Source organism: Pseudomonas sp. MS19 (genome assembly GCF_013277615.1).
GTDB lineage: Bacteria > Pseudomonadota > Gammaproteobacteria > Pseudomonadales > Pseudomonadaceae > Aquipseudomonas > Aquipseudomonas marincola.
Genome location: NZ_VBTO01000007.1, coordinates 229,571 through 287,241, shown reverse-complemented (window position 1 = coordinate 287,241; position 57,671 = coordinate 229,571). Strand labels below are relative to the sequence as shown.

Annotated in this window: 50 protein-coding genes (2 of these 50 running past the window's edge); 22 read left to right on the top strand and 28 right to left on the bottom strand. The window is 58.0% G+C overall.

Going from position 1 to position 57,671, the window contains the following annotated elements; all coding sequences use genetic code 11:
- On the bottom strand, positions 1-505 hold the 5' portion of the coding sequence (gene ilvC / locus FEZ62_RS07230) for a ketol-acid reductoisomerase (protein WP_069897917.1). Its footprint begins 512 nt before the window's first position; only the first 505 of its 1,017 coding nucleotides appear in the window; its start codon is at positions 503-505; its stop codon lies beyond the left edge, outside the window.
- Positions 506-630: 125 nt separating this feature from the next.
- Here ilvC and ilvY point away from each other — a divergent pair, with 125 nt between their 5' ends.
- A complete protein-coding gene (gene ilvY, locus FEZ62_RS07225) occupies positions 631-1,512 on the top strand; it encodes an HTH-type transcriptional activator IlvY (protein WP_090515490.1) in 882 nt (293 codons plus the stop codon).
- 55 nt (positions 1,513-1,567) lie between these two features.
- Here ilvY and ilvN read toward each other — a convergent pair whose 3' ends face one another.
- Positions 1,568-2,059 (bottom strand): acetolactate synthase small subunit, encoded by a 492-nt coding sequence (gene ilvN, locus FEZ62_RS07220; RefSeq protein WP_069897919.1) that lies wholly within the window; start codon positions 2,057-2,059, stop codon positions 1,568-1,570.
- Between the two features lie 2 nt (positions 2,060-2,061).
- On the bottom strand, positions 2,062-3,786 hold the full coding sequence (locus FEZ62_RS07215; protein WP_069898531.1) for an acetolactate synthase 3 large subunit: 1,725 nt from the start codon (positions 3,784-3,786) through the stop codon (positions 2,062-2,064).
- A 407-nt stretch (positions 3,787-4,193) separates the two neighbouring features.
- Between FEZ62_RS07215 and FEZ62_RS07210 the strand changes: the two genes are divergently transcribed.
- Entirely contained in the window at positions 4,194-4,637 is a 444-nt protein-coding gene (locus tag FEZ62_RS07210; RefSeq protein WP_172927263.1) for a DUF4124 domain-containing protein, read from the top strand.
- A gap of 12 nt (positions 4,638-4,649) precedes the next feature.
- Here FEZ62_RS07210 and FEZ62_RS07205 read toward each other — a convergent pair whose 3' ends face one another.
- From FEZ62_RS07205 to mrcB, 3 genes are read right to left on the bottom strand one after another with little or no spacing between them, the layout of a single operon-like run.
- Complete coding sequence (locus FEZ62_RS07205; RefSeq protein WP_150547575.1) at positions 4,650-4,979, bottom strand: YqcC family protein; 330 nt, start codon at positions 4,977-4,979, stop codon at positions 4,650-4,652.
- Positions 4,979-5,707 (bottom strand): tetratricopeptide repeat protein, encoded by a 729-nt coding sequence (locus FEZ62_RS07200; RefSeq protein WP_090515496.1) that lies wholly within the window; start codon positions 5,705-5,707, stop codon positions 4,979-4,981. Before FEZ62_RS07200 ends, FEZ62_RS07205 begins: the two co-directional genes overlap by 1 nt.
- Positions 5,708-5,723: 16 nt before the next feature.
- Positions 5,724-8,045, bottom strand: coding sequence for a penicillin-binding protein 1B (gene mrcB / locus FEZ62_RS07195; RefSeq protein ID WP_172927262.1), 2,322 nt, complete (start codon positions 8,043-8,045; stop codon positions 5,724-5,726).
- A 117-nt stretch (positions 8,046-8,162) separates the two neighbouring features.
- On the opposite strand from mrcB, the gene FEZ62_RS07190 reads away from it, so the two are divergent.
- The 3 genes from FEZ62_RS07190 to FEZ62_RS07180 all read left to right on the top strand — a co-directional run bounded on the left by FEZ62_RS07190 (position 8,163) and on the right by FEZ62_RS07180 (position 11,162).
- Entirely contained in the window at positions 8,163-9,722 is a 1,560-nt protein-coding gene (locus tag FEZ62_RS07190) for a bifunctional aminoglycoside phosphotransferase/ATP-binding protein (protein ID WP_150547577.1), read from the top strand.
- A 267-nt stretch (positions 9,723-9,989) separates the two neighbouring features.
- A complete protein-coding gene (locus tag FEZ62_RS07185; protein WP_069897924.1) occupies positions 9,990-10,262 on the top strand; it encodes a TfoX/Sxy family protein in 273 nt (90 codons plus the stop codon).
- Between the two features lie 102 nt (positions 10,263-10,364).
- Positions 10,365-11,162 (top strand): cyclic nucleotide-binding domain-containing protein, encoded by a 798-nt coding sequence (locus tag FEZ62_RS07180; RefSeq protein WP_172927261.1) that lies wholly within the window; start codon positions 10,365-10,367, stop codon positions 11,160-11,162.
- A gap of 410 nt (positions 11,163-11,572) precedes the next feature.
- On the opposite strand, the gene FEZ62_RS07175 is transcribed toward FEZ62_RS07180, so the two are convergent.
- Genes FEZ62_RS07175 through FEZ62_RS20850 form a run of 8 tightly spaced genes read right to left on the bottom strand, consistent with a single transcriptional unit; the run spans position 11,573 to position 18,107 of the window.
- The gene (locus tag FEZ62_RS07175; RefSeq protein WP_172927260.1) at positions 11,573-12,466 is read right to left on the bottom strand and encodes a ChaN family lipoprotein; all 894 of its coding nucleotides are present in this window, start codon (positions 12,464-12,466) and stop codon (positions 11,573-11,575) included.
- Positions 12,467-12,475: 9 nt separating this feature from the next.
- Positions 12,476-13,243, bottom strand: a complete 768-nt coding sequence (locus FEZ62_RS07170) for a heme ABC transporter ATP-binding protein (protein WP_172927259.1) — start codon at positions 13,241-13,243, stop codon at positions 12,476-12,478.
- Entirely contained in the window at positions 13,243-14,280 is a 1,038-nt protein-coding gene (locus FEZ62_RS07165) for an iron chelate uptake ABC transporter family permease subunit (RefSeq protein WP_172927258.1), read from the bottom strand. The genes FEZ62_RS07170 and FEZ62_RS07165 overlap by 1 nt, the downstream gene beginning before the upstream one ends.
- Positions 14,277-15,131, bottom strand: a complete 855-nt coding sequence (locus tag FEZ62_RS07160) for an ABC transporter substrate-binding protein (protein WP_242454914.1) — start codon at positions 15,129-15,131, stop codon at positions 14,277-14,279. Before FEZ62_RS07160 ends, FEZ62_RS07165 begins: the two co-directional genes overlap by 4 nt.
- A gap of 25 nt (positions 15,132-15,156) precedes the next feature.
- Positions 15,157-15,585 carry a biopolymer transporter ExbD gene (locus FEZ62_RS07155; RefSeq protein ID WP_172927256.1) on the bottom strand — a complete coding sequence of 143 codons (429 nt, stop codon included), beginning with the start codon at positions 15,583-15,585 and terminating at the stop codon, positions 15,157-15,159.
- Positions 15,582-16,223 carry a MotA/TolQ/ExbB proton channel family protein gene (locus FEZ62_RS07150; RefSeq protein ID WP_090515511.1) on the bottom strand — a complete coding sequence of 214 codons (642 nt, stop codon included), beginning with the start codon at positions 16,221-16,223 and terminating at the stop codon, positions 15,582-15,584. Before FEZ62_RS07150 ends, FEZ62_RS07155 begins: the two co-directional genes overlap by 4 nt.
- A 1-nt stretch (position 16,224) precedes the next feature.
- Positions 16,225-17,295: a ChuX/HutX family heme-like substrate-binding protein gene (locus FEZ62_RS07145; RefSeq protein ID WP_172927255.1), complete on the bottom strand. Its 1,071-nt coding sequence runs from the start codon at positions 17,293-17,295 to the stop codon at positions 16,225-16,227.
- A 20-nt stretch (positions 17,296-17,315) separates the two neighbouring features.
- Positions 17,316-18,107, bottom strand: coding sequence for an energy transducer TonB (locus tag FEZ62_RS20850; protein WP_172927254.1), 792 nt, complete (start codon positions 18,105-18,107; stop codon positions 17,316-17,318).
- Between the two features lie 129 nt (positions 18,108-18,236).
- Here FEZ62_RS20850 and FEZ62_RS07135 point away from each other — a divergent pair, with 129 nt between their 5' ends.
- Entirely contained in the window at positions 18,237-20,450 is a 2,214-nt protein-coding gene (locus tag FEZ62_RS07135) for a TonB-dependent hemoglobin/transferrin/lactoferrin family receptor (RefSeq protein ID WP_172927253.1), read from the top strand.
- Between the two features lie 127 nt (positions 20,451-20,577).
- Complete coding sequence (locus FEZ62_RS07130) at positions 20,578-20,895, top strand: Rieske 2Fe-2S domain-containing protein (protein WP_172927252.1); 318 nt, start codon at positions 20,578-20,580, stop codon at positions 20,893-20,895.
- A gap of 34 nt (positions 20,896-20,929) precedes the next feature.
- On the opposite strand, the gene sfsA is transcribed toward FEZ62_RS07130, so the two are convergent.
- Complete coding sequence (gene sfsA / locus FEZ62_RS07125) at positions 20,930-21,637, bottom strand: DNA/RNA nuclease SfsA (RefSeq protein ID WP_172927251.1); 708 nt, start codon at positions 21,635-21,637, stop codon at positions 20,930-20,932.
- Positions 21,627-22,808 carry a pyridoxal phosphate-dependent aminotransferase gene (locus tag FEZ62_RS07120; protein ID WP_172927250.1) on the bottom strand — a complete coding sequence of 394 codons (1,182 nt, stop codon included), beginning with the start codon at positions 22,806-22,808 and terminating at the stop codon, positions 21,627-21,629. Before FEZ62_RS07120 ends, sfsA begins: the two co-directional genes overlap by 11 nt.
- Before the next feature lie 196 nt (positions 22,809-23,004).
- Between FEZ62_RS07120 and dksA the strand changes: the two genes are divergently transcribed.
- The 3 genes from dksA (at position 23,005) to FEZ62_RS07105 (ending at position 25,117) form a co-directional block, all read left to right on the top strand.
- Positions 23,005-23,448 carry an RNA polymerase-binding protein DksA gene (gene dksA, locus FEZ62_RS07115; RefSeq protein WP_069897937.1) on the top strand — a complete coding sequence of 148 codons (444 nt, stop codon included), beginning with the start codon at positions 23,005-23,007 and terminating at the stop codon, positions 23,446-23,448.
- Between the two features lie 58 nt (positions 23,449-23,506).
- On the top strand, positions 23,507-24,394 hold the full coding sequence (gene gluQRS / locus FEZ62_RS07110) for a tRNA glutamyl-Q(34) synthetase GluQRS (RefSeq protein ID WP_172927276.1): 888 nt from the start codon (positions 23,507-23,509) through the stop codon (positions 24,392-24,394).
- A gap of 189 nt (positions 24,395-24,583) precedes the next feature.
- A complete protein-coding gene (locus tag FEZ62_RS07105) occupies positions 24,584-25,117 on the top strand; it encodes a hypothetical protein (RefSeq protein WP_172927249.1) in 534 nt (177 codons plus the stop codon).
- A gap of 816 nt (positions 25,118-25,933) precedes the next feature.
- On the opposite strand, the gene FEZ62_RS07100 is transcribed toward FEZ62_RS07105, so the two are convergent.
- From FEZ62_RS07100 to FEZ62_RS07070, 7 genes are all read right to left on the bottom strand, one after another.
- Positions 25,934-27,103 carry an iron-containing alcohol dehydrogenase gene (locus tag FEZ62_RS07100; RefSeq protein ID WP_172927248.1) on the bottom strand — a complete coding sequence of 390 codons (1,170 nt, stop codon included), beginning with the start codon at positions 27,101-27,103 and terminating at the stop codon, positions 25,934-25,936.
- Positions 27,104-27,110: 7 nt separating this feature from the next.
- Positions 27,111-28,499, bottom strand: coding sequence for an aldehyde dehydrogenase family protein (locus FEZ62_RS07095; RefSeq protein ID WP_172927247.1), 1,389 nt, complete (start codon positions 28,497-28,499; stop codon positions 27,111-27,113).
- An 87-nt stretch (positions 28,500-28,586) separates the two neighbouring features.
- Complete coding sequence (locus tag FEZ62_RS07090; protein WP_172927246.1) at positions 28,587-29,960, bottom strand: glutamine synthetase; 1,374 nt, start codon at positions 29,958-29,960, stop codon at positions 28,587-28,589.
- Between the two features lie 98 nt (positions 29,961-30,058).
- Positions 30,059-31,108 carry a TRAP transporter substrate-binding protein gene (locus tag FEZ62_RS07085; protein WP_069897943.1) on the bottom strand — a complete coding sequence of 350 codons (1,050 nt, stop codon included), beginning with the start codon at positions 31,106-31,108 and terminating at the stop codon, positions 30,059-30,061.
- Positions 31,109-31,245: 137 nt separating this feature from the next.
- Entirely contained in the window at positions 31,246-32,571 is a 1,326-nt protein-coding gene (locus FEZ62_RS07080) for a TRAP transporter large permease subunit (protein WP_069897944.1), read from the bottom strand.
- Positions 32,571-33,077, bottom strand: a complete 507-nt coding sequence (locus tag FEZ62_RS07075; RefSeq protein WP_172927245.1) for a TRAP transporter small permease subunit — start codon at positions 33,075-33,077, stop codon at positions 32,571-32,573. The genes FEZ62_RS07080 and FEZ62_RS07075 overlap by 1 nt, the downstream gene beginning before the upstream one ends.
- A 247-nt stretch (positions 33,078-33,324) precedes the next feature.
- On the bottom strand, positions 33,325-34,215 hold the full coding sequence (locus FEZ62_RS07070; RefSeq protein WP_090515544.1) for a triacylglycerol lipase: 891 nt from the start codon (positions 34,213-34,215) through the stop codon (positions 33,325-33,327).
- 207 nt (positions 34,216-34,422) lie between these two features.
- Between FEZ62_RS07070 and FEZ62_RS07065 the strand changes: the two genes are divergently transcribed.
- A complete protein-coding gene (locus FEZ62_RS07065; RefSeq protein WP_170827707.1) occupies positions 34,423-34,569 on the top strand; it encodes a hypothetical protein in 147 nt (48 codons plus the stop codon).
- Between the two features lie 89 nt (positions 34,570-34,658).
- On the opposite strand, the gene FEZ62_RS07060 is transcribed toward FEZ62_RS07065, so the two are convergent.
- The gene (locus FEZ62_RS07060) at positions 34,659-35,558 is read right to left on the bottom strand and encodes an AEC family transporter (protein ID WP_090515545.1); all 900 of its coding nucleotides are present in this window, start codon (positions 35,556-35,558) and stop codon (positions 34,659-34,661) included.
- A gap of 157 nt (positions 35,559-35,715) precedes the next feature.
- Between FEZ62_RS07060 and osmE the strand changes: the two genes are divergently transcribed.
- The 3 genes from osmE to FEZ62_RS07045 all read left to right on the top strand — a co-directional run bounded on the left by osmE (position 35,716) and on the right by FEZ62_RS07045 (position 39,764).
- A complete protein-coding gene (gene osmE / locus FEZ62_RS07055) occupies positions 35,716-36,066 on the top strand; it encodes an osmotically-inducible lipoprotein OsmE (protein WP_069898534.1) in 351 nt (116 codons plus the stop codon).
- 2,099 nt (positions 36,067-38,165) lie between these two features.
- Positions 38,166-38,753, top strand: coding sequence for a TIGR00730 family Rossman fold protein (locus tag FEZ62_RS07050; RefSeq protein ID WP_172927244.1), 588 nt, complete (start codon positions 38,166-38,168; stop codon positions 38,751-38,753).
- Between the two features lie 66 nt (positions 38,754-38,819).
- On the top strand, positions 38,820-39,764 hold the full coding sequence (locus FEZ62_RS07045; protein ID WP_172927243.1) for a DUF808 domain-containing protein: 945 nt from the start codon (positions 38,820-38,822) through the stop codon (positions 39,762-39,764).
- A 122-nt stretch (positions 39,765-39,886) separates the two neighbouring features.
- On the opposite strand, the gene FEZ62_RS07040 is transcribed toward FEZ62_RS07045, so the two are convergent.
- From FEZ62_RS07040 to FEZ62_RS07025, 4 genes are all read right to left on the bottom strand, one after another.
- Positions 39,887-40,738: a mechanosensitive ion channel family protein gene (locus FEZ62_RS07040; protein WP_172927242.1), complete on the bottom strand. Its 852-nt coding sequence runs from the start codon at positions 40,736-40,738 to the stop codon at positions 39,887-39,889.
- A 240-nt stretch (positions 40,739-40,978) separates the two neighbouring features.
- A complete protein-coding gene (locus FEZ62_RS07035; RefSeq protein ID WP_172927241.1) occupies positions 40,979-41,902 on the bottom strand; it encodes a transglutaminase family protein in 924 nt (307 codons plus the stop codon).
- Positions 41,899-44,394, bottom strand: a complete 2,496-nt coding sequence (locus FEZ62_RS07030; RefSeq protein ID WP_172927240.1) for a circularly permuted type 2 ATP-grasp protein — start codon at positions 44,392-44,394, stop codon at positions 41,899-41,901. The genes FEZ62_RS07035 and FEZ62_RS07030 overlap by 4 nt, the downstream gene beginning before the upstream one ends.
- A 51-nt stretch (positions 44,395-44,445) precedes the next feature.
- Complete coding sequence (locus FEZ62_RS07025) at positions 44,446-47,736, bottom strand: transglutaminase family protein (protein ID WP_172927239.1); 3,291 nt, start codon at positions 47,734-47,736, stop codon at positions 44,446-44,448.
- A 292-nt stretch (positions 47,737-48,028) separates the two neighbouring features.
- Here FEZ62_RS07025 and FEZ62_RS07020 point away from each other — a divergent pair, with 292 nt between their 5' ends.
- The 8 genes from FEZ62_RS07020 to pgi all read left to right on the top strand — a co-directional run.
- Positions 48,029-48,205: a hypothetical protein gene (locus tag FEZ62_RS07020; RefSeq protein ID WP_003244646.1), complete on the top strand. Its 177-nt coding sequence runs from the start codon at positions 48,029-48,031 to the stop codon at positions 48,203-48,205.
- A complete protein-coding gene (locus FEZ62_RS07015; protein WP_170860635.1) occupies positions 48,189-51,143 on the top strand; it encodes a sensor histidine kinase in 2,955 nt (984 codons plus the stop codon). The genes FEZ62_RS07020 and FEZ62_RS07015 overlap by 17 nt, the downstream gene beginning before the upstream one ends.
- 174 nt (positions 51,144-51,317) lie before the next feature.
- Complete coding sequence (locus FEZ62_RS07010; RefSeq protein WP_069897954.1) at positions 51,318-52,742, top strand: sigma-54 dependent transcriptional regulator; 1,425 nt, start codon at positions 51,318-51,320, stop codon at positions 52,740-52,742.
- A 674-nt stretch (positions 52,743-53,416) separates the two neighbouring features.
- A complete protein-coding gene (locus tag FEZ62_RS07005) occupies positions 53,417-54,811 on the top strand; it encodes a polynucleotide adenylyltransferase PcnB (RefSeq protein ID WP_069897955.1) in 1,395 nt (464 codons plus the stop codon).
- On the top strand, positions 54,811-55,305 hold the full coding sequence (gene folK, locus FEZ62_RS07000; protein ID WP_172927238.1) for a 2-amino-4-hydroxy-6-hydroxymethyldihydropteridine diphosphokinase: 495 nt from the start codon (positions 54,811-54,813) through the stop codon (positions 55,303-55,305). The genes FEZ62_RS07005 and folK overlap by 1 nt, the downstream gene beginning before the upstream one ends.
- A 255-nt stretch (positions 55,306-55,560) precedes the next feature.
- A complete protein-coding gene (gene panB / locus FEZ62_RS06995) occupies positions 55,561-56,361 on the top strand; it encodes a 3-methyl-2-oxobutanoate hydroxymethyltransferase (RefSeq protein ID WP_069897957.1) in 801 nt (266 codons plus the stop codon).
- Positions 56,358-57,206, top strand: coding sequence for a pantoate--beta-alanine ligase (gene panC / locus FEZ62_RS06990; protein WP_172927237.1), 849 nt, complete (start codon positions 56,358-56,360; stop codon positions 57,204-57,206). The genes panB and panC overlap by 4 nt, the downstream gene beginning before the upstream one ends.
- A 153-nt stretch (positions 57,207-57,359) precedes the next feature.
- Positions 57,360-57,671, top strand: partial view of a glucose-6-phosphate isomerase gene (pgi, locus tag FEZ62_RS06985; RefSeq protein ID WP_069897959.1) — the 5' portion only. The gene runs 1,353 nt beyond the window's last position; only the first 312 of its 1,665 coding nucleotides appear in the window; it begins with the start codon at positions 57,360-57,362; the stop codon falls past the right edge of the window.

Sequence of the window (57,671 nt, the reverse complement as noted above, 5' to 3'; positions counted from 1 at the left end):
AAGCGTAAGACAGTGCAACGTTTTTGGCGTTGCCCGAAGCATCCTGATAGATAGCGATCAGGTCAGGGATACCGCCGCCTTTGACGAACTCGGAACGCACGGTGTGGCCCGGCGCTTTCGGCGCGATCATGATCACGTCGAGGTCGCTGCGCGGAACAACCTGGTTGTAGTGAATCGCGAAGCCGTGGGAGAAAGCCAGGGTCGCGCCCTGCTTGATGTTCGGCTCAACTTCTTGCTTGTACAGCTGCGACTGGAACTCGTCCGGAGTCAGGATCATTACCAGATCAGCGCCGGCAACAGCAGTGGCAACGTCAGCAACTTTGAGGCCGTGGGCTTCAGCCTTGGCAACGGTAGCAGAGCCTTTACGCAGACCAACGGTCACGTCCGCACCCGAGTCTTTCAGGTTACACGCTTGAGCGTGGCCCTGAGAACCGTAACCGATGATGGCTACTTTCATGCCCTGGATGATGGAGAGGTCGCAGTCTTTGTCGTAATAAACTTTCATGTTCTTGGCTCTTCTAATCGAAAAAGGGGTGGGTGCAAGCACCGCTACGTGGCCAGTCTATGCGACCTCCCCCATTGCGTAAAATGATATATTTGCAACACAACATGCCGATATATGAAATACACATGAACAGCCATTCGCTTATTCTTTTCCTCTCCCTTGCGGACAACCTGCACTTCGGCAAAACCAGCCGCGAGCATCATGTCAGCCCGTCTGCTCTCAGCCGCAGTATCAAGCAGCTTGAAGACGAACTTGGCACTCAGTTGTTTCTCCGGGATAACCGCTCCGTTCGCCTCACCCGCGAGGGCCAGCAGTTTCGCGAGTACGCCACAGAGGTGATAAGCGGCTGGCAGACCATGCGCCAGTCGTTCAAACAGGATCAATTGATTCTGCAAGGTGAGCTTTCACTGTATTGCTCGGTCACGGCCAGCTACAGCTTTCTCTACGATATTTTGAGCAGCTTTCGCCAGGAATACCCGCGCATCGAAATGAAGCTGCACACCGGGGACGCGGCGAAAGCGGTTGAGCGTATCCAGGAAGGGCTCGAGGACATTGCCATCGGCGCGCGACCCGACAGCCTGCCAACGGGCGTGGCCTTTCAGCCGATTGCCCGCTCGGCGCTGCGCTTCATTGGCCCGCAATCGCCTCAGCTTTTAACTGAGGAGCAAGTTAAGCACCCGAGCGCAGCCAGTTGGCGTGATGTGCCGATGATTCTCTCGGAAGAAGGGCTGGCGCGAACACGAACCGATCGCTGGCTCAAAAATCACAGCATCAAGCCCCGGATTTACGCTCAGGTAAGCGGTAACGAGGCCATCGTCAGCATGGTCAGCCTGGGCTTTGGCATTGGCGTGGTCCCGCAAATTGTGCTCGACAACAGCCCGCTTAGCGCACGCATCCGCACCTACGATATTCAACCGCCCCTCACCGCTTACGACATCGGCCTGTTTGCCCTTGAAAAACACCTGAAAGAGCCGCTGATCAACGCGTTCTGGAATCGCCAGCATTAAATGGCAGGCAAAAAAACCCCCGCAAAATTTGCGGGGCTTCTTTAGTGCAGCGCAATCAGATGCTCAGAACCTTGTCGCCACGGGCGATACCGGTAACACCGCTGCGCACGGTTTCCAGAATCGAGGCGGTGCCTACGGCCTGAATGAAGCTGTCCAGCTTGTCGCTCGTGCCTGCCAACTGAATGGTGTAGACACTGCTGGTTACGTCGACGATCTGCCCGCGGAAGATATCCGTGGTGCGTTTGACTTCGGCGCGCTGAGCACCGGTAGCCTTGACCTTGACCAGCATCAGTTCACGCTCGATGTGAGCGCTCTCTGAAAGGTTAACCAGCTTGACCACCTCAACCAGCTTGTTGAGGTTTTTGGTGATCTGCTCGATCACCTCATCATGGCCAACCGTGGTCAACGTCAGACGCGACAAGGTCGGATCTTCGGTCGGCGCCACAGTCAGGCTTTCGATGTTGTAGTTACGCTGCGAGAACAGGCCAACCACACGGGACAAAGCGCCCGGTTCGTTTTCCAGTAACAGGGAAATAATGTGTCGCATGATTAGGTCCGCTCCGTCTTGCTCAGCCACATGTCGCGCATTGCACCGTCTTTGATTTGCATCGGATAGACGTGCTCACTGGTGTCGACCTGAATGTCGAGGAATACCAGGCGATCTTTCATGGCGAACGCCTTTTCCATCATCGGCTTCAGATCTTTCAGATCAGTGATGCGCATGCCGACATGGCCATAAGCCTCTGCCAGCTTGACGAAGTCAGGCAACGACTCCATGTAGGAGTGCGAGTGACGGCTGTTGTAATTCATGTCCTGCCACTGACGCACCATGCCCAGCGCGCCGTTGTTCAGGTTGACGATTTTCACCGGCAAACCGTACTGCAAGCAGGTCGACAGCTCCTGAATGTTCATCTGGATGCTGCCCTCACCCGTTACACAGGCGACGTCATCATCCGGGAAGCTCAGCTTAACGCCCATGGCCGCGGGGAAACCGAAGCCCATGGTGCCCAGACCGCCAGAGTTGATCCAGCGATTAGGCTTGTTGAAGCGATAGTACTGAGCCGCGAACATCTGATGCTGACCTACGTCGGAGGTCACAAATGCATCGCCGTGCGTTACTTCGCTGAGTGTCTCGATAACGGTTTGTGGCTTGATGATGCTGCCATCGCCCTTCTCGTAAGGGAACATGCCACGGCTGCCGCGCCACTCTTCGATCTGCTTCCACCAGCTGGCCAGCGCCTCTTTGCTCGGGGTTTCACCGATTTCCTTGAGGATCGCGACCATTTCGGTCAGCACGCTTTCAACCGGGCCAACAATAGGCACGTCGGCCTTGATTGTCTTGGAGATAGACGCCGGATCGATGTCGACGTGGATGATTTTTGCGTTCGGGCAGAACTTGGCCGCGCCGTTGATAACACGGTCATCAAAGCGTGCGCCAACCGCAAAGATCACGTCCGCGTGGTGCATGGCCAGGTTAGCGGTGTAGCTGCCGTGCATACCGAGCATGCCAAGGAACTGGCGATCGGTACCTGGGTAGCCGCCCAAACCCATCAGGGTATTGGTGACCGGGGTGTTGAGCATTTGCGCCAGCTCGGTGAGCGGAGCAGATGCGCCACCCATGATCACGCCGCCGCCGCTGTAGATGACCGGGCGTTTTGCCGCGATGAGCATCTCAGCCGCTTTGCGAATCTGCCCGGAGTGACCGCGCAGCGCCGGGCTGTACGAACGCAGCTTGGCTTTCTTCGGATAAACGTATTCGAACTTCTCAGCCGGGTTGGTCATATCTTTCGGGATATCGACAACCACAGGGCCAGGACGACCGGACTCAGCCAGGTAGAAGGCTTTTTTCATCACTTCCGGAATTTCCGAGGCGTGCTTGATCATGAAGCTGTGCTTCACGATTGGCCGCGAAATACCGATCATGTCGGTTTCCTGGAACGCGTCGGTGCCGACCATGTTGCTAGGAACCTGACCCGACAGAACTACCATCGGAATGGAGTCCATGTAGGCAGTAGCAATACCGGTAATGGCGTTGGTTGCACCCGGGCCGGAAGTCACCAGCACCACGCCGGCTTTACCGGTCGCGCGTGCATAGCCATCAGCCATGTGGGTAGCCGCCTGCTCATGGCGAACCAGAATATGGTTCACTTCAGGTTCTTTGAACAGGGCATCATAAATGTGCAGTAAGGCACCGCCTGGGTACCCATAGATGTTCTTAACGCCTTCGTCACGCAAAAAGCGGACGACCATTTCAGCGCCGGATAAAAGCTCCACGTTGTTCACCTCTAAAACGCCAGAAACCGCCAAGGAAGAAGGCGGTTTGAAATAGGTTTACTGCCAAGCAGAGCATGAGCGACGGTGGTCGCCGACTACGTCAGCTACTACTGAGCAAGTATTGGGAACGCCCCAAAGTGTTGCGGGGTTTTCCCACCCAGCGCGAGGTAACGCGTTGCGGGTGTAACAAGTCGGCGCGGGTGTGCACCTCATCTCTACTGAGCTAAAGCCTGCTTGCGGCGGACTCCACTACAGCGAGCGTGGGATTGTTCGGGATTAGAGCGCTGCAAGTCAAGTAATCCGTGACAGAATATACAAACTTCTGTTGTGACATAGCGCAGCATGGGCAACTACAGATTACGGTTATAGTTATTCCAAGCTCTGACAGTTCGAATTAAGGATTCAACATGCGCCACGTATTTTTAACCAGCACCCTGCTGCTCATCATGAGCACTTCGGCGATGGCCAGCCAGGTTTACAAGTGGGTCGATGCGCAGGGTATGACGCATTTCGGGGCGCAACCGCCAGCCGGGCAGCAGGCGACGACAATCGACACCAACACCCCGGCCAGCGCGCCGGTGCAGGCACCAGAAAAGCCAGAGGTGCCGACGTTCGACAGCATCGCCAACCCGGAACAGGCCGAGATCGACAAGAAGGTCAAAGCTGAAGTGGCCGCCAAAGCCGCCGAGCGCAAGCAGTACTGCACCGAAGTGCGTACCAGCCTGGCTCAACTCGAGAATAACCCACGTCTGCGGGCTGAGATCGACGGAGAAGTACGCCGTTTGGGCGAAGATGAGCGCCAGCAGCGTATCGCCGAGGCCAAGAAGGCCATCAGCGAAAACTGCAATTAAGCGGACTCAGGGTCAGTTGGCGTCGCTGATCAGCTGATCAAACTCGCCGAGCAACTTGAGAAGACCACGGGTTTGCGGATTGCTCTCTCCGTAAACCTGTTCAGCCATCGGCTGAATTCCTGACGCGCTAGGCAAAGCGGCGCCCGCCTCGATAATCATCTTCATGCGCGGCACGAATATCCACTGCAGCCATTGCTCGAATGGCATGCTGTCGACGCAAAACGGCGTAACACTGGCCATGGCCTCAGCGCTGGGCGGCTCGACCGACCAGAGCTGCTGAACCCGCATTTCGCGCTCAATGAGCAACAAGCACTCGGCAACCTCGGCTATTTGCACGGCCATCAGAGATTAACCTTGGCCCGCTCACGTGCCTGCGCTGCACCTGCCGCATCGCCCTGCATCTGCCGGGACTGCGCGATCAAATCCCACAAACTGGCCTGCAACGCCGGACGTCCACTGGCATAGCTGAGGCCACGACGGGCAAATTGCTCAGCCTGCGCAGCGTCACCCTGAGCCAGACGCACCTGAGCCAGGTTGTATAGAACCTGCGGCTCACGCGGAGCAATGCGTTGGGCACGCTCAAGGCTCGATGCCGCGCCATTCAAGTCACCGCCTGCCTGCTGCTGTTGAGCAGTGGTCAGCAGCGCCAGAACCGGGCCGTCCAACTGTTCATCTGCGGCCAGGCCACCTGCGCTCTGCGTCGAGCTGCTGATGCTTGGCGCACTGCTGGTCGACGGCGTGTTATCGCCCTGAGTCGAGTTCATCTGAATCGGCTCGGATTGTATTGGCTGGCTGCTGATCGGCGCGGATGAGGTATCCAGCGGCATTGAGCCGCCCACGCCGCCCGGCACCATGACCACAACGCCAGAATCTTCAGGGATCGCCTGAGCCTGAGCTTGCGCCTGAGAACCTTGCTGGCCATTGGACGAGCCATAGACCTTGACGTTATCCATCCGGTTGGCCGAGGCCGAAGTACCGGAATCAACCACCGGGATCGACCCGCGCGGTACGCTGGAGCAACCCGCCAAAACCAGGGACGCTGTAAAAGCCGGTATCAACCACTTAGTCACATCAAACCCTCTTTAATTATTCTATCCAGCCACGAACCCAATCCATAACAGAGTCCACCGGCGCTTGAATTCCGCACGCAGAACCGGCTACTGGCTCACTGCCACGAATATACGGCATCTGCACCGCACCCGGGCAACTCGAATCGGAACCCTGTCCCGTCTTCGGATCAACCCATGCCTGCACCACGTTATCCGGTTGCGGCATATCCAGCGGCAGCGGGTCGGCCTTGGCCATAAAGCTGGTCCACACCTGCAATGCACCCGTTGCGCCGGTCAGCGGCGTTGGGCCGTTATCGTCACGTCCCAACCAGACGACCGCGAGCAGATCTTGGCCAAAACCTGCAAACCAGCTGTCTCGCGAGTCGTTACTGGTACCGGTCTTGCCAGCCAGATTCAACGAGCGCGGCAACTGGTTGTAAACCGAACGCCCGGTGCCTTCGCGCATCACTCGCTGCATGGCATTTTGCAGCAGGTAGATTGCACCCGGATCGAAGCGCTGCTGAATCTTGTAGGGATAGCGCTTCAACGGCTCGCCTTCTGCGGTCAACACGCTGCGAATCCCGCGCAACGGCGTATTGAAACCTCCGTTGGCCAAGGTTGAATACATATCCGCCACTTCCATCGGGCTCAGGCTACCGGCACCCAACAACATCGACGGATAAGCCGGCCATTCGCGCTGCATACCCAGCCTCTGCAAGGTTTTCAGTACATTCGGTACGCCAACCTGCAAGCCCAGCTTGGCAGTCGACAGGTTGTAAGAGTTGACCAGCCCCTGGTACAGATAGATCCGTCCATGCGACTTACGGTCGTAGTTTTGCGGGCTCCATACCTGGCCGTCCTGCCCTTTAACCGAGAAGGCTTTATCTTCCATCATGGTCGTCAGGGTGTATTCGCTCGGACGCTCCAGCGCCGTGAGGTAAACCGCAGGTTTAACCAGCGAGCCGATCGGACGCACCGCATCCAACGCGCGGTTGAAGCCTGCATAACCCGGCTGACGGCTGCCAATGAGCGCCTGCACTTCACCGGTTTCCGGATTGGTGACGACCATACCGGCCTCAACCTGATCCACACCTTTACGCCCGGACAGACGCTTGAGCGTGCCGGTGAGCGACTCTTCGGCCTTGATCTGCATGATCGGGTCGAAGCTGGTGAAGATACGCAGCCCTTCCTCGGTCAAGTCAGCCTCTTTGTAGTCTTCGCGCAATTGGCGTTTGACCAGATCGAGGAATGCCGGGAATGAACTGTTGGCCATGCTGCCTTTGCTGGTCACGCCCAATGGACGCGCCTTGGCCGCCGTTGCTTCCTCGACAGAAACCACGCCCTGCTCGGCCAGCATGTCGAGAATCAGGTTACGCCGAACCGTTGCACGCTCAGGATGGCGGCGTGGGTTGTAATACGTCGGACCCTTGACCATGCCTACCAACAGCGCCATCTGATCAAGCTTAAGCTCGGCAATTGGCTGGCTGAAAAAGTACTGGCTGGCCAGACCGAAACCGTGGATCGCACGGTTGCCGTCCTGCCCAAGGAACACTTCGTTGAAGTACGCCTCAAGAATTTCGTTCTTGTCGTAATGCAGTTCCAGCAACAGCGCCATCATCGCTTCGGTGGCTTTACGCGTCAGACTGCGCTCGTTGGTCAGGTAGAAATTTTTCACCAACTGCTGAGTCAGCGTACTGCCGCCCTGGCGCAATGCACCTGACGAGGCGTTCACCCAAACGGCGCGGGCGATCGACTTGGGCGACACACCGTGATGCTCAAAGAAGTCGCGGTCTTCAACTGCGACCAGTGTCTGGATCAGCGTAGGCGGCACTTGGTCCAGCTTGACCAGCACCCGGTCTTCCTGATGCGCCGGATACAGGCCGCCAATCAGCAAGGGTTCCAAGCGTGCAACCGAGAGTTTGCCACCGCCGACCTGGCTCAGACCGGCAACATAATCGCCCGAGAAACGCACATTGACCTTCTGCGAAGGCTCGGCACTTTCGTAAAACTGGAAACCACGGGAATACAGATTGATGCTGTTGCCGTTAACCGACACAGCGCCGGGGCCGGATACGCTGTTCTCGCGCCGGTAGCCCAAGGCATCCAGCTCTTTGAGGAAGTCGTTTTTCGACAGTTTTTCACCGACGAACAACTCCAGCGGCCGGGCATAAACCTTGGCCGGCACAGTCCAGCGCTTGCCGGAGAATTTCTCCTGAACAACCGCATCGAGATAAACCGCAAAACCGGCAAAGACTACCAGCCCAACCAGACCAAGCTTTACAGCCCAGCCAAGCCAGGGGCGCGAGCCACGGGTTTTACGGCGTTTAGAACGGGTACGGGGGGATTTAGGTCGAGTCATGGCGCGGCATTATACGCACTTTGTTGCACACAAGCAGGCACCGCTGAGTAGTTTGCAGCGCCGTCCGTAGCGGCCATAATGAGCCACTACTTTATGAATTCACGCCAAGGATCAACCGTGAGCCAAGCCCTGATTGCAGCCCTGCAGAACCCTGCTATTTTTCCCCATCCGGTGGAGGCCTTCGAGGTCGTCGAGACTCATATTTCTTGGGTAATTCTGACGGGCGAATACGCCTACAAGATCAAGAAAGCGGTCAACTTCGGTTTCCTCGACTTCACCGAACTCAGCGCCCGCGAACACTTCTGCAACGAAGAGCTGCGCCTGAATCAGCGTCTGGCCAAAGACCTTTACCTGCAAGTGCTGCCGATTACCGGTAGCGTCGAGGCCCCGCAGTTGAACGGCGAAGGCGAGCCCATCGAATACGTGCTGCAAATGCGCCAATTCCCGCAAAGCCAACTGCTCGGCGAGTTGCAGGCACGCGGCGAGCTGGGCACAGAGCACATCGACGCCTTGGCGAAAATCATCGCAGACTTCCACCTCAGCGCCCCGCGCGTGCCGCAAGAGCATGAACTGGGTACAGCAGAAGCGGCGATGGCGCCGGTGATGCAGAACTTCGAGCAAGCCCGCGCGATGCTCACCGACAAAGCTGATCTTGAGCAGCTTGATGCATTGCAGGCCTGGGCCGAAAGCAGTTATGAGCGCCTCAAGCCTCTGCTCGCCTCACGCAAAGCTGACGGCTTTATCCGTGAATGCCACGGGGATGTGCATCTTGGCAATGCCACCGTATTCAATGGCCAGGTCACGTTGTTTGACTGCATTGAGTTCAACGAGCCGTTCCGCCTGACCGACATCACCGCTGATGCCGCCTTTTTGGCCATGGACCTTGAAGACCGTGGTCTCAAGTGCCTGGCGCGACGTTTCGTCAACGGCTGGCTTGAGCACACGGGCGATTACGCCGCGCTGGAGTTGATGAATTTCTACAAGGCATATCGCGCGATGGTGCGTGGCAAGGTCAGTTTGTTCCGTCTGGGTCAGGAGCAAAGCGCAGTTGAACGCGCCGTGATCCTGCGCCAGTACCGCCGTTATGCCGCCTTAGCCGAGAGCTACAGCGCTATTCCGTCGCGTTTCATGGCTATCACGCATGGCGTGTCTGCGGTGGGGAAAAGTCAGGTCGCCATGCGTTTGGTTGAAGCAATGGGCGCCATTCGCCTGCGCTCGGATGTCGAACGCAAGCGCCTGTTCGGTGAGCAGCAGGCTGACGGCAACGCATTGGACAGCGGCATTTACACCGCCGACGCCTCTGCAGCTACTTATGCACATTTGCACAAACTGGCCAGCGCCGCGCTGCATGCCGGCTACCCGGTTGTGGTCGATGCGACTTATCTCAAGCAAGCGCAGCGCCAAGCGGCTTGCAGTGTTGCCGAGGAAACCGGCGTGCCGTTCCTGATTCTCGACTGCCAGGCTCCGGAGCAAGTAATTGCCGGCTGGCTCGCACAGCGCCAAGCTGAAGGACAGGACCCATCCGACGCCACACTGGAAGTCGTGCAGGCGCAGCAAGCCAACCGAGAAGCCTTGACCGAAGAAGAGCGCGTTCACAGCAAGCTGGTTGAAACCAACAGCAGCGCTAGCCTCGATGGGCTGGTGGCCCGCATCCGCCAACGCCTGCCCGGCCTCTGATTCAATCGCACTTTAGCGCCGGGGGCAGAATCTGCCCCGGCGCTCCCCTCCTCAGATCAAGCCCCTCCAAGCCAACTTTGGCAACATCTCGACCGCCTCTAAAAATCCTGCCTCAAGCAGCTCTTTGCCAGTTTCACGCTGCCCCCAGCCTTTCGGTGAGAGCCGGCAATAGCAAAAAGCCACACCTGCGCGATTGGCCGCTACACTTAATGGGTAAGCACCGTTCCTCTTCCCCAACACGTACGCTTGGCGACGCACGGAGGCGCAATGAACGATGAATTGCAGCAGATGAAAAATCTCGGCAAGACCTCAGCACAATGGCTGCATGCCTCGGGAATTCACAGTGCCAACGATTTACGCCGGCTTGGCGCCGTCAGCGCTTACCGGGCGGTGCGTGCACGCGGTTTTCGCGCCTCGAAAGTGTTGCTCTATGCAATTGAAGGCGCACTCCTTGATGTGCACTGGAGTCAACTACCTCCGACGCTAAAAGCCGAGCTGAGCGGACAGTTGGACGACCCTGTGACCCGCAATAAGAGCTAGCTCACAACCTCCGGCGTGAGAGATTTACCTGCTGACTGTGGACGCCTATCGTTTTGCTCAAGTCAGGGCATTCGTCCGCCAGCCAGCCAAGGAATTGCACTCATGTACCTACTCGGTGAACAACCGATCTACGCCGAACAACTCATCAGGAAGTTGCAGCAGATTCCCACCCAGTTGCTTGCGGGTCTCAATGCAAGCGGCCCATCAATAGCGCTGGAGCGCAGCGACGACCTCCTGCAAGAACTACCGGGCTCTCAGTTGTACCTGATTGAGCGCGGTCTGTTACACGCCGCTGTCGATCAACACCCGCTGTTCTACTTACAGCAAGGAGATCTGATCGGCCTGCGCCAGAACATCGAGTTCCCGCCGACCCATTACAGCAGCGACGACCCACTGACATTGCGCCCTTATTCGCGAAGCGATGTGCTCAAGCATATTCACGCCGACGAACAGCGTCAGGAGTTATTCCTGCAATACCTGATCGGCCACACCGTTTTACTCTGCGAGGCGCTGGCATGCCTCAAGCAGCCAGAAATCCGCACGGCCACTGGCTTTCTCAACTTTGCTGCAGGTGAAGAATTACTGCATCAGGGCGATGATGCTGACGACGTGTTCATCATCATCGAAGGCCAGGCCGACGCCTATGTCGACGGGCACAAGGTTGGCGATGTCAAAAAAGATGAAATCTTTGGCGCCATGGCCGTGTTCACCGAGGAAAAACGCAGCGCGACGATTACGGCCGTCGAGCCTTGCACGGTGATGGTCATCCCCAAGGATCAGTTCATCAGCCTGATGCATAACAATCCGCGCATCGCCCACAGTCTGGTCGAGAGCATGGCCCGGCGCATTGACCTGCTGAACAAGGAAATCACCCAGTTGCGCGCCGCGGCGCTCAAGTAAAACACGCGCTGAAATACAGCCCAAAAACTTAATTGAGAATAAATCGCATTAGACTGTTGACACGCAAATGATAATTGTTATTATTAACTCAACTGGTCGCGAGATCAGCTGATAAGCTCAAGAGACCTTCAGTCGGACTCTTCAGATTATCTCCTCATCAGGCTAATCACGGTTTTTGACCCGGCACTTTGCCGGGTCTTTTTTTGCCTGCGATTTATCCACCCCGCAATCGCTTCGGTATCTGAGTTGTCGAAGGTGTGGCGCAACCCGCGAGCGCGCAAGTCACGTTAGGGCGGCAAGACGCTTCTGCGTGCAAGCTGTGCTAATGAGATCGGAATGGGTAGCTGATTGCGCAGAGTTGCTATGAAGTGCTGCAACCCCACGACGAATTGCTCGCCGTGGGGGCTAGGTTATGGCTTACGCAGTTTCGCGCAATGGTCCTGCTCTGGCGTGGCGGCGGTGTACCAGACAAAGTCGGACTGCTGAGCGGTCACCGTGCGCCCTACTTCTGCCAACGTCAGCACACGGGTCTGCGCGCTGTCGCCAAGGTCTTGCAGATGCAGCGGCACACCCAGGTCACGGCGCACGTGAAAGGCCCCGGCAAACAGGATGCTGGGCTGTGGTGCGGCTTTAATCTGCTCGGCCATGCGCCGGTCACGCTGCTGCTGAATGGCTAACATCGGCGGCATTTGCGATTCTGGCAGCAGCCCGCAATGCGATTCACGAATGTCATCCTGCAGCGCTGTGCGCACGCTGGCAGCGGTAGAAGCTGAGCCAACCAACGGCGGAGGCTGGCGATACACCGCCATGATTTCTTCACGATCGAGGTTAGCTGCCAATAACGGATACGGCTGCGTCAAGGCATAGCGCACGATCGGCCCGTAGTAGCTCCAGTCCCAGCCCTCCTTCCAGCTCAACTCCTTGGCTAAATCTGCCGGTGGCTGCTTGGTTTGAGTCGCAGCGCGGCTGCTGTCCACAGCCCCCTGCTGGCTTGGGGTAAGCATTTCCAGCAACAGGCTGCCAGTTGGCCGGTACTGAGCCAGGGCTTTGAGCAACCATAGCTGCAAGGCGTGATGATCAGGATTATCGTGCTGCTCGCCAACCAGTACATGCCCGGCCGTTGCCAGCTCATCAACCAGTTGTTGAGGGCTGATCTGCTGACCACTGCGCAGATCAATAATCACTCCGAGCTGAGCATGCTCGCGCCCTTGCGGGCTCTGCCAGTCAGGAACCGCAGGGACTGTTGGGCGCATGGACTGACAACCCGCCAAGAACAGCAAAAGTAACGTGATAGCTATACGCATGCGAACTCCTTAGCGAGCAATAATCAGCGGATGGCCGCGCTCTGGGTGCTTGTGCACCAGCACTTCGAGCCCGAATACAGATTGCAGCAAGTCGGCCTGCAGCACCTCTTCAGGTTTGCCCAAAGCACGCGGCACGCCGCGTTCAAGCAACAGTAAGCGATCGCAATAGCGCGCAGCCAGATTCAGGTCATGCAGAATCACCATCACGGCTGCACCTTGCTCAGCAAACCTGCGGGTGGCTTGCAAGGTAACGTGTTGGTGCAAGGGATCTAGCATCGAGGTCGGCTCGTCCAGTAATAACGTCTGGCCTATTCCACCAGGCCAAAGTTGCGCCAACACCCGCGCCAGATGGACCCGCTGACGCTCGCCTCCCGACAGCGCCAGATAACTGCGCCCGAGTAAATGTTGCGCATCTGCCGCAGCCAGTGCCTGGCCGATGATTTGCTGATCGCGTTCACGCCCGGTGGCATGCGGTAAACGCCCCATGCCGATAACTTCTTCGACCTTGAAAGCAAAATTGAGCGTGGACGATTGCGGCAATACGGCCAAACGCTGCGCTCGCTCTACACCTTGCCAGTCGCTTAACTCGCGCTGGTCGAGCTTCACCGAACCGGCTGAAACCGCCAGCTCACCGCAAAGCGCTGCGAGCAATGTACTTTTGCCCGCGCCATTTGGCCCAAGCACGCCCAGCACTTGGCCAGGCACCAGCTCAAGGCTGACCTGCTCAAGCACGCGGGTATCACCGCGCTGCACATTTATTGAGTCTGCGCGTAGCATCAGGCACGCCCCCGCAACAACAGGTAAATAAAGAACGGAGCACCAATCAGCGCGGTGACAATCCCAATCGGCAATTCAGCCGGGGCCAACAGCAGGCGTGCGATCAGGTCGGCAAACAGCAGCAAACTGGCGCCCGCCAACGCCGAGGCTGGCAGCAACACGCGATGATCCGGCCCGACCAGCAAGCGCACCAAGTGCGGAACCACCAAGCCGATAAAGCCGATCATCCCCGCTGCAGCTACCGCCGCGCCCACGCCGAGAGCAGTACAGAACACCAGCTCACGCTTGACCCGCTCAACCGGAAACCCCAGATGCCGCGCTTCCGACTCACCCAGTAACAGCGCATTCAGCGCTTTAGCCCGACGTGGCAACCATAAGGCCACCGCAAAAGTGACCAACAGCAACGGCCAGAGTCGTGCGTAACTGGCGCCATTGAGGCTGCCCAAGTTCCAGAAGGTCAGCGTACGCAGGGTCGCATCATCAGCCAGATAGGTGAGCAAACCAATCACCGCACCCGCCAATGCTGTGAGCGCGATGCCCGCCAAAAGCATGGTCGCCACACTGGTTTGGCCGTCACGTCTGCCGAGCCGGTAAACCAGCGCAGTGACGCCCAGCCCGCCGGCGAAGGCAAACACTGAAAGCAAATACGGCGCGAACGCTTCGGGAATACCGCCGAACAAGCTGCCGCCGACTATCGCTATGGCCGCACCGAGTGCCGCGCCGCTGGAAACTCCTATTAAACCGGGGTCGGCCAACGGATTACGAAACAGCCCTTGCATGGCCACGCCGCACAACGCCAATACCGCGCCCACCGATAATCCGAGCAGCGTCCGCGGCATACGAATCTGGCCAATAATCAATTGCGCCTGCTCTAGCGTGTCGTCGCCTACCGGTACGCCAACCAGCCGTAACAGCGCTTGCAAGCTGTCTAGCAGGTGCAAGCTGACTGGCCCCAGTGCGAGGGACAAGAAGAATGCGAGTGCTAGCAATACGCCCAGTGCGATGAACAGTGAGCGCGGTCGAAGGACTGGATTCATAAGTTGGCGTGGGCTTCAACAAGCAAAGGTTGGCTGGCAGGATAAAAGGCTGCAGACAAGGCCGCCAGCCCTTCCGGCAAACGCGGCCCCAGCCCACCGACTAACAGCGTCGGGTCCAGCACCACAATACGCCCGGCCTTTGCCGCGCGAGTGGCCGCTAGCGCCGGGTTACTTTTCAGCAACGCTTGCTTGGCCTCATCACCGCGCAGGCGCCGGTCTGCCACGATCAAGACCTCAGGGTCGAGCGCCAGCAAGGCCTCATTGGATATACCTTTATAGCTGGCGTGAGTCGCTACGTTGTGACCACCCGCCTGCTCGATCAGCCAATTCGCACCGGTATCAACACCAGCCGCCATTGGATTACCGCCAGCATTACCCAGCAGCAACAATACCCGTGGGGCCGCCTGCTTGCTTTGCGCGGCGCTCACCCATTGTGCCTGGCGATGTAACTGTTGCTGGTAGTGCGCAAACACTTGCTGCGCCTTGGCTTCATCGCCCAGCAAACTGCCAAGGCGCTGCAAATTACGCTCAAGTACGGTTACATCCGACTTGGCGGACAAGGTTTCGATGCGCACCCCTGCCGCACTCAGTTGCTCAAGCACCGGCGGCGGGCCCATCTCTTCCGTGCCGACCAGCACGTCGGCATTGAGCGACAAGATACCTTCAGCAGACAGCTGACGCTGATAACCCACGCTCGGTAATTTGGTCACTGTTGCAGGGTGCTGACTGGTGGTGTCGACGCCAACCAGCTTGCTCTCACCGCCCAACACCACAACCCACTCGGTTAACGAGCCGCCGGCGCTGAGCCAGCGTTGCGGCAAGGTTTCAGCGCCGAACGCGGCGGCCGGCATGATCAGGCTCAACAATATAGAAAGACTAAGGCGCATCTTTGACAGGCTCCAATAGAATTCGACTGTCCTCAATGCCGTGCTGCTGGAGCATGGCCATCAGGTCGAGAAATGTAGTCAGTGGCGCTCGGCGATCGAGGGCGATGTCCAGCCCTGCTGCTTTGACTTCGCCGAGGTTGCTCAATAGCTGGCTGCGTAGCGCCGCAAAACTGTCGTAATCGGTGGTGTTAAACCGCCAGTTACCCTGTTCATCGAGCTGGAGGCGCATCCGCTCACCGCTCGCAACAGCCGGCTCAAGCGTCTCCTGGCTTTGCGCCATTTGCATGGGCAACTCAAGCAGCGGCGTTTGCGCGGTGAGCAGGAAAAACACCAAGACAATAAAGATGACATCAAGCAGCGGCGTCAGATCAGGCAGCAAACTGACGCCGCTGGGTGATGACTGTGCCAGGCGAATCATGGCAGCGCCCACTGCACACGGGATGCACTTGGCGTGAGGTCCAGATTCAGGCCATCAATCGCCAGATGACAGCGATTGAGCAGGTTTTGCACAGCTTCCAGATACCGCTCCGCCCATAGCGCGAAGCCTTGGCCAGCGGCCATTGACGGGATCGCAATCAACAGGCCCCACACCGTGGTGTAAAGGGCTTGCCATAAGCCATCGGCGAGCAAAGCGGGGGTCACGGGGCGATCTTGTCCGGCAATATTGGCGAACATTTCGAGCATGCCCAGCACGGTCCCCAACAGCCCGAGCATCGGCGCAAGCACCGCAATCAGTTGCAGCAGGCGTAACTGGCGATTAAGCCTGCGACGCTCCTCCAGCAGCCAGCAACCGAGCACCTCTTCACGCTGCTGGCTGGGTGCCGCACTGTGCTCCAGCAGCAAGGCCAGGCCATATCGCCAGCCGCGCACGGCGCCGTGGCACGCCTGTTTATCGCAGTCGCGGCACGCACTTACGGCTGCCTTGCCGGCAGAGACGCTCAAGGGCGGCAAGCGCAGAAACACGCTCAACCGCTCAAGGATCAACATCAAGGCGATGACGGAGCACAGCGCCAACGGCCACGCCAGCGGCCCCATGTTCTGCAGCAGGGCAAGCATCTCAGGCCTCCAGGCGCGGGCAGCGCTCGGCGATATCACGCCAGGCAGTTAACTCAGGGACGCCGGGCTTACGCGCCCCAAACAACTGCACGATGATCTCGCCGTTTTCGTCGTACGCTTCCCAGCTGGTGATTACGCCGTCGCTGCTCGGCTTACGCACACGCCATAGTTCATGCACCGACAGAGTTTTCAGGTGCAGGTTGAAATCGGCATCAAGCACGTTGAACCACGTGTCCATCCAGCGCAGGTTGTTCACCGGCCCGCTGTGAATTTGAATGCAGTGCCGGTTGCCGACAAACACCATGATCGGCACCGCCTCGCTTGCCGCCTGCTCAAACAATTCCGGCAGTGCGCTGGTCGCCAACGGCTCTGCCCATTGGTGTCCGGCCAGGCGCAGGGCTTGGGTACGTGCAACGCCGTAGTTTTTAAGCAGCGCGAAGAAATGGTGAGTGTCTTGCAGGCTGGCCCAGCCATCGCGCAGTGCAGCGACATCAATCTGCTCATCGGCAACCGGCTCTGGAGCGGCCGGTAACGCCTGCAATTGCAAATCGGCAGACTGCTCCTCACAGCGGAACTGCGCCACCAGCGGTGCCCACGCTTCAACGTTGCTGGTGGGCGTCAGGAACACTTTATGCACCGCCATGCCCTGGCGATCAAACACCTGAATACTGCGCTGCACGCCCTTATCGGCTTGCTCTTCGATGGCAAACACGCTGCCCCAGCCGCCGAGGAACAAGCGCAGGTCGATATCGGCAGACACCACCAAGCCCATCTGCCCACTGGCCATCACCGTTACATCACGATAAAAGCCCTTACGTTCATGTACGCAATGCTCGTTGCGAGTCAGGGCCATGATAAAGCCCAGCTCACCCAATGCCGGGAGCAAGGTTTTCCACTCGGGGCGCAGGCGGATGGCGTCGACGCCAAGACGACTGGCGACCAACTCGCCCTCACTCACCTGCAAATGAGCCGCTGCATCGCGGGCGCGCAGGCGCGGTTGCGCTTGGCGCAAGGCCTGCCAGGCCTGATACAAATTCGCTGTAGTCACGTCGGTGTTGGTTAACGTTTGCATAAGCACTCCTGTCTTGTTGTTCAACGTCGCGCCGCAAGGGCAAACGCGATGGGAATTTGCACCCGGCTGGGCACGGGCTGACCTGCAACTGTTTCGGGTTTGAAGCGCCAGCCTGAAACCGCCTTCACTGCCGCCTGATCAAGGCTGCTGACCCCCGATGAGCGCAGCACCTGCACATCGCGCTGCGCACCATTGCGATCAAGGCGCACCTCAACCAATACCGTGCCCTCCTGATTCCTGCGCCGCGCTGTGGCGGGATAGCTCGGCGGTTTCGGCGGCTGAAGAAAGCTCGGCTGATGGCTCACCACCTCTACCGGCTCGGGGCTTTGGGTCACGGGCGCCGCAACGGGTTTGGCTGTTGCCGATGCTTTTGCCTTACCGGCGGCTTGTTCCGGCGCAGAGGGCTGGGCCGAACTGGCGGAAGCAACTTGCGGCGCAGGTTCAGGCGCTACAACTGGCTTGGGTTTGGGTTGGGCGACAGCAGGTTTGGGGGCAGCGACTACTGGCTTGGACACCGGCACCGGCGCAACCGGGATTTTGACTGCTGGCTTGCTAGCAGGCTCGCCAGCTGGCTTGGCTACAGGCTCAGGCTTGGCGGTGGCAACTGCCGCTGGCGGCTCTGGCGCGGGAGCGGGCGGCGGCGCGACGGGCTCCTGTTTGGCGGCGGCCTGCAACTGAATCGCGGCGATCCGCAGTACTTGCGGCGCATCCCCTTGCTGGCCGGTGAGCGGTTGCACCGGCTCACGCAAAAGCCAACTGGCAGCCACATGGGCTGCCAGTGAAAGCAGGAGAAACAACGGCCAACGCAACATGACAACGCCATAATTATTAAATTCAAATCCATTTGATAATCATTTGCATATGCATGTCAATCCCATTAGCATTTTGCGCCTGCCATCCAAGGTGAATACAAAATCACCCGTGCTAATCAGGAGCTACCTATGCAACGTCCACCCTTTGCCCTGCGTCCCTGGCTGCCACTTTTGCTGCTCGGCGCCTCAGCGACTCACGCTGCGGAACCTGCAGTGACTCAGTTCGACACGGTGTCGGTCACGGCCACCCGCAGCGAGCGCACACTGGATAAAGTTCCGAGTACCGTTTCGGTGCAGGACGAACGCCAGATCGATCAGCAAAACATCAACAACATCAGTGACCTGGTGCGTTATGAGCCAGGCGTTACGGTGAGCGGAACAGGCAGCCGGTTTGGTCTTAGCGGTTTCAACATCCGCGGCATCGGCGACAACCGCATCCTCACCCAGGTAGACGGCGTGCCCACCGCGGACGCATTCACCTTTGGCCCGTTCCTCAATGCGCGCCGTGATTACGTCGACCTCGACACGGTCAAGCAGGTCGAGATCATTCGCGGCCCGGCCTCCTCGCTGTATGGCAGCGATGCAATCGGCGGCGCAGTGAGCTTCCTGACCAAAGATGCGGGGGATTATCTGGAAGAGGGCGACGACACGTATCTGCGCTTCAAGACCGGTTACGACGGCAGCGATGACAGCTGGCAGCGCAGCGCCACATTCGCCGGGCGCCAGGGCCAGTTCGACGGCTTGCTGCATCTGGGTCGCCGCGATGGCCAGGCAACCGATACTTACGGCGGCGCCAGCGGCATCGGCAGTGGCCGGGGTGAAGCCAATCCGCAGGATTTCAACAACGAAAACTTCCTCGGCAAACTCGGCTGGAGTTACAACGAGACTGATCGCCTGCAGTTCACCTATGAGCGCTTCAACGCCGAGGCCGACACCAAAATCCTCAGCGACTACGCCACCTCCGGCACAACCCGGACTTCGGACGCTGTAGACAGCACCGACCGTGAACGCTTCAGCTTGCAGCACCAGTTTGATTTATCCAGCGCGATCACCGATGGCGTTGAATGGCAGTTGAGCTATCAGGACAGCCTGATTCGTCAGCAAACATTCCAGGACCGCTTCAGCGCCGGAACCTTCCGTGAGCGCACCCGCGACTCCAAGTACCGCGAAGAGCTATGGACACTCAACAGCAAATTCGACAAAGCCTTCGCCACCGGCGATGCACAGCATCAAGTGATCTACGGCTTCGACATCAAGCACCTTGAAAGCAGCGACCTGCGCCGTGGCTCAGAGGTTTACACAGCCACGGGCCTGCCAACCCCGCCGTCGTTTGGCGGTGAAAACTTCCCGCTGAGCGACTTCCCGGACCCAACCGCCAACGAGTACGCACTGTTCGCTCAAGACAGCATAGAAATTGGCCGCTGGACCTTGCTGCCGGGCTTGCGCTACGACTACTACGAAATGAAACCGGACGTGACCCAGGAATACCTCAACAGTGTTCCGGTGAACACCAACCCGGACAATTACGACGACCACGCGCTGTCACCCAAGCTTGCCGTCAGTTATCAGATCGACGACGCCTACAGCGTTTACGGCCAGTATGCGGCTGGCTTCCGCGCGCCGAATCCGGTCGATGTTTTCGGCGAGTTTGTAAACTCAGCCTTTGGTTATCAAACCATTGCCAACCCGGACCTCGAAGCCGAAACCAGCAACAGCTACGAGCTGGGCTTGCGCGGCAAGTTTGACCAAGGCAGCTTCGGCCTCGCCCTGTTCTACAACGAGTACGATGACTTCATCGAGCAGGTCTCGCTGAGCAGCGATCCGACCGGCAACGGCATTCCGCTGACATTCCAGTACCAGAACCTCAACAAAGTGACGATCCGTGGCGCAGAAGCCAAAGGCGACTTGTTCCTGGGCAGCTATGGCATGCCTGAAGGCACCCGTCTGCGCGGCGCTATCGCCTATGCGCGCGGTCGAGATGAAGACACCGGCCAGCCGATCAACAGCGTCGATCCACTTAAAAGCGTTATCGGCCTGGGTTACGACGCGCCGAACGGCGAATTCGGTGGCGAGCTGGCGTGGACGCTGGTGGCCGCCAAAGAGCGCGTCGACAAATCGGCAATCCCTAACCAGTTCGAACCCGCAGGTTACGGCACACTCGACCTCAACGGTTACTGGCAGGTCAGCGAGCAGTTCTCGGTTAACGCCGGGCTCTACAACCTCACCGACAAGCAGTATTGGCAGTGGGGCGATGTGCGCAGCCTGACCGCCGACAGCCCGTCACTGGACCGTTATTCACAGCCTGGCCGTTATGCAGCAGTGAACATGATCTGGGAGATGTAAGCCTTTGCAGCTGCTGAGCAACTTTCTGCGCAGCCGCTGCACAACAGATTCAATTCGCACACGGATGTGCCCCTTTCGCATCTGTCCGCTGTTGGCGATAATCGCCGCCTTAAGCGGAGAGTGAATCATGCAGTTTTTATGCGCCCCGAGCTATCTGCCTGAAGGCCAGAGTCGGGGCTTTACGTTGGACGAAGAGCGGGTTTTTGCCGTGCGTAAAGACGGCCAAGTGTTCGTCTACCGCAACTATTGTCCGCATCGCAGCGTGCCGTTGGACTGGCAACCCGACCAGTTTCTCGATTCCAGCGCCAGCCTGATCCAGTGTGCCACCCACGGCGCACTGTTCCTGATTGATAGCGGTGAATGCGTCGCGGGCCCCTGCGCGGGACAATCGTTGTACAAGCTCGAATCCCGCGAAGGCGCGGATGGCATCTGGGTCAACCTATAAACCAAATGCCGCCCGGCGTTGATGCCGATCAGTGCTAGAGCTGCACATCCAGCCGATGACTGACGCGAATCCCCTGCGGGCTGATTTCCACACCATACGCCAGCACTTCAACGCCAGCCGCCATCGCCTCTTTGAGGGCACTGGCGTAGCCCGGATCAATCTCCTCGGCGGGGCGTACAGCAGTTATCCCGGAGAGATTCACACAGTACAACTGAACCGCCCGCACGCCCTGACGAGCCAGAGTGGCGAGTTCACGCAGGTGCTTGGCGCCGCGCTCGGTGCGCGCATCCGGAAACGCCGCCACATCGGTGTCGGCAAAGCCGAGCGTCACGCTTTTAACTTCGACATACGCCGCCCCGTCCGGATACTCCAGACGAAAATCGATCCGGCTGCGCTCCTCACCGTAAGGCACTTCACGCTTGAGCGCAGTGAACCCGGCCAGCTCGCCGATAACCCCGGCATTCAGCGCCTCTTCAACCAGCGCATTGGCCCGCGCCGTATTGATGCAGGCCAGCCGCCCGTGCGGGGTTTCGCCGATTTCCCAACTGCCAGGCAATTTGCGCTTGGGGTCGTTGGAGCGACTGAACCACACGCGACCACCCTCGCTCATGCAGTTGAGCATCGAGCCGGTGTTGGCGCAGTGAATGGTCATCAGCTCGCCGCTATCCGTCTCGATATCGGCGAGAAACCGCTTGTAGCGCTTGATCAGGCGCGCTGATTCCAGTGGTGGTTCAAAGTGCATGCGGGTTCCAGGTCTTCAGGCCGCGCGCAATACGCTCGACAGCTTGTTGCAGGCGTTCAAGGCTCTGCGTGTAGGCGAAGCGCACGTGTTGATGCGCCTGAAAACGGCCGAAGTCATTACCTGGCGTGAAGGCCACATACTCGGTTTCAATGAAGTGTTTGCAGAATGCAAATGCGTCCCCGCCGAAAGCCGAGATGTCTGCATATAAATAGAATGCGCCTTCGGGCTCAACGGCGATCTTGAAGCCCAGCTCACGCAAGGCCGGCAGCAAGAAGTCGCGGCGACGGGCAAATTCTTCGCGGCGTTGCTCAAGGATTTCCAGGGTTTGCGGCTCAAAGCAGGCCAGTGCCGCTTGCTGGGCCATGCTCGGCGCACTGATATAAAGATTCTGCGCCAGCTTTTCCAATTCCGGTACTGCCGCTGGCGGCGCTACCAGCCAACCCAGACGCCAGCCGGTCATGCCGAAGTATTTAGAGAAACTGTTCAGCACAAAGGCTTCATCGTCGATTTCAAGCACGCTGTGCGCGTCTACGCCGTAGGTCAGCCCGTGATAAATCTCATCAACCACTAGGTGGCCCCCACGGCGCTTGAGCGCCTGAGACAAGCCGGCCAATTCATCCGCGCTGAGCAAGGTGCCAGTCGGGTTGGCCGGAGACGCCACCAATGCACCGACACTGTCTTTGTCCCAATAACGCTCAACCAACTCGGGCGTGAGCTGATAGCGCACATCCGGGCCAACTGGCACCAATTGCGCAGCACCCTCGATCAGCCGTAAGAAATGCCGGTTACACGGGTAGCCCGGATCTGCCAGCAACCAGTGCTTGCCCGGGTCCACCAACAAACTGGTGGCCAGGAGCAACGCGCCTGAGCCGCCCGGGGTAATGAGGATTCGCTCAGGATCAATATTCAGCTGGTAACGCTGGGCATAGAACCCCGAAATAGCTTCGCGCAGTGCCGGAATCCCGCGCGCGGAGGTGTAGCGGGTATGGCCCTCTGCCAGCGCCGCCTGCCCAGCCGCTATAATAGGAGATGCGGTTGTGAAGTCCGGTTCGCCGATTTCAAGATGAATTACATCATGGCCATCAATTTGCAGTTGATTGGCACGCGCCAGCAACGCCATAACATGAAATGGTTCTATTGCGCGGCTGCGGGCACTGTAGGGCTGGGCCATGGAACTCGCCTTGATCTGAATTTAGGGGCGAATTCTACCCAACTGTTCGAAGAAACGGCACAACCTCGACAACTGGGAGTAGCGCACCACGGGTTGTTCTGGTAAGTTCGCCCGCTTGCAGCCGCAGGGCCGACCTCAAAATCGGCAATGGAAATCACCTGCGCAGTGGATTAGTAAGAGTGAGAGGCGGACATCGATGCCCACCAAAGCAAAAGAAAAGAGCGGTCAACTGATTCGTGGCTTTGAACCCTACAAAGAAAGTAAGGGCGAGGAGTACATGGGTGAGCCGATGCGTGCGCATTTCACCAGCATCCTTAACAAATGGAAGCTGGAGTTGATGCAGGAAGTTGACCGGACTGTGCATCACATGCAGGACGAAGCAGCCAATTTCCCTGATCCGGCCGACCGCGCAAGCCAGGAAGAAGAATTCAGCCTGGAACTGCGTGCCCGCGACCGCGAGCGCAAGCTGATCAAGAAGATTGACGAAACCCTGCAGTTGATCGAAGACGAAGACTACGGCTGGTGCGACTCGTGCGGCGTAGAAATCGGTATTCGCCGACTGGAAGCGCGTCCTACTGCCACGCTTTGCATTGACTGCAAGACTCTGGCAGAAATCAAAGAAAAACAGATCGGTTCCTGATCTGCCGAAACGGGGTGCCAAGGCACCCCGTTTTATTTCTGCCTGAGCGGTATTGCACGTGAATACTGGCGCTTACGTGGGCCGCTTCGCCCCGACCCCAAGTGGCAACTTGCACTTTGGCTCGCTGGTCGCAGCGCTGGCCTCGTATCTCGACGCCCGCTCGGTAGGCGGCCGCTGGCTGCTGCGCATGGAAGACATAGACCCTCCGCGAGAAGTACCTGGCGCCCAGGATGCAATCCTGCACACCCTCGAAAGCTACGGTTTTGAATGGGACGGCCAACTGGTTCGCCAGAGTGACCGGCACGCGCATTACGCCGCCTGCGTAGAGCAACTGTTCAGCCAGGGCCTGGCCTACGCCTGCACGTGCTCACGCAAGCAGCTTGAAGGCTATAACGGCATCTATCCCGGCTTTTGTCGCAATGCCGGCCACACACGCATTGATGCGGCCATTCGCTTGCGTGTACCGCAACTGACATACGCATTTACCGACCGGGTCCAGGGCGAATTCAGCCAGCATCTGGGCAATGAGGTTGGCGATTTCGTCATTCAGCGCCGCGACGCGCTATACGCCTATCAATTGGCCGTGGTGCTGGACGATGCCTGGCAAGGCATCACCGATATCGTACGCGGCGCCGACCTGCTCGACTCGACCCCGCGCCAACTGTATTTGCAGGAGCTGCTCGGTTTCAGCCAGCCGCGCTATCTGCATGTGCCGCTTATCGTCCAACCCGACGGCAATAAGCTCGGCAAGTCCTACCGCTCACCTCCCCTGCAGGCTGAACAAGCCAGCGCTTTTTTGGCCAAAGCCTTGCGCACGCTTGGCCAGGGGATTCCGCGCGAACTGAATAATGCACCGCCCAAAGAATTGCTGAGCTGGGCGACGGCGCACTGGGATGCAGACAAAATCCCGCGCACCGCCACGCTGGACGAGGCATCGCTGGTTTAATCAGTGCAGTGCGCCCCGCAAAATAACGGCGGGTGGCGCAGCTCTCTTCACCTCTAACAACCTGAAAGTGCTCCATGAAATAACTGATCGGCCCGTTAATTCAGGCGCAGGTTGTCTTGTGAATTAGGGTGCGCGCAGATTTGCCTATATCCTTGGCGTTTAGACTCAACACTTACAGGATCAGATGCGATGAAAGCCCAGCTTGAAGAATTAATCAGCAAAATCAGTTCGGGCTGCATGCTTGCTGAAGATGTTCAGCGCATCGCCGATGAAGCAGCGCAGGCGTATGCCGATCCCGAGAAGTTTCTGGCCGCCAATCCTGATATCAACTTTGATGACGAATTCCCGATTCCGCTGGGCGAATGGGTCGTGGCCGGCAGCCTGCCAGAGACGGTACTGTTCATGGCCGACAGCTACGACGCCCTTTTCGAGCAAGTTGTCGAATCCTTTGGCGCCGAGGTCAGCTTCGTCCTCAAGCCCAAGCAACTGGTTAAAGTCGAACCGCTGAAAGCACTGAACCGCATACAAGTGCAGCTGAGCAGCCTCAGCCCTGAAACCAAGGGTTATGTGCTGGTAAATTTCAGCGAGCCGCTGGACTACGCATTGCAAGCAGTGCTGGTTTACACCACCGACCTTCCCCGAGTACTGGAATTGGCGGTAGAGATCGGCATATACGCAGCCCCCGCGTATGAGTCGCTCAAAGCAGAGCTGGAAGCCGAATAAGGCAAACTCACAAATCCGCCGGTCACGGGCCACGCCATACCGATGACCGCGCCGCTGCGAATCCCTCCAACCAAACACCCCACCGACGGAGGATGGAATCCGCGCAGCGGCTTCCGTCATGGCGGCATAACGGTATAACTCGGTTGGGCGTTGTTTTACGGGTTGCGTGAGATCCAAAGCTTGACCGCGCCAGTCGCAACATCGCAATGACGGAAACCCCGTTGGGGGTTCCATCCTCCGGCATGTACCCAATACGTACCGCATCGTTACGAGGCTTGCCGCAACCGATTACCGCGCCGTCGCGAATACACCCAACCAAACACCTCACCGGCGGAGGATGGAATCCGCGCAGCGGCTTCCGTCATGGCGGCCAGAAGGTATTACGCGGTTAGGTTGTTGTTTTGCGGGTTGCGTGAGATTCAAAGCCACACCGCGCCAGTCGTGATATCGCAATGACGGAAACCCCGTTGGGGGTTCCATCCTCCGGCATGCACCCAACAGAAATCGTATGAATACGAGGCGCAATGCATCGAATACCGCGCCGGTGCGAATACGCCAAACCAAACACCCCACCGGCGGAGGATGGAATCCGCGAAGCGGCTTCCGTCATGGCGGCCTGGCGGGATAACACGGTTAAGTTTTTGTTCTGTGGGTTGCGTGAGATCCAAAGCCTGACCGCGTCAGTCGTGATATCGCAATGACGGAAACCCCGTTGGGGGTTCCATCCTCCGGCACCCAATACGTACCGCATCGTTACGAGGCGCACCGCTGCGAATACACCCAACCAAACATCCCAGCCTGTGTTTGGCTCTGTGTTTACAGCTTTCCGGTCAGGGCGTTTTCGAATATTTGCCGGTACTGCTCGCTGTTGAAGGTGATCGGGTTGGTGCCGGCGGAGGGATCGACCTCGGCCATTTTTCCGACCTGCTCCATTCGCACATCATCAATGCCGATCTCGGCCAATGTATGGGCGATGCCCAATTGCTCGCGCATTTGCAGCACCCAATCCAACACGCCGGTGTAGGTCGGGCTCGGCAGGCTCAGGTAGCGACCCATTTTGGCCATCTGGCTTTCGATGCGGCTGCGATTGGCATGCAACACATACGGCATCAACACCGCATTCAACAGGCCATGATGAGCGTCGTACAGGGCTCCCAACGGATGCGCCAGTGCATGCATTGCGCCGAGGCCGCGTTGGAATGCGGTGGCACCCATGCTCGAGGCCACGAGCATCTGCAAGCGCGCCTCGACATCATTGCCTTGCGCCACCGCGCGCGGCAGGTATTCCTGCACCAGCCGCATCCCTTCGAGGGCAATGCCTTCAGCCATCGGGTGAAACAGCGGTGAGCAGAACGCCTCCAGGCTGTGCGACAACGCATCCATGCCGGTAGCAGCGGTAATTTTGGGCGGCAGGCCAACGGTCAGCTCCGGGTCGAGGATGACCAACGCCGGCAACATGCGCGCATGAAAGATAATGCGTTTGATGTGCGCACTGTCGTCGGTGATCACCGAGGCGCGGCCGACTTCCGAGCCTGTACCGGCAGTGGTCGGCACGGCAACTACTGGCGCCATACCCGCCACATTGACCCGGTTGCAGTTATCACCGATGTCCTCGAAGTCCCACAACGGCCGGTTCTGCCCGACCATCAGTGCAATCGCCTTGCCGGCATCCAGCGCCGAGCCGCCACCGAAGGCAATCACGCCATCGTGCCCGCCGGCCTTGAACGCGCGAACGCCTGCCTCCACGTTTTCGCCTGTCGGGTTGCCTTTGATTGCGCAGAACACATCGGCCTTGAGCCCTGCATCGCGGCATTGGGCCAGCGCCTGATCGATCATGGGCAACGCCGCCAAGCCGGGATCGGTGACCAGCAACGGCGCGCTCATGCCCAGCCCTTTGCAGGCATCAGCCAGCTCGGCGATACGTCCGACTCCCACGCGAATCGACGTCGGGTAATTCCAATTCATACGGTATTGGTCAGTATTCATGGCGCCCTCACAACCGGGTCTTGAAGTGAAATGATTTAGGTCGGGTCAGGTGCTCGAAACCGACACTCGACAACGTGCAGCCATGCCCGGAGTTTTTCACGCCCGTCCAGGCCAATGCCGGATCGAGATAATCACAGCGATTGAGAAATACGGTGCCCGCCTCGATTTGATCAGCCAGCGCCAATGCAGCATCTTCATCCTGACTGAAAATTGCGGCAGTAAGGCCGAACTCGCTGTCGTTCATCAACCGCAGCGCTTCGGCATCGTCCGCCACTTTCTGGATACCCACCACCGGCCCAAATGATTCCTCGCTCATCACGCGCATGCTGTGATCGACCCCGGTTAAAACCTGCGGCGCCAAATACGCGGTGCCCGACTTGTCGAGCGCAAAGTCAGCCGGATCAATGTGCGCCGTGGCACCCGCCGCTACCGCCTCATTGATTTGCCCACGAACAAACTCAGCCGCCTCAGCACGCACCAACGGGCCGAGTGTTGTCTCCGGGTCATCCGAGCGCCCCAGACGGTATTGCTTAACCAATGCCACCGCCTGCTCGACAAAGGCGTCATACAGCGAGGCGTGCACATAAATCCGTTCAATGCCGCAGCACGACTGCCCCGAGTTGAAGAACGCACCGTCGATAGTCGTTTCAACGGCATGCGCAAGGTCTGCATCGGCGCGCACATAGGCGGGGTCTTTACCGCCCAACTCCAGCCCCATGCTGATAAACCGGCCCGCAGCGGCCTGCTCGACCATCGCCCCGCCCGGCACCGATCCGGTAAAGGCCACATGCTGCACCGCCGGCGCCTTGATCAACTGTTCGGTATCAGCATGGCTCAAATGCAGGTACTGAAAAACCCCGCCCGGCAAGCCCGCCGCATCGAATGCGGCCACCATGCGCTCGGCACATAATGGCGTTTGCGCCGAATGTTTAAGCAGCACACTGTTACCCGCAAGCAACGCTGGCAGCACGGCATTCACCGCCGTCAGATACGGGTAATTCCAGGGCGCGATTACCAGCGCGACACCGAGCGGCTCGCGGCGGATAAACCGGGTGAAGCCGGGCTTTTCCGGCAGTTGAATATCCGCCAGCGCGCTTTCGGCAATGTCGGCCATATAGCTTGCACGCTCGACAAACCCGCGCACTTCACCGGCGCCGTAGCGGATCGGCCGCCCCATCATCCAACACAACTCATTGGCCAGCTCGGCTTCTTGCGCACTGAAAAACTCAACGGCCTTGCGGGCAATGGCAATGCGCTTTGCCAGGGGCGTTTGCTTCCATTGGCGCTGCGCCTGTTCGGCGCGCTCCAACGCGGCGCTGATCTGCTCAGCGCTGGCAAGCTCGCGTTCAACGTACACCGAGCCATCAATCGGGGAAATACACTGCAACTTCGCCATACATCACTCCTGATAAATACCGCATACGGCGCCACAACCTTGCCCGGCGCCACGGGTTAAGGGCCGCAACAGCGGTCAGCGGCTTCGCTAGATAATCTCGAAGTAGCGATCCAGCTCCCAGTCGCTGACATGGCGGCGATACTCGCGCTCCTCCCATTCGCGGCTGGCGGCAAAGTGCTCAACGAAAGCATCGCCAAACAACTCACGCGCCGCCGTCGAGGCCTTCAGTCGCTGAGCCGCATCCCACAAGGTTCTGGGCAGAGCCAATTCGGCAGGATGCTGCTGATCGTAGGCATTGCCGACTACCGGGTCGGTGGGTTGCCACTTGTGCATGATCCCGTAGAGCCCGGAAGCGAGCGCCACCGACAACGCCAGATACGGATTGCCGTCCGCCGCGCCAAGGCGGTATTCCTGACGTTGGGATTTGTCGCTGCCGGGAATCACGCGCAATGCGGCTGTGCGATTTTCCACGCCCCAGGTCGCATCAGTTGGCGCCCAGAAGCCGGGAATCATCCGCCGATAGCTGTTCAGCGTGGGCGCAACCATGCACAGGAATTCCGGCATCAGCCGTTGCTGACCGGCCAGAAAATGACGCTGAATCTCGCTCATGCCGTGTTCTTGGTTGGCGTCGTAAAAGGCCGATTTGTCGCTGCTGCTATCGCGCAGCGATACATGGATATGCCCGCTCTGGCCCGGGTATTTGCCCGACCATTTGGCCATGAACGTCGCCATCAACCCTTTGCGCTGGGCCAGCACTTTCATGAAGGTTTTAAACAGCGCGGCTTTGTCCGCCGCCGCTTCGGCGCGATCCACCGCGATTGCCGCCTCAAGCACACCGGGGCCGGTTTCGGTGTGCAGGCCCTCGATTGGAAAATCCATCAGCTCGGCCATTTCGAGAATCTGGTGATACAACTCGGCATGTACCGAGTTGCGGATCATCGAATAGCCGAACCAGTCCGGGGTGAACGGTTTGAGATTACGAAAGCCTTTTTCACGCGCCGACTCCGGCGTTTCATCGAACATGAAGAACTCGTACTCAAGCGCAGCAAAGGGCTCAAAACCCATGGCCTGACAGCGCTCGATAACCCGGCGCAATGTGCCGCGCGGGCAAACCGCCTCCGCTTGCTGGTCGAATTCGGCGAGAAACAGCAGCATGCCGTTTTCGAACGGCAGCTCACGGCAACTGGACGGAATAATGCGCACCGGCGCATCGGGATAACCGGTGTGCCAACCGGTGTATTGGGCGTTGTCGTAGAGCTGGTCTTTAACATCCCAGCCCAGCACCACATCGCAGAAAGCGAAACCGCTGTGCAATGAGGAGAAGAATTTGGAGCGGCTCATGTACTTGCCGCGCATGACCCCGTCGTTATCAAACAACCCAACTTTCACATGACTCAGACCCCGTTCTTCGATGATCCGTTTGGCATCTTCAAGGGTCTTTACATCCCGCGGATTAAGCATGGCGACCTCTGTTATTTTTGTTGAGGCTTTCCTTAAAAACACCTGCGCTGTTTCTTCCTGAAAGCAGCGCAGGAAATCGGCCGTCGTGGCAAGACGGATTAACGGTAAGGCGAGCCCGCCTTGGCCATCAAAGCGTTGTACTTTTTGAAGATATCCACAACCTTGGCGCAGCGTGGGCTGGTCTTGGCGATTTCATCCCAGAACACTTGCGCCTCATCCTCCACGGTTTTCCACTCGGCAGCCGGAATGGATGTCAGCTGCAATTTGCTGCCCTCAACCCTCAGTGCCGCCTCTCCCCCCCAATACCAGTGCTGGCGATAGTAGTTGGAGCTGTCCATGCACAGTTTGAACAGGGTTTTCAGGTGCTCGGGCACCTCGTCCCATTTGTCCGAGTTGGCAAAGTAGGAGCCGCACCACGCGCCGGAGATGTTGTTGGTCAGGAAATACTTGGTGACGTTGGCCCAGCCGACGGTGTAATCCTCGGTAATACCCGACCATGCAATGCCGTCCAACTCGCCGGTCTGGATCGCCACTTCAACGTCTTCCCAAGGCAGCGTCACCGGCACCACGCCGAAACGCGAGAGGAACTTGCCGGCGGTTGGAAAGGTGAAAATGCGCTTGCCCTTGAGGTCAGCCAGGCTGTTTACCGGCTCGACTGTGGCAAAGTTGCACGGGTCCCAGGCGCCTGCCCCGAGCCAGGTAACACCTTCGACTTCGCCGTAGGCTTCAGCCCAGATTTCATTGAGCCCGTACTTTTCGAACAGTACCGGCACATCGAGGCTGTAACGCGTGGCGAAGGGGAAGTAGCCGCCAAACACGGCGATATCCACAGGCGCGGCAATCGAGTCGTCATCACTCTGCACCGCGTCGATGGTGCCGCGTTGCATCGCGCGAAACAGCTCGCCGGTTGGCACCAACTGGTCGGCGAAGTACAACTGGATTTCCATCTGGCCATCGGCGGCTTTGTTGAAGGCGTCAATCGAAGGCTTAATCACATGCTCGGCCAATGCAGGGCCGGCATAGGTCTGCAGCCGCCAGGTGATTTTCTTCGCCTCGGCGGCATAGATGTGTGCAGAACCCAAAGCGGTCGCGCCCACCGCGCCAGTGGTGACGGCGGCATTTTTAAGAAAACTGCGTCTAGTAGTCATGCGGTGCTCTCCGTAGTGTCAAGGCACATCAGGCCGCTTCAGCCCATGGCTGGCGGCACTTATCCGGGCCTGACTACTGCACAGCCCCGGTTCGATGGCACACCACTACTTAAGGCGCGCCGGATTCATTGATCCGTCTATCTGGCGTAATGCCACTGCGGCAACCAAAGCGCCAGTTGCGGAAAGACCATCACCAACACCAACGCCAGCACCATGATCAAAACAAAGGGTGTGACCGAGACGTAGATGTCGCGCAAGGTGATTTCGGGCGGGGCCATCGCCCGCATCAGAAACAGGTTGTAGCCAAACGGCGGCGTCATGTAGGCGATTTGACAGGTGATGGTGTAGAGCACGCCGTACCACACCAGATCAAAACCCAGCGCGCCCACCAACGGCACGTAAAGCGGTGCGACGATCACCAGCATGGCGGTGTCATCAAGGAACATGCCCATGATGATGAACGACACTTGCATCAGGATAAGCACCTGCCACGGACTCATTTCCAGACGATCGACGAAGAACGCTTCAATCGCCTTCACCGCGCCCAGGCCGTCGAATACCGCGCCGAAGCACAGCGCCGCCAGAATGATCCACATGAACATGCAACTGATGCCCAGCGTCTTTCGCAGGGTCTCTTCCATGACATGCCGATTTATCCGCCCCTTGAACAACGCCGCCAGGGTCGCAGCCGTGGCACCGACCGCCGAGCTTTCGACCAGGCTGGTGATACCCATCAGAAACAGGCCGGTCATGCTGAAGAAGATAAACAGCGGCACAACCCCGGCCTTGAGCAGGCTGAAGCGCTCCGCCCAAGTGATTTGCGCGCGCTCCTCACGGCTCAGCGCCGGTCCCAGTTCCGGCTGCAAACGGCAACGAATGGCGATATAGAGGATGAACAACCCGGCCATGAGCAGGCCGGGAAACACCCCGGCAAGCCACAACTGACCGACCGGTTGCCGCGCGATCATCCCGTACAGCACCAGCACCACGCTGGGCGGAATCAGGATACCCAAGGAACTGCCGGCCTGAATAACCCCGGTGACCATGATCTTGTCGTAGCCGCGCCGCAGCAGTTCGGGCAAAGCGATACTGGCGCCAATCGCCATGCCGGCCACACTCAGGCCGTTCATTGCCGAGATCGCCACCATCAGGCCAATCGTGCCAACCGCCAGCCCGCCGGGCAGCGGCCCCATCCACACGTGAAACATACGGTAGAGATCTTCGGCAAGACCCGACTCCGACAGCATGTAGCCCATGTACACAAAGAGCGGCAGGGTCAGCAGCGGATACCACTTCATCAATTTCATGGCGGCGCTGAACGCCACCTCGGAGCCGCCATCCCCCCACAACGCCAGCGCGGCCACCACCGCGACGAAGCCAATGGCGCCAAAAACGCGCTTGCCTGTCAGCAGCAGCACCATCATCGAGGAAAACATCAGCAGGGCGATAAATTCGTAGCCCATTACAACGTCTCCCCGCGTGCAGCAGCGACGTCCTTGAAGAACGTGGCGATGGCTTGCAGCAACATCAGTGCAACGCCGATGGTCATGACTATTTTGATTGGCGCCATCGGCGGCGACCACGCGGAATAGCTGGTCTCGCTGTATTGCAGCGCGTAATGAGTCGAGGAAATCGCACCGTAGAGCAGCATCGCCAGGTAGAAAATCAGCATCAGGATGGTGACGGCATCAACGGTAGCCCGCGTTTTCGGGCTCCAGCGGCTGTAGAGCAGGTCCATGCGTACATGGTCGCCGAGCTGCATCGAATAGGGCCCGCCCAGCAGGAAGTAGGCGACCATCAAAAATTGCGCAGTTTCCAGCGTCCAGGCGGCCGGATCAAAAAAGGTCTTACTGATTGAGGAGTACAGCAAAACCCCGAGCATGACGAAAATCAGGTACATGGCAAATCGTCCGATCAGACGATTAATCCGGTCTACCGTCCTGACAAAACCGCGAATGGCCTTGTTCATGCGATTCCCTGCAATGTGTTTTTTTACTTATCCGCTGAGCCTAGCTCAAGATCAGGCAAAGCCAACCCAAGCCAAACACGCGCCCACAGTCCACACGCATGCACCTGCGCCAGGCGAGTATCACTTGAGGGATTTCAGGCGCCAGCAACCGCCTGCTTCAGCGCCCGCGCTACAGCGCTGCATGGCGTTTGCCGCCCGGCTCGAAAAAGCGGGGCTTGGCTTCTGCCGCGACTGTTAAGACTTTGGTCTAAGCCTCTGCCGCTGCCAGTCGCTCTACATGTTCAGCAAACAGACGCAGCGGATCAGCGCCTTTGCCAACCAAGCCGAAACTCTGGTTAACGATGTCAAAATGATCCAGCGGGTAGTTGTCGCCAATCACCTTGCCCAGATGCGAACTGTAACGCCCGACCATGCCATCGCACTGGCCAACTTCGCGGGTGAAGGTTCGGGCAAACAACCGGCACGCCACATTCGGGCCATCGAACAAATTGCCGCCACGGTTGGTAATACCGGGCTGCAATGTGCCGGACCATGAGTAGTAATAAACCCCGTTTACCACCTCATCGCCTTCACCGCCCCAAGTATGCGGCAAGCCCTGTGGATAACGCTGATTGAACAGCGCCACCCCTTCTGTGGTTAGCGAATGCTGCGCGGCTGCGGTGTCAAAGGGCAACCTGGGCCCACGGTAACCGACCTCAAGTACCGTAGTAAGCCAGACGAATGCTTGCAGCAGAGCACTCACGACTCGTTCACGCCATGAGCCTGGCCGCGCATTACGCTGCAGGAAATCACCCAGTTCAGAGCCATGATTAGGCCCCGCCACTGAGGTTACTGACGCCACCAGATCCGGACGTTTGGCTGCGGCATAGCGGGCAGTGAGCGCACCTTGGCTATGCCCGAGCAAATGCACCTTGGCAGCACCGGTACTGGCCAACACCGCGTCGATTCGCGCCAGCAGTTGCTCGCCGCGTTCCTCGGTCGAATGCACCGGCGACACCAACACCGGTATAGCCTTGGCACCGTGGCGAGCGAGCAAACGCACAATGCCGTACCAGTAGTGATAGCCCAGCAGGCTTATGAAACCGAGCAAGCCCGGCACCAAAATCAGCGGATATCGCAGTGATTGCTTCTCGGGCATTTAGGTTCATCCGTGTGTCAGGCCTGCTGACCCTTATCAGCAGTATTTGATGACCTTAGCGCATCCGCCAGAAGTCGTGCGCCAGAGCGCTCGATAAGGTGTATCAGAGCGACCAATGATGACTATCAAGGCAGACAAATTCCTATTTTTCAGCCGCGCTATATCCTGCATCAACATTGTGACGAATTGATCGTAAGGAGACCTGAAATGAAAGCCACTCTGTTCTTCAGCCTGCTGTTTTTGCTGTTCGCAGCCGACGTTTATGCGCGTCCGGTTCTGAAGCCACAACCGCTACTGGGCGAACTCAAAGACAGCCAGCCGGTTGTGCTGCAACAAAACAGCCCGCAAGCGTGAGGCGACACTGAGCTGAAACGCCTTACGGATAAATTTGCAGCCATCCGCTGCTGCTATTTGCAACCGAACTGCCAGGCATTGCGCCGGGCTCAGTGCGCCACCAGCAACACCCAAAGCGGCAGCGTAAGTGCTGCCAGCACAGTCGACAGCGAGATGGTCGAACTGACATTGCGGGTATCCAACTGGGTTTTCGCAAAGGCCAGAATATTCACCCCGCTCGGACACGCAGCCATCAACACCAGCACGCTGCGCGCATCATGGCTGAGCCCCGGAACCAGAGCCGTCGAAGTGTAGACCAGGAGCGGAAACACCAACAATTTGACGCCGCTCAGCATCACCACAGCGGTGGTCGGACGCAATCTGTATCCGGACAAACTCACGCCCAAGACGATCAACGCGCACGGCAATGCCGCTTGCGCCAGCCACTCGACCATCTGCCACAGAGGTGCGGGCACCGTGAGCCCGGACAGGTTAAGCATCGCCCCCAGCAGCAGGCCGATAATCATTGGATTCGCCAGGTTCTTCAGCAGTGCCTTGAAGTTCACCTGCTCGACGCTGCCAAACGCTGAGTAAATGCTTTGCAGGGTAAACAACGTAAGGCTGTGGAAAACCAGAATCGCAAACACATAAACCAGCCCGTCATGGCCCAGCAATGTGGTCACCAACGGGATGCCCACCAGCACGTTATTGGAAAAAGTAGCCGCCAATCCGGAGGCTGTGGCGTGGCCGGTAATGCGCTGAGCAATCAGGTTGACGCTGCAGAATACGATTAACGCCGGCACGTAATAGGCCAGCAATAACAGTGGCGACAGACCTTGCGCCAGCGGCGCTTTGGCGATCCCGATAAACAGCAAGGTCGGCATGAACAGCTTGAAGGTAATGCTCGCCAGCCCCGCCGATGATTCCTGACTCAGCCACTGCCGGCGACCCAGCACGTACCCCAGAACTATCAGGCCGAATATCGGCAAAATCGCAAGCACCGCTAGCATTTTCAGAACCGCTCCGCGAACCCTGCCTACACTGCATGAAGCTGCAAAGCGGCTGAAGGTGAGAATAGAGCGCGACACAATACCTGCAGTTTCAACTTCTGCCCACTTTGGCGGTCACATGCATATCAACGATACGCGTTCATTGCACGGAGCCCTCATGAACATAAAAGTCCTCGTCGCCGTAGTTTCTCTCAGCACGCTAGTCGGTTGCGCCGGAAGCAAGGTCGAAAACCCGATCGACTATGTCACTTACAGCGCGCAGCCGCTGGTGGATAAAGTTGATCACGACATGACCAGCAAAGAGGTGATGCAAATTGCAGGGCCACCTTCCAGCACAATCTATCGCAGCGTCGAGCCGGGTACTTGCAACAACTATGTGCTCAGTGAAGACAACCACAAGCAGCCCTACTATGTCAGCTTCAACTCCTCCGACAGGGTTGATGGCAAGGGCTTCATGACCTGCGAGCAGATGGAAAAAAATGCCCGCGCCACACTCTTTGGTGATTAGCCGATAAAACTGGCGGGAGCTGAGCAAAAAACAACCAGCCCCCGCCAGGCCATATGCCCTATGGCTTGTGGACAAGCATCCTGAGGTTATACACAGCTACGTCCACAGTAAAAATGGATAAGTCGTTCGCCAGCCACGCGCAAGCCACTGAAATAGCGGGCTTTTCGCTTGACTTGTGAGTGTTGGCAAAAGTTTTCGCTCGCATCAGAAGAGCTGATCATTTTTTAATCAGACCTTTGAAAAGCCCACCGCACTAAGGCTGTATCAATACATACCAGAGTTACCCACAACTCACTCCACAGATAAGCGGGATAACTACTTGCCGGCAATTTCTCCGATTGCGTTCAAGTGCTTGATAAACCTTGACTTATGACACCCGCCCAGAACTTTTTATCCCTGGAAAACAACTGATCAAAAAACAACCACATCGCGCAAAGCCACGTAGTTATTGGGCTTCAGCAATACATACCGATGTTACCCACAGCTCGCTCCACAGATAAACGGGATAACTGACAGCGCGACTGTAAGTGCTTGATTGGTTGTAAAAAGCTTTCGATCCACAGAGAAAGAGCCCGCTTGTGGATGCAGCGTGATTATTTGATCAAATTTCAATCAATCCCGCTCAGACCCCGTGGTTCAAGGCTTTCAGCGATACATACCGATGTTACCCACAACTCCCTCCACAGATAGTCGGGATAACTGCGCAAGCCTGAACCTCCGCCTGCCCGTAACCTCTTGAAAAAGCGGCAAAAATTCTTGACTTGCTGATCCTTGCGCAAGCTTCTTACGGACCGATTACGACTGATCATATTTTGAACATAACTCTGTAAGCCGCCTGGTTATTGGCTTACAGCAATGCATACCGAAGTTACCCACAGTTCAATCCCCAGATTGCAGGGATAACTATTCTGCAGTGCCTCGTAAGCCACTGAATTAAGGCAGTTTAATTTCGAGCAAGGCCGAGCGATGTGGGTTGATCCTGTGGCTCACTACCACGCGCATGAGCTGTTCGTTTTTTGATCAAACTTCTGTAAGCCTTATTTTTAGAGGCCCACAGCAATACATACCGATGTTACCCACAGCTAAATCCCCAGATAGTCGGGATAATTTCTCTCGATATCGATTTTGCACGTCAGTATCGCGCTGATTTAGCGGGAAAATTCTTAAAGACAGGATGTCGTAACGTATTACCACTGCCGCAGAACAGCCGCTTGTATTGAACTCAGCTGCCTGTAAGCCAAGCAGCACAGTGCCTGCAGCTGTGAAAGGAAAAGTTATACACAGCTCACCCACAGACTTTCTGGATAAGTAGTTTGATCCTGTAAACAGGGGCGTCGTGGCGCCACGAGAAAGCGCGAAAAAAACAATCAACCGCACTCAACACCGGACTGATCAAAAAACAACCATATCTATGTAAGCCACGCCTGCTGTGGCCTGCAGCAATGCATACCGATGTTACCCACAGCACATTCCACAGATAACTGGGATAAGTGAATCTACTGCGTTCTGGCTGAGTGCAATAACTGCCTGAATTAACTGAAAAAAGTCTTTACTTCAGAGCGAACCCGGTAATCTGTGCGGGCCTGAAGACAACTGGTCAAAATTCAAACAACCCTCTGTAAGCCACTCATATCAACGCTTACAGCAATGCATACCGAACTTGTCCACAGCGCTACTCACAATATCCGTGGACAAGTTACTCAACCCGTCAGACGCTTGTGAATATGTGCTTGGATCAGCCCCGCCGAGAACTGATCAAATAATCACCAACTGCGCCAGAGCCACGCAGATACGGGGCCTGCGGGTTCTACCACCACGTTATGCACAGGCCACTCCACAGCAATTGTGGGCAACGCCCTATCACGCCCATGCAAACAATCTAAGGGCGGCCGCTATGTGCATGCCTTAAGGTTATTGCAACTGAACAGGAGAACGATCATGCAACCGACCCACTGGCTACACCAACTCCTCGCTGCCTACGCTTGCGGCGCCTGCGGAAGCGACTGAGCCGCGAACAACAGCACAGTATTCGCATCCAAACATTCGTCTCGGCGTGCCAAAACGACTAACCTGAAGCCAGTATACTTCAGGAGTAGCCCATGGCTTTGCAGTCTATATGTGTGTTTTGCGGCGCCAGCACTGGCACTAATCCGCTCTATCGGGAAGCGGCGGAAAATCTCGGGCGCACCCTTGCTGAACGCGGTATCCGTCTTATCTATGGTGGCGGCGCGGTTGGCTTAATGGGCGTTGTGGCAGACGCCGCAATGGTGGCGGGCGGTGAAGTGATCGGTATTATTCCGCAGAGCCTCAAACGCGCCGAGGTTGGCCACAACGGCCTGACCCGCCTTGAAGTAGTCGACGGCATGCACGCGCGCAAGGCGCGGATGGCAGAGCTCAGCGACGGCTTTATTGCACTGCCGGGCGGTCTGGGAACTCTGGAAGAACTGTTTGAAGTCTGGACCTGGGGCCAGTTGGGCTATCACGCCAAGCCACTGGGCTTGCTCGATGTGAATAGCTTTTACTCCAAGCTGGGTAACTTCCTTGATCATCTGGTGGATGAAGGATTTGTCCGGGCCAAACATCGCGCCATGCTTCAGCTCTGCGATTCTCCCGATGCCTTACTCGATGCATTTAGCCAATGGCAGCCAATCGAACAGGCCCGCTGGCACGACCGCGAGCCCGATTAACTGGCTTGGCAGGCTCAAAGGTATAAACTGCGCATCTCACCCGCTTGTGGATAAGGAACCCCGCACATGGCCAGCAGCCTACTTGCTCTGATTGATGACATCGCCACACTGCTTGATGACGTGTCGTTGATGACCAAGGTTGCCGCAAAGAAAACCGCCGGTGTTCTGGGCGATGATCTGGCGCTCAACGCACAACAGGTGACCGGCGTGCGCGCCGACCGTGAGCTGCCGGTGGTCTGGGCCGTGGCCAAGGGCTCACTGAAAAACAAGATGATTCTGGTGCCTGGGGCAATGCTGATAAGCGCATTTATCCCCTGGGCCATTACTCCGTTGTTGATGGTCGGCGGGGCCTTTCTGTGTTTCGAAGGTTTCGAGAAGTTGGTGCACACCTTTGGCCACAAGAAAGATGCGGATCAGGCCAAACGCCAGGCCCGCCTTGAGGCGTTGGCCAATCCTGCACAAGACATGAAGACTTTTGAGAAGGACAAGGTAAAGGGCGCTGTACGTACCGACTTTATCCTCTCGGCTGAAATTATCGCCATCACCTTAGGCACTGTTGCAGAAGCCACTCTGATTGAGCAGTTCGCCGTACTCTGCGGCATTGCGGTGGTGATTACTGCCGGGGTTTACGGGCTGGTAGCAGCCATCGTCAAGCTCGATGACGCGGGCCTGTATTTGTCTCAGCGCGAAGGTGAAGGCGCGGGGATGGGCCTTGTGCGCGGCTTTGGTAACGGCATTCTGAAAACAGCTCCGTACCTGATGAAGGGCTTATCGATTGTCGGCACCATCGCCATGTTTCTGGTGGGTGGCGGCATTCTGACCCACGGCGTACCGGTTGCCCATCACTTTGTTGAACATGCTGGCGAGGTTATTTCAGCCTCTAGCGGCGTGGCATTTCTCGGCTCGATAGCGCCGAGCCTCATACACGGGGTTATAGGTGTGATTGCCGGCGCCATTGTGCTTGCGGCGGTGAAACTGTTCGGCCGGATCAAGCACGCCGTCAGCGCCTGAGCGGTTTAGCGGTTAGTGGGGCTAAATACCGCGCTTAATTGCGCTTGCCGCATCGGGGCTTTATCGCTGCCTCAGACACAAAAACGCCGGAGCATGCTCCGGCGTTTTTGTGTCCCACCGCTTTAGCTGGCGGGCTGCTGCATGATGATGGTTTGCGACGGCATCGGTGCAGGGAAACCGCCCTCGCCCAACGCGTCCTTGATCACCGCATTGGTGTCGAAATACACCTGCCAGTAATGGTCGGTATGGCAGTAAGGACGCACAGCCAGCACCGGGCCAACCAGATTGAACTCGAGAATCTCGACATCCACCGCCGGGTTCGCCAACACATTGTCGATGGCACTGATGCGCTCTTTGAGCAGCGCCACTGCCGCTTTGTAGTCCGCGGCGCCAGACAGCTGTGCTTTCAACTCGACGCGGCGATAAGCGTTATGTGAGTAGTTTTGGATATTGTCGGAGAAAATCTTGTTGTTGCCGATCAGGGTCAACACGTTATCCGGGGTATTGATCCCGGTAACGAACAGGCCGATCTCGGTCACAGTGCCGGTTACGCCGCCTGCCGAGATGAAGTCACCCACTTTGAATGGCCGCAGCACGATGATGAAACCACCCGCCGCCAGGTTGGCCAGCAAACCCGACCAGGCCATACCAATCGCCAAGCCTACTGCGGCGATCAATGCAGCCAGGCTGGTGGTCTGCACACCGAAGTAGCCAAGAATACCGATGACCAGAATGATGTTGAGGGTGACCGAGATGAAGTTACCCACATAGCGCAGAACGGTTGGGTCAACCTTCTGCTGGCCAAGGGCTTTTTGCACCATGCTGATCGCCACACCGATGAGCCAGCGACCGACGACCCAGAACGCAATTGCCGAAAGGATCTTGATCGCAAACGCAGCGCCGTATTGGGTGACCAGGTTGTAGAGCGCGTTGAGTTTTTCCGTACCGATATTGACTATCGTTGTGTCATCCATAGCCTGCTCCGAAATGCGAGGAATAATGCTGGAATAGCATTGCCGTCCTGTTCTCGCTGTCTACCGCAAGCCCGCGCTCTGCGCAGCCTAAAACAAACGATAACTAACCTTTAGGTCTGGACTTAAAAGTCCCTTCAAAAAGTTAGCACGCAGATTGAATACCGTCGAAATTGCGCCTGAAATAAGTCTCAGCCGCAGCAAAACGCCAGCGATTGCAGGCAGAGCTGTCGTTGCAGGCCGTTATAGCGCGGCGAGGGATTCGCTGGCGGCGGAAATGGGCATCACCGTCACCTGAACCTCAGGGTCGTGATTACCACCGCCCAGTATCACGCCGTGCAGCGGTGACACATCGGCAAAGTCACGCCCCCACGCCAGGGTGATGTGTTCAAGCCCAGGGCAGACATTATTGGTCGGATCGAAATCGACCCAGCCGTGCTTCGGGCAAAAAACTGAAACCCATGCATGCGACGCATCGGCGCCAATCAAACGGGCTTGGCCGGGCGGTGGCTGAGTCAACAGATAACCGCTGACATAACGCGCCGCCAAGCCGATGGAGCGTAAGCAGGCGAGCATCAGGTGAGCAAAGTCCTGACAAACACCGCGCCGCGCCTCGAGCACTTCGATCAAGGGAGTCGCCACTTGAGTAGCCACGGCGTCGAAGGTGAACTCGCTGAAAATCTTCTCCATCAACGCCTGGACACCCAGCAGCAGCGGCCTGTCTGGCGGGAAGCAGTCCGCGGCGTAATCTGCAAACCGCTGTTTGAGATGCACATAGGGTGACTCGAAACGATAGCGCAGCGCATTCAGTGCCTCACCGGCAAACGGTTGCCCCGAGTACCCCAGCGCAGCGCGTGCCTGCTCCCAAGGTGGCGAGGCCTGTTGATGGACAACCGGACGCGGCAGAACCTCGATGTGCAAGCGCGCCAGAACACTCAGGCTGTCGTGCGGCCGCTCGAACACCATGCGGGTTAACGGATTACCAAACACATCTTGGCGCTCGATGCGCTGACACGGCGACGGACTGACCTGCAACGCCTGGCCATGACAAATTTGCCAGGCACATTCACGCGGCCACAGGTGTGCCAACTGCTGGGCCAGCGAAACGGGTGCCGAATAGCGGTAATGAGTATCGTGGAGGATTTCGTACTGGGCTGAGCGCGTCATGTTGACAGGGTCCGCTTGCTGGCATCGACATGCACAAAGAAACGTAACCCCAGATTATCAGATGCCTGCCCGGCCGCCAGCGCGATGTCATCAAGCAACCCGGCGAGCCCATCCAGCACGGCCTCAATGCTGCTGGCACCGAACAATACGTTTTCCAGCGAGCTCAGCTTGAAGCTGCTCAATTGCCGCTCAAGCGCAACCAGAGCGCCGTCGTCGCTGTAATCAAAACGCTCACCCAGATAGTCCAGCGAGCGCAACAGATTGCGCAGCTGGAAGATCACCGCATGCGGGTTTTGCTCATCAAGCAACAGCAGATCCAGCACCGGGATCAACTGGGCGAATGCCAGATAGCGGGTGCGATAAGTAATGCTGCTGTTGCCCAATTCCAACAGCCACTCCAGCGCCGACTGATCCTGCGCGGCAGCGTGACGTAAAAAGCCGCTGATGCTCTCCGCCATGAACTGCAGCCGTTCAATAGCGCGACCGATAATCAAGAATCGCCAGCCGTCATCGCGGGTCATGTCGTCCAGGGCGAAACCGGACAAGGCCGCCAGTGACATCAGCAGACCTTCAAGGAAATCCAGTGATTCACCGACATCACCGTTGGGCTTTTGCAGCTCCTGCGCTTCACGTTGCAGCTCAAGCAGCGCCTGCCAGTTGGCTTGCGATAACTTGCCGCGCACGCTGCCTGCGGTCCAGATCAGGCGTTGCAGATTAGCCTGCAGGCTCGCCGGCCAATCTGCGCCCAGCAACGCCTCAAACAAGCGCTGCTCAAGGCTGCTGAGGTCATCATCTTCTGCCGGCAGCAGCCCCAGTCGTTCACCCAAGCACAGCGCAGCGTCCAGCGCCTGCGGAGCGTCATCATCGACATAACGCCCAAGCATGATGCGCAGCAGTCGCGCGGAGTCCTCACAGCGCGCGCTGTATCGGCCAAACCAGTACAAATTCTCGACCACACGCGATGGCAGGAACGGGTCACTGCGCACCAGATCAGCCGTGCCGACCGGGCGCACGCCCTGCCAGGGTTCGTTACCGGCGACGCGAGCACCCAGCACCCAGGTGTCTTTACTGGTGCCGCCACGTTGCATCGACACCACTTCGGCATCAGCATCGGCAGCCACCCGCGTCAAACCACCGGGCATTATGCGATAGCCATCGGCGCTGGCGACCGCAAATACGCGCATGCCGATCGGGCGTGCCTGCAGGTTGGCCGTTTCCTCTTCCCACACCGGAGCCTGCGAGAGCTGCGCCAGTTCGTGGGCGACATACACGTAAGGTCGGGCTTTGAGGCGCGCCATCAATTCAGCGCGCTTGGCTGCATCCAGTTCGCCGGGCAATACCGGGGTAAATTTTTGCGAGGGGAAACACGAGCGCAGCACCAGCGATGGCATCTTCTCCAGTGCTTCATCGAGAACCGGCGGCTCACCGCACCACCAGCTGGCAATGGACGGTAACAACAGCGGCTCACCCAGCAATTTCTCGCTGATGGCTGGCAAGAATCCGGGCAGCCCGGGCGACTCCAGTACGCCACTGCCCAGCGCATTAGCCACCAACACCCGGCCCTGACGCACCGCTTCAAGCAAACCGGGCACACCCAGCTCGGAATCTGTACGCAGCTCCAGCGGGTCGCAAAAATCATCATCAAGTCGCCGCAACACAGCGTGTACCCGACGCAGGCCAGCCAGGGTTTTCAGGTAAACCGTCGCTTCGCGCACCGTGAGGTCACTGCCCTCAACTAGTGGATAACCCAGTTGGCGGGCCAGATACACATGCTCAAAGTAGCTTTCGTTAAACCGCCCAGGCGTCAGTAACACCACCAATGGCGTCTCGTCCTGCGCAGGCGCCTCGCGAGCCAGCGTGTCCTGCAGGTTACGAAAGAAGCTGGCGAGATACTGCACATGCAAATCGCGGTAAAGATCAGGCCACGCCTTAGAGATGATTTGCCGGTTCTCCAGCGCATAACCCGCGCCAGATGGCGCTTGTGTACGGTCTGCGGTAACCCACCAGCGACCATCGGGAGCGCGCGCTAAATCGACCGCGTAGAAGTGCAGAAAGGTGCCGCCCGGTGGCTTGATGCCCTGACAGGCCCATAAGTAATTGTTGTGACCGAAGATCAATTCGGCCGGCAACAAGCCTTCGGCTATCAGCTCTTGCGGGCCATAGATATCGGCCAATACCTGATTCAGCAAGGTGGCGCGCTGGGCGACACCGGCGGCGATCTGCTGCCACTCATTGGCAGGAATCAGATTGGGCAGCAGGTCCAGTTCCCAAGGGCGATCAGCGCCTTCGGGGTCGGCGTAAACGTTGTAAGTAACACCGTTTTCCTGAATCTGCCGGCTGACCAACGCCTGGCGCTGCTGAATCTGCGCGGGCGTGCTGCGCTGCAACTGCTGATACAGCCGCTGCCAATGCTCGCGCACCCGCCCTTTGCTATCCAGCAGTTCGTGGTATGTGCCCGCACTTCGCGGGTAATCAGCTAGCAGGTCAGCCATCAAGGTCTCGGCAGCAAGTCAATCAGCGCTCACTAACACTAAGTTAAATGTTCAACTTCGGCGCAGGTCGAGGGTCATTGGCAATTCATTATTAGGCACTTCAGGTTGTACAAACCGCTTGCCGGGACTATGGCCGATACGGAAGAAACGCGCCAGCCTGCGGCTCTCGGCCTCATAAGCGTTGATTGGCAAGGTCTCATAATTGCGCCCTCCGGGATGCGCCACATGGTACTGGCAACCGCCCAGCGAGCGATTCATCCACGTATCGATCAAGTCAAACACCAACGGCGCGTGAACGCCAATGGTTGGTTGCAAGCAGTTCGACGGCTGCCATGCGCGGTAACGCACACCGCCGACAAACTCGCCAACTTTGCCGGTTGGCCGCATCGGCACAGCGCGGCCGTTGCAGGTCAGCACAAAGCGATCCGGCAGCATGCCCGAGACCTTGACCTGCATGCGCTCCAGCGATGAGTCGACATAGCGCACCGCGCCACCGGCAGCGCCCTCCTCACCCAACACATGCCAGGGTTCAAGCGCCTGCCGCAGTTCCAGTTCGATGCCCTTAACGTTGAAGTCACCCGCGCGCGGGAAACGAAACTCCAGATGCGCCGCGAACCATTCCGGGCGCATGCGATAGCCAAAACAGCTCAGCTCTTGCAGGACATCGGCAAAGTCCTGCTCGACATAATGCGCCAGCAGGAATCGGTCATGCAGTTCGGTGCCCCAGCGCACCAGCTTGGCCGGGGTATAGGGTTCTTTCCAGAAGCGCGCCAGCAATGCGCGGATCAACAGCTGTTGGGCCAGGCTCATTTGTGCATGCGGCGGCATCTCGAATCCGCGCAGCTCAACCAGCCCCAAGCGCCCAGTCGCCGAGTCCGGCGAGTACAGTTTGTCGATGCAAAACTCAGCGCGATGGGTATTACCGGCCACATCCACCAGCAAGTTGCGCAGCAAACGATCGACCAGCCACGGCGGGCAATCACGCCCGGGCTCGGGCATTTGCGCGAAGGCTATTTCCAACTCGTACAAGGCATCGTTTCGCGCCTCGTCTACCCGCGGCGCCTGCGAAGTCGGGCCAATAAACAGGCCCGAGAACAGGTACGACAGCGACGGATGATTGTGCCAATAGCTGATCAGGCTGCGCAGAACATCCGGACGCCGCAGAAAGGGCGAGTCGGCCGGTGTCGCACCGCCGAGAACAATATGGTTACCGCCACCCGTGCCAGTGTGGCGGCCGTCGATCATAAATTTCTCGCTGCTCAGCCGGCACTGACGCGCCGCCTCATAAAGAAACTCGGTGCGTTCGACCAATTCATCCCAGCTCGACGCCGGATGAATATTGACTTCGATAACGCCCGGATCAGGCGTTATGCGGAAAAACTGCAAGCGCGGATCGTGTGGCGGCTCGTAGCCTTCCAGCAATACCGGACAATCCAGCGCTTCGGCCGTCGCTTCAATGGCGCTGACCAGTTGCAGGTAATCTTCCAGCTTGCTCAGCGGCGGCATGAACACATACAAGCGGCCATCACGCGGCTCAACGCACAGCGCGGTGCGCACGATGTTACTTGCCGACTTGCCGCGCACCGGGCGCTCGCTGGTAGAGTTCTGATTGCCCTGCCAGACGCCACGCAACTGCGCGCGTAAGGTGGAGGCGTTTGGCAAAGGCGCAAACTTTTGCGACGGGTCTTCAGGGTTTATGTACGGATAATCCTGTTTACGCACCCAAGGCTGCGACTCAAGCGGCAAGCGATAGCCCAAAGGCGAATCCCCCGGCACCAGCCGGCAATGCTCGCCGCGCAGGAACCAACTGCCGGTCTGCCAACCCACGCCACTGTCCAGCCGCGCCAACGGCAAGACGTAGCCGACGACCTTATCGAGGCCCTGCTCGAATACTTTGCGCAGCCGCTCGCGAGCCAGCGGATCTGACAGCTTCGGGTCCTGCGGGGTGACGTTGTCGGGCAACGAGCCTTCTTTCCACAGGTAATACAGCCAGTCTTCATAGGCTGCAAAGGCGTGCTCGCCGGTAATGCCCAAACGCTCGGCCAGTGACGCAACGAACGCGGCAGCTTGCGCCGCGTCTGCGCCGTAATCGGTTTGCTCATCGGCATAGAGCGCCGGGTTGTGCCAGATCGGCTGATGGTCACGACGCCAGTAACAGTTGAGTGACCAGCGCGGCAATTGCTCACCGGGATACCATTTGCCCTGACCAAAATGCACCAAAGACTGCGGCGCGTAATGCTCACGTAACAGCGTGAACAGATCGCTGGCCAGGCGGCGCTTATTCGGCCCCAATGCGGCGACGTTCCACTCATCGTCATCCGGATAATCCAGCGCCACAAAGGTCGGCTCGCCGCCCATGGTCAGGCGTACATCCGCACTTAACAGGTCTGCATCCACCTGTTTGCCCACTGCATTGATCGCGTTCCATTGTTGCTCGGAATAAGGCTTGGTAACGCGTGGCGCCTCCCAGATACGCTCGACATGCATTTCATGCACAAGCTCACTGTCGCATTCATCCACGCCGCCGGTAATCGGCGCAGCGGAGGATGGTTCCGGGCTGCAGGCCAATGGGATATGCCCCTCACCGGCAAACAAACCGCTGGTTGCATCCAGCCCAACCCAACCGGCGCCTGGCAGATAAACCTCGCACCAGGCGTGCAAATCGGTGAAATCAACTTCGGTGCCGGAAGGCCCATCAAGCGCTTTGACGTCTGCGCTGAGCTGGATCAGATACCCCGAAACAAACCGTGCAGCTAACCCGAGGTGGCGCAGCAGCTGCACCAGCAGCCAAGCGGAGTCGCGACACGAGCCCGAGCCGTTGCTCAGCGTCTCATCCGGGCTCTGCACGCCCGGCTCCATGCGGATCAGGTAGGCAATATCCGCCGCCACCCGCTGATTGATCGCCACCAGAAAATCGATGCTGGGGGTGGGCGTCAGCTCTATCGCTTGCAAGTACTTGGCAAAGCGCTCGGTGGCCGGCAGTTTGACCCGATACGGTGCAAGCTCGCGCTGCTCGCTGTCAGTGTAATCGAACGGGATTTTCTCGGCGTAAGGCTCAAGGAAAAAGTCGAATGGGTTGAACACCGCCATCTCGGCGACCAGATCAACCTCCACCTTCAACTCGGTGGTCTTCTCGGGAAACACCACACGGGCGAGATAATTGCCCTGTGGATCTTGCTGCCAGTTGATGAAATGCTCACCCGGCTCTACGTTCAATGAATATGACAGCACACGGGTACGGCTGTGAGCCGCCGGGCGCAGGCGAATAATCTGCGGCCCAAGATTCACCGCACGGTCGTAGCGGTAATGAGTAACGTGGTGCAGCGCAATATGAATCGACACAGCATGCCTCCCGCGAGCCTTGACGATAACCGGACAGCGCAAGAGTTATGCCAGCCGCGTCGCAGCGCGAGATGGCATGCGGGCAGCAACGCGAAAGGCACCAAAACAGCGCACAAACCGGAAGGAACTTCGGGGCACGCACAAAAGCGGCCCCTGTATAGCAATCAGCGCAAGCCAAACTCCCTGGCCCTGCGCTCGCATGTTGTAACCGGCCTCAACTGCTTTACGCCAGCAACTTACCTACTGTGGCGTGCATCCGGTAACATCAGCAGACCGAAATAAGAGACGCCGCATGTATATTTATCGCTTGGTTCTGATTCTGGTGGTGGGAATCTACCTGTTTTCCCCCGCCATCATGGACTGGTGGATCGACCCCAATGGCGCCTGGTACCGGCCTTACTTGCTGTGGCTGATCCTGATTGTTGTGACCTTTATTCTGCAGAGTCAGCGTGATGCCGATGAGCTTTAGCATTAGCCAGCTGGTTCTGATCAGCGCCGCCTATCTCCTGACCCTGTTCGGTGTCGCGTGGGTCAGCGAACGCGGCGTAATCCCGCGCTGGATCATTCGCCACCCGATGACCTACATCCTCTCGCTCGGCGTGTATGCCAGCGCGTGGGCGTTCTACGGCACCGTCGGCTTGGCCTATCAATACGGCTACGGCTTTCTGGCCAGTTACCTCGGCGTCTCCGGCGCATTCTTGCTGGCGCCCGTGCTGCTCTACCCGATATTGAAGATAACCCGCACCTATCAATTGTCGTCACTGGCGGACCTGTTTGCCTTCCGTTTTCGCAGTACCTGGGCCGGCGCGCTCACAACCCTGTTCATGCTGATCGGGGTACTGCCGCTGCTGGCATTACAGATTCAGGCAGTGGCCGACTCGATCGGCATTCTCACCCGTGAGGCCATGCAAGCCAGGGTAGCGGTGGGATATTGCGCCTTGATGATACTGTTTAGCATCCTGTTTGGTGCCCGCCACATTGCCACCCGCGAGAAACACGAAGGTCTGGTATTCGCCATTGCGTTCGAGTCGGTGGTGAAGCTGGTTGCCTTGGGTGCAATCGGTCTCTACGCGCTGTACAGCGTATTCAATGGCCCGGGCGATCTTGAACACTGGCTGGTGCAGAATCAGGTCGCGCTGAACAGCCTGCACACGCCGCTGCAGGAAGGCCCATGGCGAACCCTGTTGCTGGTGTTCTTTGCCTCGGCGATTGTCATGCCGCACATGTACCACATGACCTTCACCGAAAACCTCAACCCACGCGCAATGATCAGCGCAAGTTGGGGCGTACCGCTGTTTCTGCTGCTGATGAGCCTGCCGATACCGCTGATTCTCTGGGCGGGCCTGAAAACGGGGGTAAACATCAGCCCGGAATACTTCACCCTCGGTTTGGGCCTGGCGGTTAACAGCGAAGCACTGGCGATGATCGCCTTCGTCGGCGGCCTGTCCGCATCAAGCGGCCTGATTATTGTGACCACACTGGCGCTCTCGGGCATGGTGCTCAATCACGTGGTCCTGCCGATGTATCAGCCGCCGGCTGAGGGCAATATCTACCGTTGGTTGAAGTGGACACGCCGCGCCCTGATCTGCGCCATCATTCTCGCGGCTTATGGCTTCTATGCCTTGCTCAAGTCCGAGCAGGATCTGGCAAGCCTGGGCATTGTTGCCTTTGTTGCCACGCTGCAATTTCTGCCGGGCGTGCTCTCTGTGCTGTATTGGCCAACGGCCAACCGACGCGGCTTCATTGCCGGCTTACTCGCCGGCATCGTGGTCTGGTCGCTGGGCATGCTGCTGCCGTTGCTGGGCAACTACGACGGTGTATTCGTCCCGGTTCTGAACATCATCTACATTCTCGATGACGACAGCTGGCACCTTGCAGCCATTGCGTCGCTGGCGGCCAACGTTCTGGTATTCACTCTGGTGTCGGTGTTCACCGATGCCAGTGAAGAGGAGAAAAGCGCCGCAGAAGCCTGTGCTGTCGATAACGTCCGGCGCCCGCAACGTCGCGAGCTGGTCGCCCTGTCGCCACAGGAGTTCGCCGCACAACTGGCCAAGCCACTGGGCGCAAAAACCGCACAGCGCGAGGTTGAACAAGCGCTGCGCGACTTGCACCTGCCATTTGACGAAGGTCGCCCTTACGCCCTGCGTCGCCTGCGCGACCGCATTGAAGCCAACCTTTCCGGCCTGATGGGCCCAAGCGTAGCGCAGGATATTGTCGAGACGTTTCTGGCGTACAAGTCTGAGAGCGAAGGCTATGTCACCGAAGACATTCACTTCATTGAAAGCCGCCTTGAAGATTATCACTCGCGCCTGACCGGGCTTGCGGCCGAGCTTGACGCCCTGCGCCGTTATCACCGGCAAACCTTGCAGGAGCTGCCAATGGGCGTTTGCTCACTGGCCAAGGATCAGGAAATCCTCATGTGGAACAAAGCCATGGAGGAACTCACCGAGATCCCAGCTCAACGTGTAGTTGGCTCACGCCTGACCACGCTGGGCGAGCCGTGGCGCAGCCTGCTCGACAGCTTTATCGAGATGCCGGATCAGCACTTACACAAACAACGCCTGACCACCGACGGCCAGAGTCGCTGGCTGAACCTGCACAAAGCAGCGATTGACGAGCCTCTGGCGCCGGGTAACAGCGGCCTGGTGTTACTGGTTGAAGACCTCACCGAAACCCAGCACCTCGAAGACAAGCTGATTCACTCCGAGCGCCTTGCCAGCATTGGCCGGCTGGCGGCTGGCGTGGCCCATGAGATTGGCAACCCGATCACCGGCATCGCCTGTCTGGCGCAAAATTTACGTGAAGAACGCGAAGATGACGGCGAGCTGACCGAGATCAGTCAGCAGATTCTCGAGCAGACCAAGCGGGTAACGCGCATCGTTCACTCGCTGATGAGTTTCGCCCACTCCGGCAGCCATCAGCAGGCCGACGAGCCGGTGTGCCTTGCTCAGGTTGCACAGGATGCAATCGGCCTGCTTTCGCTCAACCGCGAAAGCATCGAGGTCCGCTTCTTCAATCTCTGCGACCCGGATCATTGGGCAGATGGCGACCCGCAACGTCTGGCTCAGGTGCTGATCAATCTGCTATCTAACGCACGCGATGCATCGCCCGGCGGATCATCAATCCGGGTCAAGACCGAAGCGGGCGAGCACACCGTTGATCTGATTGTCGAAGATGAAGGCAGTGGCATTCCCAAGGCTATAATCGACCGACTTTTCGAGCCTTTTTTCACCACAAAGGACCCAGGAAAAGGCACCGGACTCGGCCTTGCTCTGGTCTATTCCATCGTGGAAGAGCATTATGGACAAATAACAATCGACAGCCCGGTGGACACCGCCACTCAGCGAGGCACCCGAATCAGGGTGACACTGCCACGGCATGTCGAAGCGACGTCAATAGCGACTTGAACCAGCGACACGAGCCTCGAAGCAAAATGCCTCATGCCAGCGTCAAGCCTGCTGAACTTAAACACACCAACAGCCATTGCCTGGCCATTCGGGCAATCGCGGTGCGTCTTCAGCAGCACAAGGCACGACCATGCGGTAATTGCATAAGCTCTAGAACGTCGAGAGACTGAATTGATGCCACATATTTTGATCGTCGAAGACGAAACTATTATCCGCTCTGCCCTGCGACGCCTGCTTGAACGTAACCAGTATGAAGTCAGCGAAGCCGGATCGGTGCAAGAAGCGCAAGAACGCTTCAGCATTCCAGGCTTTGACCTCATCGTCAGCGACTTGCGTCTGCCCGGCGCGCCCGGCACCGAACTGATCAAGCTCAGTGAAGGCAAGCCTGTACTGATCATGACCAGCTACGCCAGCCTGCGCTCTGCCGTCGACTCAATGAAAATGGGCGCGGTCGATTACATCGCCAAACCTTTTGATCACGATGAAATGCTCCAGGCCGTTGCGCGCATTCTGCGTGACCATCGGGCAACCAGCGCAGCACAACCCGAACGCAGTTCAGCGGAAGGCGCACGCGCCGATGACAAAGCCGCCGACAACCTCAATGGTGACATCGGCATTATTGGCTCGTGTTCGTCGATGCTTGAGATGTACAGCAAAATCCGCAAGGTGGCGCCCACCGATTCCAACGTGCTGATTCAGGGCGAATCCGGCACCGGTAAAGAACTGGTCGCCCGCGCCCTGCACAATCTGTCGCGCCGAGCCAAGGCGCCGCTGATATCAGTCAACTGCGCAGCCATTCCGGAATCTCTCATCGAGTCGGAACTGTTCGGCCACGAGAAAGGCGCCTTCACCGGAGCCAGCGCCGGTCGTGCTGGCTTGGTTGAGGCCGCCGATGGCGGCACCCTGTTCCTCGACGAGATCGGCGAACTCCCGCTTGAAGCGCAAGCCCGCTTGCTGCGGGTATTGCAGGAAGGTGAAATTCGCCGCGTTGGCTCGGTGCAATCGCAGAAGGTCGATGTACGCCTGATTGCAGCCACCCACCGCGACCTGAAAACGCTGGCGAAAACCGGCCAGTTCCGCGAAGACCTGTTCTACCGCCTGCACGTCATCGCCTTGAAACTGCCGCCGTTGCGCGAGCGTGGCAGTGACGTAATGGAAATCGCCCTGGCGTTCTTAAGCCGCCAGTCGAAGCGCATCAACCGCGACGACCTGCACTTTGCCCACGACGCCGAACAAGCCATTCGCCAGTATCCGTGGCCCGGCAACGTGCGGGAGCTGGAGAACGCGATTGAGCGGGCAGTGATCCTGTGCGAAAGCGCCGCCATTTCAGCCGAGCTGCTGGGCATCGATGTCGAACTCGACGACCTTGATGACGACGACCCTTACAGCGAAGCGCATAACCCGACAAGCAGCACCAGCATGGAACCGACCGAGGACCTGTCACTGGAAGACTACTTCCAGCACTTCGTTCTCGAGCACCAGGAACACATGACTGAGACCGAGCTTGCACGCAAATTGGGCATCAGCCGTAAATGCCTGTGGGAACGCCGCCAGCGCCTGGGTATTCCACGCCGCAAATCGGGCACAACCGCGGAGTAGCGCGTGTGCGCCCAGCGGCGTGAGGTTGTTACCCCACGCCAGAGCAGGTAACAGAAGCCGGGACTTACGGTAACGTAACCCCGGCTTTTTCATGCCCGAAGAAAATGCATAAATCACTAAGCAATTGATTTTAAAGCACTTTTAAAAGTTGGCACGGCATCTGCTTTCTTTAGGGCACAACAACAATAACAAGCAGCAAAAAAAATAATAAAAATAAGACGTATCGACTCCATAACAACAAAAACAACAAGCCGGAGGCGCAGCTAACTGATTCTTTTGGAGAGGACATGCTCTTGGGATTGACCCCACAACCGGACTGAGAACAATAAAACTGCTTATAAGCAGCGCCCGAACTGGTTGGATCACTGGATGATCATTGCAATGTCAGCGTCCAAACAAATCCGTTTGCTATTAATCCTCTCATTGAGAGGTTTTCCACAGGTCGCAGACCTGATGGAACGGGTAAATTTACAAAAACAACAAGCCCGCAATAATAACAATAAAGAATGTAACTACTTGAAGGGGAGCTTAGGCTCCCCTTGTAGTTTCCGCTCGGTAAATCCCCGCCTGATTTCTTTCCGTCCTACACGATTGCCCCACTCAATGCTAGAATCCGCGCCATCCTTGCGGTCATCATTGAAACTGGCCGGCCATTTCGTCAAACAGTGCACCCCATGCTGAAAAAGCTGTTCAAGTCATTTCGCACACCGTTGCGTCGCAATAAGCACTCGCACAGTACCCCCGAGGTGCTGACGAGCCACCAGCACCCGATCAAGCGCGGGCAGATCAGTCGCTATGCCGTGAGCATTGTCGAGCGTCTGCAAAATGCCGGTTATCAGGCTTATCTGGTGGGTGGCTGCGTACGCGACCTGTTGCTCGATATCGACCCGAAAGACTTCGATGTCGCCACCAGTGCAACACCCGAACAAGTCAAAGCCGAGTTCCGCAATGCGCGAATCATTGGTCGACGCTTTCGTCTGGTGCATGTGCACTTTGGCCGCGAAATCATTGAGGTTGCGACGTTCCGCGCCAATCACCCGCAGGGTGATGAGCCGCAAAACAGCAATCAGTCTTCGCGCAACGAGAGCGGCCGAATTCTGCGGGACAATGTCTACGGTAATCTGGAAGACGATGCCCAGCGTCGCGACTTCACGATTAACGCGCTGTATTACGACCCGGTCAGCGAGCGTATTCTCGACTACGCCAATGGCGCGCACGATATTCGCAACAACCTGATCCGCCTGATTGGCGACCCGACCCAGCGCTACCAGGAAGACCCGGTGCGTATGCTGCGGGCGGTGCGTTTTGCTGCCAAGCTGGATTTCGACATCGAGAAGCACACCGCGGCGCCGATCTACACGTTGGCGCCGATGCTGGGTGAAATTCCTTCAGCGCGCCTGTTTGAAGAAGTTCTCAAGTTGTTCCTCGCCGGTTACGCGGTATTCACCTACGACCTGCTGGTTGATTACGGCCTGCTTGAGCAGCTGTTCCCGGCCACCGCCAAGGCGCTGCGTGACAACCCGGATTACACCGACGACTTGATTCACAATGCGCTGAGCAACACCGACCTGCGCATCCAACAGAACAAACCGGTCACCCCGGCGTTCCTGTTTGCCGCACTGCTCTGGCCTGCGCTACCGGCTCGCGTGCTGAAACTTCAGGAACGCGGCATGCCTGCGATTCCGGCCATGCAGGAAGCAGCGCATGACCTGATCAACGAGCAATGCCAGCGCATCGCCATTCCCAAGCGTTTCACCATGCCCATTCGCGAGATCTGGGACATGCAGGAACGCCTGCCCCGGCGCAGCGGCAAGCGCGCCGATCAGCTCCTTGAGAACCCACGCTTCCGCGCTGGTTATGATTTCCTGCTGCTGCGCGAGAGCGCCGGTGAAGAAACCAACGGCCTTGGCGACTGGTGGACGCTTTATCAGGAAGCCAGTGACAGCGAGCGGCGCAATATGATTCGCGACCTGAGTTCGTCTAAAGATGACTCGGCGCCGCGTAAACGCCGGCGTGGCGGCAACAAGCGCAAGCGCAGCCCGTCTGGCGAAGGCGCTGGCAACGAATAATGGCCCGGGTATTTATCGGCCTCGGCAGTAATCTGGCCGAGCCCCTTGTGCAATTACGCGGCGCGCTGAATGCCATCGCCGCGCTGCCCGGGACACGCCTGCAAAACACCTCGTCGTTTTACTCAAGCGACCCACTCGGCCCGCAAGACCAGCCGCGTTATGTCAACGCCGTCGCCGAGATCGAAACCAGCCTGCAACCTTTGCAAGTACTTGATGCCCTGCAAGCCATCGAACTTGACCAGGGCCGCGAACGCAAAGCCGAACGCTGGGGCCCGCGCACCCTCGATCTGGATATTCTGCTGTTCGATAACCAGCGCATTGATCTGCCGCGCCTGACGGTGCCGCATTACCACATGCATGCCCGCGCGTTCGTGCTCTACCCGCTGGCCGAAATAGCCCCCGATCTGGTGTTACCTGACGGGCGCAGCCTCAATGATTTATTGGCGGCCTGCCCCTTCATAGGTCTTGAGCGGCTGGCGCCAGCTACGCACTGAATCCGTTGCCTTGCAGCCCCGATGGGCGTGGGCTCTGAGCCGATACACCGGACACAATTAAACCTATAATTCGCCAACCAGATGCGCCTGGGTGCACCCGCTAGTAACAAGACGGTAACACCTGCAATTGACTTCATGCCCGCCCATCTGGACTATAGGCGTCCCGTTGCCAAGCACCGGTGAGAACCGAGGCCAATGCAGGCCAATATGGAGCTGTTCAACAGCCTACTGAATGCCTGAGTGAGGACCATTTTCATGCCTGATATAACCCTGACAACTCTGCAAAATCTCAAGCAGAGTGGCGAGAAGATCGCCATGCTGACCGCCTATGACGCCACCTTTGCGCACGTCGCATGCCAGGCAGGCGTTGAAATTCTGCTGGTGGGTGACTCACTGGGCATGGTCCTGCAGGGACATGACAGCACCCTGCCTGTCAGTGTCAGCGATATGGCCTATCACGTCGCCTGCGTCAAACGCGGCAATCAGGGCGCACTGATCCTGGCCGACCTGCCATTCATGGCGTATGCCACCACCGAGCAGGCGCTGGTTAACAGCGCGGCGGTAATGCAGGCTGGCGCGCACATGGTCAAACTTGAAGGTTCGGCATGGCTTGCAGAGCCCATTGCCCGTTTGGCCGAGCGCGGCGTGCCGGTATGCGCGCACCTGGGCCTTACACCCCAGGCGGTGAATGTGCTCGGCGGCTACAAGGTTCAAGGCCGCCATGAAGCACAGGCGCGCCAGATGCGCGCGGACGCCATCGCCCTTGAGCAGGCCGGTGCGGCCATGTTGCTGCTTGAGTGCGTGCCAAGCGAGCTGGCTGAAGAAATTACCCAGGCGGTGAAAATTCCGGTTATCGGCATTGGCGCAGGCGCCGCAACAGACGGTCAGGTACTGGTCATGCACGACATGCTCGGCATGTCGCTCAGTGGCCGCTCACCGAAGTTTGTGAAGAACTTCATGGAAGGTCAGAGCAGCATTCAGGCCGCGATGAGCGCCTATGTGGCCGCCGTCAAAGATCAAAGCTTCCCAGCAGCCGAACACGGATTCTCTGCATGAACACGGTTAAAACCGTCAACGAACTACGCGCAGCCATCGCCCAGGCGCGCGCGCAAGGTAAAACAATTGGCTTTGTGCCAACCATGGGCAACCTGCATGCAGGCCACATCGCACTGGTCGAGCGTGCCGCGCAGAATGCAGACTTTGTGGTGGCGAGCATTTTCGTCAACCCGCTGCAATTTGGCCCATCAGAAGATCTCGATAAATACCCGCGCACGCTTCGTGATGACCAGCAAAAGCTGGTTGATGCGGGTTGTCATCTGCTGTTTCATCCCGGCGTCGAAGACATGTATCCGCATGGCATGGACAGCCAGACTCGGGTCAGCGTGTCGGGCGTCACTGAAGGCCTGTGTGGCGCCAGCCGTCCCGGCCACTTCGAAGGCGTAGCAACCGTTGTCAGCAAGTTGCTGAACATGGTGCAACCGGATATCGCCGTATTCGGCCAGAAGGATTACCAGCAACTCGCTGTCATCCGCATGTTGGTTCGCGACCTCAACATGCCGGTTGAAATCATCGGCGCACCCACTGTCCGCGCTGCCGACGGCCTGGCACTGTCATCGCGTAATGGTTTTCTCAGCGACCAGCAACGCGCCGCAGCCCCGGCGCTTTATCGCTCACTGCAGCAAATTGCCGAAGCGCTGAAGGCTGGCGAGAACAACTTTGCCGCGTTGATTCAAACGGCCCAGCAGACGCATCTGCAAGCGGGCTTTCGCCCAGACTATCTGGAAATCCGCGAAGCCTACAGCCTGCGACCAGCAACCGCTGAAGATCGCCATCTGGTCATTTTGCTTGCCGCTTTTGCCGGCACTACTCGTTTGATCGATAACCTCGTCGTTGAACGTTAGACCGCCAAACAGCCTCTTATAACTAACGCTATCGCCATGCAGCACGTGCAGGCCCGGTTTCACTGGCCTGCACAAATGCACTAAGGTAGCGGTGATAACAATGTTGGCAGCGCGACTGCCTTTAGCCCCATTAGCAAGAGGAAGCCTTACGTCATGGCGTATTACGAGCATCCGCAGGATGTCACCACCCTTCCCGCCTGGCAGGCTTTAACCCGGCACCGAGAAGCCATGCAGTCGTTCAGCATGCGCGATGCTTTCAGCTCGGACAGCCAACGTTTCGACACATTCTCGCTGAGCAGTTGCGGCCTGTTTCTCGACTACTCGAAAAACCTGATGACCGCCGAAACCCGCGATCTGCTGATGCAGCTGGCGCGCGAGTGCGGCCTGCAGGACGCCATTGAGGCGATGTACGCTGGCGAGCACCTCAACGCCTCAGAGAACCGCCCCGCGCTGCACACAGCCCTG

Coding starts and splice junctions, on each gene's coding strand:
- panC (WP_172927237.1), top strand. CDS start 56,358: ATGAACACGGTTAAAACCGTCAACGAACTACGCGCAGCCATCGCCCAG.
- FEZ62_RS07155 (WP_172927256.1), bottom strand. CDS start 15,585: ATGATTCGCCTGGCACAGTCATCACCCAGCGGCGTCAGTTTGCTGCCT.
- FEZ62_RS07035 (WP_172927241.1), bottom strand. CDS start 41,902: ATGACGCGCTCAGCCCAGTACGAAATCCTCCACGATACTCATTACCGC.
- FEZ62_RS07145 (WP_172927255.1), bottom strand. CDS start 17,295: ATGCAAACGTTAACCAACACCGACGTGACTACAGCGAATTTGTATCAG.
- FEZ62_RS07105 (WP_172927249.1), top strand. CDS start 24,584: ATGAAAGCCCAGCTTGAAGAATTAATCAGCAAAATCAGTTCGGGCTGC.
- FEZ62_RS07165 (WP_172927258.1), bottom strand. CDS start 14,280: ATGAATCCAGTCCTTCGACCGCGCTCACTGTTCATCGCACTGGGCGTA.
- FEZ62_RS07175 (WP_172927260.1), bottom strand. CDS start 12,466: ATGCGTATAGCTATCACGTTACTTTTGCTGTTCTTGGCGGGTTGTCAG.
- dksA (WP_069897937.1), top strand. CDS start 23,005: ATGCCCACCAAAGCAAAAGAAAAGAGCGGTCAACTGATTCGTGGCTTT.
- FEZ62_RS07080 (WP_069897944.1), bottom strand. CDS start 32,571: ATGGGCTACGAATTTATCGCCCTGCTGATGTTTTCCTCGATGATGGTG.
- folK (WP_172927238.1), top strand. CDS start 54,811: ATGGCCCGGGTATTTATCGGCCTCGGCAGTAATCTGGCCGAGCCCCTT.
- FEZ62_RS07180 (WP_172927261.1), top strand. CDS start 10,365: ATGTACCTACTCGGTGAACAACCGATCTACGCCGAACAACTCATCAGG.
- FEZ62_RS07185 (WP_069897924.1), top strand. CDS start 9,990: ATGAACGATGAATTGCAGCAGATGAAAAATCTCGGCAAGACCTCAGCA.
- FEZ62_RS07160 (WP_242454914.1), bottom strand. CDS start 15,131: ATGCCGGCCGCCGCGTTCGGCGCTGAAACCTTGCCGCAACGCTGGCTC.
- FEZ62_RS07005 (WP_069897955.1), top strand. CDS start 53,417: ATGCTGAAAAAGCTGTTCAAGTCATTTCGCACACCGTTGCGTCGCAAT.
- FEZ62_RS07095 (WP_172927247.1), bottom strand. CDS start 28,499: ATGGCGAAGTTGCAGTGTATTTCCCCGATTGATGGCTCGGTGTACGTT.
- FEZ62_RS07040 (WP_172927242.1), bottom strand. CDS start 40,738: ATGGATGACACAACGATAGTCAATATCGGTACGGAAAAACTCAACGCG.
- FEZ62_RS07065 (WP_170827707.1), top strand. CDS start 34,423: ATGAAAGCCACTCTGTTCTTCAGCCTGCTGTTTTTGCTGTTCGCAGCC.
- sfsA (WP_172927251.1), bottom strand. CDS start 21,637: ATGCACTTTGAACCACCACTGGAATCAGCGCGCCTGATCAAGCGCTAC.
- ilvN (WP_069897919.1), bottom strand. CDS start 2,059: ATGCGACACATTATTTCCCTGTTACTGGAAAACGAACCGGGCGCTTTG.
- FEZ62_RS07135 (WP_172927253.1), top strand. CDS start 18,237: ATGCAACGTCCACCCTTTGCCCTGCGTCCCTGGCTGCCACTTTTGCTG.
- FEZ62_RS07090 (WP_172927246.1), bottom strand. CDS start 29,960: ATGCTTAATCCGCGGGATGTAAAGACCCTTGAAGATGCCAAACGGATC.
- FEZ62_RS07130 (WP_172927252.1), top strand. CDS start 20,578: ATGCAGTTTTTATGCGCCCCGAGCTATCTGCCTGAAGGCCAGAGTCGG.
- osmE (WP_069898534.1), top strand. CDS start 35,716: ATGAACATAAAAGTCCTCGTCGCCGTAGTTTCTCTCAGCACGCTAGTC.
- mrcB (WP_172927262.1), bottom strand. CDS start 8,045: ATGACTCGACCTAAATCCCCCCGTACCCGTTCTAAACGCCGTAAAACC.
- FEZ62_RS07120 (WP_172927250.1), bottom strand. CDS start 22,808: ATGGCCCAGCCCTACAGTGCCCGCAGCCGCGCAATAGAACCATTTCAT.
- panB (WP_069897957.1), top strand. CDS start 55,561: ATGCCTGATATAACCCTGACAACTCTGCAAAATCTCAAGCAGAGTGGC.
- FEZ62_RS07010 (WP_069897954.1), top strand. CDS start 51,318: ATGCCACATATTTTGATCGTCGAAGACGAAACTATTATCCGCTCTGCC.
- ilvY (WP_090515490.1), top strand. CDS start 631: ATGAACAGCCATTCGCTTATTCTTTTCCTCTCCCTTGCGGACAACCTG.
- FEZ62_RS07170 (WP_172927259.1), bottom strand. CDS start 13,243: ATGCTACGCGCAGACTCAATAAATGTGCAGCGCGGTGATACCCGCGTG.
- FEZ62_RS07045 (WP_172927243.1), top strand. CDS start 38,820: ATGGCCAGCAGCCTACTTGCTCTGATTGATGACATCGCCACACTGCTT.
- FEZ62_RS07070 (WP_090515544.1), bottom strand. CDS start 34,215: ATGCCCGAGAAGCAATCACTGCGATATCCGCTGATTTTGGTGCCGGGC.
- FEZ62_RS07020 (WP_003244646.1), top strand. CDS start 48,029: ATGTATATTTATCGCTTGGTTCTGATTCTGGTGGTGGGAATCTACCTG.
- FEZ62_RS07150 (WP_090515511.1), bottom strand. CDS start 16,223: ATGCTTGCCCTGCTGCAGAACATGGGGCCGCTGGCGTGGCCGTTGGCG.
- FEZ62_RS07085 (WP_069897943.1), bottom strand. CDS start 31,108: ATGACTACTAGACGCAGTTTTCTTAAAAATGCCGCCGTCACCACTGGC.
- FEZ62_RS07075 (WP_172927245.1), bottom strand. CDS start 33,077: ATGAACAAGGCCATTCGCGGTTTTGTCAGGACGGTAGACCGGATTAAT.
- FEZ62_RS20850 (WP_172927254.1), bottom strand. CDS start 18,107: ATGTTGCGTTGGCCGTTGTTTCTCCTGCTTTCACTGGCAGCCCATGTG.
- FEZ62_RS07030 (WP_172927240.1), bottom strand. CDS start 44,394: ATGGCTGACCTGCTAGCTGATTACCCGCGAAGTGCGGGCACATACCAC.
- FEZ62_RS07100 (WP_172927248.1), bottom strand. CDS start 27,103: ATGAATACTGACCAATACCGTATGAATTGGAATTACCCGACGTCGATT.
- FEZ62_RS07050 (WP_172927244.1), top strand. CDS start 38,166: ATGGCTTTGCAGTCTATATGTGTGTTTTGCGGCGCCAGCACTGGCACT.
- FEZ62_RS07210 (WP_172927263.1), top strand. CDS start 4,194: ATGCGCCACGTATTTTTAACCAGCACCCTGCTGCTCATCATGAGCACT.
- FEZ62_RS07015 (WP_170860635.1), top strand. CDS start 48,189: ATGCCGATGAGCTTTAGCATTAGCCAGCTGGTTCTGATCAGCGCCGCC.
- FEZ62_RS07060 (WP_090515545.1), bottom strand. CDS start 35,558: ATGCTAGCGGTGCTTGCGATTTTGCCGATATTCGGCCTGATAGTTCTG.
- FEZ62_RS07205 (WP_150547575.1), bottom strand. CDS start 4,979: ATGGCCGTGCAAATAGCCGAGGTTGCCGAGTGCTTGTTGCTCATTGAG.